This window comes from Enterocloster sp. 210928-DFI.2.20, from assembly GCF_020554465.1.
Taxonomy (GTDB): Bacteria; Bacillota; Clostridia; order Lachnospirales; family Lachnospiraceae; genus Enterocloster; species Enterocloster bolteae.
Genome location: NZ_JAJCHK010000031.1, coordinates 1 through 57,671, shown reverse-complemented (window position 1 = coordinate 57,671; position 57,671 = coordinate 1). Strand labels below are relative to the sequence as shown.

The 57,671-nt window shown below is 49.7% G+C and carries 58 protein-coding genes (1 of these 58 running past the window's edge); 52 read left to right on the top strand and 6 right to left on the bottom strand.

Annotated elements, in window-relative coordinates; all coding sequences use genetic code 11:
- The 27 genes from ffh to LI015_RS21840 form a co-directional block, all read left to right on the top strand.
- Positions 1–1,065, top strand: partial view of a signal recognition particle protein gene (gene ffh / locus LI015_RS21980; RefSeq protein ID WP_002567742.1) — the 3' portion only. Its footprint begins 312 nt before the window's first position; 1,065 of the gene's 1,377 nt are visible here — the last part of the coding sequence; the start codon falls outside the window, past its left edge; its stop codon occupies positions 1,063–1,065.
- Between the two features lie 100 nt (positions 1,066–1,165).
- On the top strand, positions 1,166–1,408 hold the full coding sequence (gene rpsP / locus LI015_RS21975; protein ID WP_002567741.1) for a 30S ribosomal protein S16: 243 nt from the start codon (positions 1,166–1,168) through the stop codon (positions 1,406–1,408).
- Between the two features lie 19 nt (positions 1,409–1,427).
- Positions 1,428–1,655: a KH domain-containing protein gene (locus LI015_RS21970; RefSeq protein ID WP_002567740.1), complete on the top strand. Its 228-nt coding sequence runs from the start codon at positions 1,428–1,430 to the stop codon at positions 1,653–1,655.
- Between the two features lie 126 nt (positions 1,656–1,781).
- Positions 1,782–2,294 carry a ribosome maturation factor RimM gene (gene rimM, locus LI015_RS21965; protein WP_002567739.1) on the top strand — a complete coding sequence of 171 codons (513 nt, stop codon included), beginning with the start codon at positions 1,782–1,784 and terminating at the stop codon, positions 2,292–2,294.
- A gap of 204 nt (positions 2,295–2,498) precedes the next feature.
- Entirely contained in the window at positions 2,499–2,744 is a 246-nt protein-coding gene (locus LI015_RS28610; RefSeq protein WP_330629889.1) for a YcxB family protein, read from the top strand.
- A 121-nt stretch (positions 2,745–2,865) separates the two neighbouring features.
- Entirely contained in the window at positions 2,866–5,112 is a 2,247-nt protein-coding gene (gene mutL, locus LI015_RS28280) for a DNA mismatch repair endonuclease MutL (protein WP_264468453.1), read from the top strand.
- 16 nt (positions 5,113–5,128) lie between these two features.
- Positions 5,129–6,088: a tRNA (adenosine(37)-N6)-dimethylallyltransferase MiaA gene (miaA, locus tag LI015_RS21940; RefSeq protein ID WP_002567737.1), complete on the top strand. Its 960-nt coding sequence runs from the start codon at positions 5,129–5,131 to the stop codon at positions 6,086–6,088.
- A gap of 29 nt (positions 6,089–6,117) precedes the next feature.
- Positions 6,118–7,413 (top strand): methionine gamma-lyase family protein, encoded by a 1,296-nt coding sequence (locus LI015_RS21935; protein ID WP_002567736.1) that lies wholly within the window; start codon positions 6,118–6,120, stop codon positions 7,411–7,413.
- A 94-nt stretch (positions 7,414–7,507) separates the two neighbouring features.
- Entirely contained in the window at positions 7,508–7,759 is a 252-nt protein-coding gene (locus LI015_RS21930) for a DUF4321 domain-containing protein (RefSeq protein WP_002567735.1), read from the top strand.
- 44 nt (positions 7,760–7,803) lie between these two features.
- Positions 7,804–8,499: a RadC family protein gene (radC, locus tag LI015_RS21925; RefSeq protein ID WP_002567734.1), complete on the top strand. Its 696-nt coding sequence runs from the start codon at positions 7,804–7,806 to the stop codon at positions 8,497–8,499.
- A gap of 14 nt (positions 8,500–8,513) precedes the next feature.
- The gene (mreC, locus tag LI015_RS21920) at positions 8,514–9,359 is read left to right on the top strand and encodes a rod shape-determining protein MreC (protein WP_002567733.1); all 846 of its coding nucleotides are present in this window, start codon (positions 8,514–8,516) and stop codon (positions 9,357–9,359) included.
- Positions 9,356–9,889: a rod shape-determining protein MreD gene (gene mreD, locus LI015_RS21915; protein ID WP_002567732.1), complete on the top strand. Its 534-nt coding sequence runs from the start codon at positions 9,356–9,358 to the stop codon at positions 9,887–9,889. Before mreC ends, mreD begins: the two co-directional genes overlap by 4 nt.
- Entirely contained in the window at positions 9,882–12,803 is a 2,922-nt protein-coding gene (locus tag LI015_RS21910; RefSeq protein ID WP_002567731.1) for a penicillin-binding transpeptidase domain-containing protein, read from the top strand. Before mreD ends, LI015_RS21910 begins: the two co-directional genes overlap by 8 nt.
- A 21-nt stretch (positions 12,804–12,824) precedes the next feature.
- Positions 12,825–13,493, top strand: coding sequence for a septum site-determining protein MinC (locus LI015_RS21905; protein WP_002567730.1), 669 nt, complete (start codon positions 12,825–12,827; stop codon positions 13,491–13,493).
- 77 nt (positions 13,494–13,570) lie between these two features.
- Positions 13,571–14,362 carry a septum site-determining protein MinD gene (gene minD / locus LI015_RS21900; protein WP_002567729.1) on the top strand — a complete coding sequence of 264 codons (792 nt, stop codon included), beginning with the start codon at positions 13,571–13,573 and terminating at the stop codon, positions 14,360–14,362.
- 16 nt (positions 14,363–14,378) lie between these two features.
- Positions 14,379–14,663: a cell division topological specificity factor MinE gene (gene minE, locus LI015_RS21895; protein ID WP_002567728.1), complete on the top strand. Its 285-nt coding sequence runs from the start codon at positions 14,379–14,381 to the stop codon at positions 14,661–14,663.
- 2 nt (positions 14,664–14,665) lie between these two features.
- The gene (locus LI015_RS21890; RefSeq protein WP_002567727.1) at positions 14,666–15,787 is read left to right on the top strand and encodes an FtsW/RodA/SpoVE family cell cycle protein; all 1,122 of its coding nucleotides are present in this window, start codon (positions 14,666–14,668) and stop codon (positions 15,785–15,787) included.
- A 21-nt stretch (positions 15,788–15,808) separates the two neighbouring features.
- Positions 15,809–16,204 carry a methylglyoxal synthase gene (gene mgsA, locus LI015_RS21885; protein WP_002567726.1) on the top strand — a complete coding sequence of 132 codons (396 nt, stop codon included), beginning with the start codon at positions 15,809–15,811 and terminating at the stop codon, positions 16,202–16,204.
- A complete protein-coding gene (locus tag LI015_RS21880) occupies positions 16,204–17,181 on the top strand; it encodes a D-alanyl-D-alanine carboxypeptidase family protein (RefSeq protein WP_002567725.1) in 978 nt (325 codons plus the stop codon). The genes mgsA and LI015_RS21880 overlap by 1 nt, the downstream gene beginning before the upstream one ends.
- Positions 17,182–17,270: 89 nt before the next feature.
- Positions 17,271–17,690 carry a hypothetical protein gene (locus LI015_RS21875; protein ID WP_002567724.1) on the top strand — a complete coding sequence of 140 codons (420 nt, stop codon included), beginning with the start codon at positions 17,271–17,273 and terminating at the stop codon, positions 17,688–17,690.
- A 127-nt stretch (positions 17,691–17,817) separates the two neighbouring features.
- Positions 17,818–19,218, top strand: coding sequence for an HlyD family efflux transporter periplasmic adaptor subunit (locus LI015_RS21870; RefSeq protein ID WP_002567723.1), 1,401 nt, complete (start codon positions 17,818–17,820; stop codon positions 19,216–19,218).
- A 14-nt stretch (positions 19,219–19,232) separates the two neighbouring features.
- Positions 19,233–19,913 (top strand): YggS family pyridoxal phosphate-dependent enzyme, encoded by a 681-nt coding sequence (locus tag LI015_RS21865; protein ID WP_227126380.1) that lies wholly within the window; start codon positions 19,233–19,235, stop codon positions 19,911–19,913.
- Between the two features lie 47 nt (positions 19,914–19,960).
- Complete coding sequence (locus LI015_RS21860) at positions 19,961–20,470, top strand: cell division protein SepF (protein WP_002567721.1); 510 nt, start codon at positions 19,961–19,963, stop codon at positions 20,468–20,470.
- A 95-nt stretch (positions 20,471–20,565) separates the two neighbouring features.
- On the top strand, positions 20,566–21,660 hold the full coding sequence (aroB, locus tag LI015_RS21855) for a 3-dehydroquinate synthase (protein ID WP_002573099.1): 1,095 nt from the start codon (positions 20,566–20,568) through the stop codon (positions 21,658–21,660).
- Positions 21,660–22,169 (top strand): signal peptidase II, encoded by a 510-nt coding sequence (gene lspA / locus LI015_RS21850; RefSeq protein WP_002567719.1) that lies wholly within the window; start codon positions 21,660–21,662, stop codon positions 22,167–22,169. Before aroB ends, lspA begins: the two co-directional genes overlap by 1 nt.
- A 31-nt stretch (positions 22,170–22,200) precedes the next feature.
- A complete protein-coding gene (locus LI015_RS21845; protein ID WP_227126379.1) occupies positions 22,201–23,112 on the top strand; it encodes an RluA family pseudouridine synthase in 912 nt (303 codons plus the stop codon).
- 171 nt (positions 23,113–23,283) lie between these two features.
- Positions 23,284–23,943 carry a cytidylate kinase-like family protein gene (locus LI015_RS21840; protein WP_002567717.1) on the top strand — a complete coding sequence of 220 codons (660 nt, stop codon included), beginning with the start codon at positions 23,284–23,286 and terminating at the stop codon, positions 23,941–23,943.
- Between the two features lie 109 nt (positions 23,944–24,052).
- Here LI015_RS21840 and LI015_RS21835 read toward each other — a convergent pair whose 3' ends face one another.
- Complete coding sequence (locus LI015_RS21835; RefSeq protein ID WP_227126378.1) at positions 24,053–24,586, bottom strand: hypothetical protein; 534 nt, start codon at positions 24,584–24,586, stop codon at positions 24,053–24,055.
- A gap of 156 nt (positions 24,587–24,742) precedes the next feature.
- Positions 24,743–26,569 (bottom strand): glutamine--fructose-6-phosphate transaminase (isomerizing), encoded by a 1,827-nt coding sequence (gene glmS / locus LI015_RS21830; protein ID WP_227126377.1) that lies wholly within the window; start codon positions 26,567–26,569, stop codon positions 24,743–24,745.
- A 554-nt stretch (positions 26,570–27,123) separates the two neighbouring features.
- Here glmS and LI015_RS21825 point away from each other — a divergent pair.
- Both LI015_RS21825 and LI015_RS21820 read left to right on the top strand, forming a co-directional pair.
- On the top strand, positions 27,124–28,917 hold the full coding sequence (locus LI015_RS21825; RefSeq protein ID WP_227126376.1) for an NlpC/P60 family protein: 1,794 nt from the start codon (positions 27,124–27,126) through the stop codon (positions 28,915–28,917).
- A gap of 40 nt (positions 28,918–28,957) precedes the next feature.
- Positions 28,958–30,898 (top strand): LCP family protein, encoded by a 1,941-nt coding sequence (locus tag LI015_RS21820; RefSeq protein ID WP_118018743.1) that lies wholly within the window; start codon positions 28,958–28,960, stop codon positions 30,896–30,898.
- A 127-nt stretch (positions 30,899–31,025) separates the two neighbouring features.
- On the opposite strand, the gene LI015_RS21815 is transcribed toward LI015_RS21820, so the two are convergent.
- The gene (locus tag LI015_RS21815; RefSeq protein WP_002567712.1) at positions 31,026–31,751 is read right to left on the bottom strand and encodes a tRNA 2-thiocytidine(32) synthetase TtcA; all 726 of its coding nucleotides are present in this window, start codon (positions 31,749–31,751) and stop codon (positions 31,026–31,028) included.
- 192 nt (positions 31,752–31,943) lie between these two features.
- On the opposite strand from LI015_RS21815, the gene LI015_RS21810 reads away from it, so the two are divergent.
- From LI015_RS21810 to LI015_RS21755, 12 genes are all read left to right on the top strand, one after another.
- Entirely contained in the window at positions 31,944–32,201 is a 258-nt protein-coding gene (locus LI015_RS21810; protein WP_054354278.1) for an HPr family phosphocarrier protein, read from the top strand.
- A gap of 146 nt (positions 32,202–32,347) precedes the next feature.
- Entirely contained in the window at positions 32,348–33,442 is a 1,095-nt protein-coding gene (locus LI015_RS21805) for a DUF871 domain-containing protein (RefSeq protein WP_227126375.1), read from the top strand.
- A 24-nt stretch (positions 33,443–33,466) separates the two neighbouring features.
- Positions 33,467–35,386 carry a BglG family transcription antiterminator gene (locus LI015_RS21800; protein ID WP_002567709.1) on the top strand — a complete coding sequence of 640 codons (1,920 nt, stop codon included), beginning with the start codon at positions 33,467–33,469 and terminating at the stop codon, positions 35,384–35,386.
- Positions 35,387–35,526: 140 nt separating this feature from the next.
- Complete coding sequence (locus LI015_RS21795; protein WP_002567708.1) at positions 35,527–35,865, top strand: PTS lactose/cellobiose transporter subunit IIA; 339 nt, start codon at positions 35,527–35,529, stop codon at positions 35,863–35,865.
- Positions 35,866–35,945: 80 nt separating this feature from the next.
- Positions 35,946–36,266 carry a PTS sugar transporter subunit IIB gene (locus tag LI015_RS21790; protein ID WP_002567707.1) on the top strand — a complete coding sequence of 107 codons (321 nt, stop codon included), beginning with the start codon at positions 35,946–35,948 and terminating at the stop codon, positions 36,264–36,266.
- A 68-nt stretch (positions 36,267–36,334) separates the two neighbouring features.
- Positions 36,335–37,669: a PTS cellobiose transporter subunit IIC gene (celB, locus tag LI015_RS21785; RefSeq protein ID WP_002567706.1), complete on the top strand. Its 1,335-nt coding sequence runs from the start codon at positions 36,335–36,337 to the stop codon at positions 37,667–37,669.
- Between the two features lie 72 nt (positions 37,670–37,741).
- The gene (locus LI015_RS21780) at positions 37,742–38,266 is read left to right on the top strand and encodes a GrdB-related putative oxidoreductase (protein WP_002567705.1); all 525 of its coding nucleotides are present in this window, start codon (positions 37,742–37,744) and stop codon (positions 38,264–38,266) included.
- Positions 38,267–38,281: 15 nt separating this feature from the next.
- Complete coding sequence (locus tag LI015_RS21775) at positions 38,282–39,262, top strand: N(4)-(beta-N-acetylglucosaminyl)-L-asparaginase (RefSeq protein ID WP_227126374.1); 981 nt, start codon at positions 38,282–38,284, stop codon at positions 39,260–39,262.
- A 4-nt stretch (positions 39,263–39,266) separates the two neighbouring features.
- Complete coding sequence (locus tag LI015_RS21770) at positions 39,267–40,484, top strand: Sapep family Mn(2+)-dependent dipeptidase (RefSeq protein WP_227126373.1); 1,218 nt, start codon at positions 39,267–39,269, stop codon at positions 40,482–40,484.
- 50 nt (positions 40,485–40,534) lie between these two features.
- A complete protein-coding gene (locus LI015_RS21765) occupies positions 40,535–41,281 on the top strand; it encodes a copper homeostasis protein CutC (protein ID WP_002567702.1) in 747 nt (248 codons plus the stop codon).
- A 3-nt stretch (positions 41,282–41,284) separates the two neighbouring features.
- Entirely contained in the window at positions 41,285–42,157 is an 873-nt protein-coding gene (locus tag LI015_RS21760) for a YitT family protein (RefSeq protein ID WP_195632024.1), read from the top strand.
- Positions 42,158–42,422: 265 nt separating this feature from the next.
- Positions 42,423–43,157 carry a hypothetical protein gene (locus LI015_RS21755; RefSeq protein WP_227126372.1) on the top strand — a complete coding sequence of 245 codons (735 nt, stop codon included), beginning with the start codon at positions 42,423–42,425 and terminating at the stop codon, positions 43,155–43,157.
- A 305-nt stretch (positions 43,158–43,462) separates the two neighbouring features.
- On the opposite strand, the gene LI015_RS21750 is transcribed toward LI015_RS21755, so the two are convergent.
- Entirely contained in the window at positions 43,463–43,696 is a 234-nt protein-coding gene (locus LI015_RS21750; protein WP_002567698.1) for an HPr family phosphocarrier protein, read from the bottom strand.
- A gap of 712 nt (positions 43,697–44,408) precedes the next feature.
- Between LI015_RS21750 and LI015_RS21745 the strand changes: the two genes are divergently transcribed.
- The 5 genes from LI015_RS21745 to LI015_RS21725 all read left to right on the top strand — a co-directional run bounded on the left by LI015_RS21745 (position 44,409) and on the right by LI015_RS21725 (position 48,276).
- Positions 44,409–44,828, top strand: coding sequence for an Hsp20/alpha crystallin family protein (locus LI015_RS21745; RefSeq protein WP_002567696.1), 420 nt, complete (start codon positions 44,409–44,411; stop codon positions 44,826–44,828).
- An 86-nt stretch (positions 44,829–44,914) separates the two neighbouring features.
- Complete coding sequence (locus LI015_RS21740) at positions 44,915–45,376, top strand: Hsp20/alpha crystallin family protein (protein WP_227126371.1); 462 nt, start codon at positions 44,915–44,917, stop codon at positions 45,374–45,376.
- 186 nt (positions 45,377–45,562) lie between these two features.
- The gene (locus LI015_RS21735) at positions 45,563–46,387 is read left to right on the top strand and encodes a hypothetical protein (RefSeq protein WP_227126370.1); all 825 of its coding nucleotides are present in this window, start codon (positions 45,563–45,565) and stop codon (positions 46,385–46,387) included.
- Positions 46,388–46,486: 99 nt separating this feature from the next.
- Positions 46,487–47,689, top strand: a complete 1,203-nt coding sequence (locus tag LI015_RS21730) for a hypothetical protein (protein WP_227126369.1) — start codon at positions 46,487–46,489, stop codon at positions 47,687–47,689.
- A gap of 56 nt (positions 47,690–47,745) precedes the next feature.
- Entirely contained in the window at positions 47,746–48,276 is a 531-nt protein-coding gene (locus tag LI015_RS21725) for a hypothetical protein (protein WP_002567692.1), read from the top strand.
- Between the two features lie 87 nt (positions 48,277–48,363).
- Here LI015_RS21725 and LI015_RS21720 read toward each other — a convergent pair whose 3' ends face one another.
- A complete protein-coding gene (locus LI015_RS21720) occupies positions 48,364–49,206 on the bottom strand; it encodes a YitT family protein (RefSeq protein WP_002567691.1) in 843 nt (280 codons plus the stop codon).
- A 188-nt stretch (positions 49,207–49,394) separates the two neighbouring features.
- Between LI015_RS21720 and LI015_RS21715 the strand changes: the two genes are divergently transcribed.
- The 4 genes from LI015_RS21715 (at position 49,395) to LI015_RS21700 (ending at position 54,452) form a co-directional block, all read left to right on the top strand.
- A complete protein-coding gene (locus LI015_RS21715) occupies positions 49,395–50,054 on the top strand; it encodes a suppressor of fused domain protein (RefSeq protein WP_002567690.1) in 660 nt (219 codons plus the stop codon).
- Between the two features lie 106 nt (positions 50,055–50,160).
- Positions 50,161–51,399: a hypothetical protein gene (locus LI015_RS21710; protein ID WP_227126368.1), complete on the top strand. Its 1,239-nt coding sequence runs from the start codon at positions 50,161–50,163 to the stop codon at positions 51,397–51,399.
- 126 nt (positions 51,400–51,525) lie between these two features.
- Positions 51,526–53,598, top strand: coding sequence for a ribonucleoside triphosphate reductase (locus LI015_RS21705; RefSeq protein ID WP_002567688.1), 2,073 nt, complete (start codon positions 51,526–51,528; stop codon positions 53,596–53,598).
- A 2-nt stretch (positions 53,599–53,600) separates the two neighbouring features.
- Positions 53,601–54,452 carry a PhzF family phenazine biosynthesis protein gene (locus LI015_RS21700; RefSeq protein ID WP_227126367.1) on the top strand — a complete coding sequence of 284 codons (852 nt, stop codon included), beginning with the start codon at positions 53,601–53,603 and terminating at the stop codon, positions 54,450–54,452.
- 54 nt (positions 54,453–54,506) lie between these two features.
- Here LI015_RS21700 and LI015_RS21695 read toward each other — a convergent pair whose 3' ends face one another.
- Positions 54,507–55,271, bottom strand: a complete 765-nt coding sequence (locus tag LI015_RS21695; protein ID WP_227126366.1) for a MerR family DNA-binding transcriptional regulator — start codon at positions 55,269–55,271, stop codon at positions 54,507–54,509.
- A 131-nt stretch (positions 55,272–55,402) separates the two neighbouring features.
- Between LI015_RS21695 and LI015_RS21690 the strand changes: the two genes are divergently transcribed.
- Together LI015_RS21690 and LI015_RS21685 are read left to right on the top strand one after the other, a co-directional pair.
- Complete coding sequence (locus tag LI015_RS21690; RefSeq protein WP_227126365.1) at positions 55,403–56,722, top strand: MATE family efflux transporter; 1,320 nt, start codon at positions 55,403–55,405, stop codon at positions 56,720–56,722.
- A 229-nt stretch (positions 56,723–56,951) separates the two neighbouring features.
- Positions 56,952–57,575, top strand: coding sequence for a DUF4317 family protein (locus tag LI015_RS21685; protein WP_002567683.1), 624 nt, complete (start codon positions 56,952–56,954; stop codon positions 57,573–57,575).
- The last annotated feature ends 96 nt before the right edge of the window (positions 57,576–57,671 follow it).

Sequence of the window (57,671 nt, the reverse complement as noted above, 5' to 3'; positions counted from 1 at the left end):
ATCATGATGGCTGGTCTCCAGGGCGCGGGTAAGACCACGACCACGGCCAAGATTGCAGCAAAGATGAAGGCAAAGGGACGTAAGCCCCTGTTAGCTGCCTGCGACATCTACCGGCCGGCTGCCATAGAGCAGCTGCAGATTAACGGCGACCGGGTAGGTATTCCGGTGTTCTCCATGGGCAACAAAAACAAGCCTGTGGACATTGCCAAGGCGGCACTGGAACACGCATCCAAGAACGGACTTAACGTGGTTATCCTGGATACAGCGGGACGTCTCCACATTGATGAGACCATGATGGATGAGCTGGTAGAGATAAAGGACAATCTGGATGTCTGCCAGACCATATTGGTGGTGGACGCCATGACCGGCCAGGATGCAGTGAATGTGGCAGGTACATTTAACGATAAGATAGGTATTGACGGTGTCATCCTCACAAAGCTGGATGGCGATACCAGAGGCGGTGCGGCCCTTTCCATCCGCGCAGTCACAGGTAAACCGATTCTATATGTTGGTATGGGCGAGAAGCTGTCTGATCTGGAACAGTTCTACCCGGACAGAATGGCTTCCAGAATCCTGGGAATGGGCGATATCCAGTCCCTGATTGAGAAAGCGGCTGCCGAGGTGGATGAGGAACAGGCCAAGGAGCTGAGCCAGAAGCTGCGCAAGGCGGAATTTGATTACAATGATTTTCTGACCCAGATGCAGCAGATTAAAAAGATGGGCGGTATGGGAAGTATTCTTTCCATGATGCCGGGTATGGGAAACCAGCTGTCCGGTGTGGATATGGATGAAGGTGAAAAATCCATGCACAGAGTAGAGTCCATCATCCTCTCCATGACAAAGGAGGAGAGGGCTAATCCAAACCTCATAAACCCTTCCAGGAAACAGCGCATTGCAAAAGGCGCCGGTGTGGAGGTCAGCGAGGTCAACCGTCTGGTAAAACAGTTTGACCAGATGAAGAAAATGATGAAGCAGATGCCGGGCCTTATGGGCGGCGGCAAGCGAAAAGGCGGATTCGGCGGTCTGGGAGGACTGCTGGGCGGCAAGATGAAGATGCCCTTTTAGGACACAGAATGCTGATACCACAATCCGCAGACCAGGCTAGTCAAACAGGAATACTCCTGTATGTCTAATATAAGAACAATTCACAAGGAGGTGAAATCACATGGCAGTAAAGATGAGATTAAGAAGAATGGGACAGAAGAAGGCTCCTTTCTATAGAATCGTAGTTGCTGATTCCAGATCCCCAAGGGATGGCAAATTCATCGCGGAAATCGGCACTTATGACCCAACCAGGGAACCAAGTGTCATCAAATTTGACGAGGAAGCAGCTAAGAAGTGGTTAGCAACAGGTGCACAGCCAACTGAGACCGTAGGAAAGCTCTTAAAAATCGCCGGCATTCAGTAGTTGACAATGAGGTGTTAAGATGAAGGAATTAGTCGAAGTGATTGCGAAAGCACTGGTCGATAACCCAGAAGAAGTTGTTGTTACCGAATCAATGAAGGGCGAGGACACCCTGATTGAGCTTAAGGTGTCTCCTGCCGACATGGGCAAGGTCATCGGCAAGCAGGGCAGGATTGCAAAGGCAATCCGTTCCGTTGTCAAGGCCGCTGCATCCAAGGAAGACAAGAAAGTAATCGTTGAGATTCAGTAAGCAGGATTCAGTACGCAGACAATGAAGGACCGCTGGCCGCAGGGCTGGCGGTTCATTTATTGCCCGGGAATATTGTCCCGGAACATTTATCCGTAAAATTACTTATCACAGAAAGGTGACAGGTGTATGGAAAACATGCTGAGAGTGGGAGTCATAACCTCCGCCCACGGAATCAAAGGGGAAGTAAAGGTATTCCCCACCACAGATGACGCCAAACGTTTCAAAGAGCTGAAGGAAGTCATCCTTGACACAGGAAAAGAGCATATTCCCATGGAAATCGAACATGTGAAATTCTTCAAGAACATGGTCATCCTCAAATTCAGGGGATATGACAATATAAATGAAATAGAAAAATATAAATCCAGGGACCTGCTGATAACCAGGGATCAGGCCGTGGACCTGGAGCCCGATGAATACTTTATCACGGACCTGATTGGACTTACTGTGGTATCGGACCAGGGCGCGGAGCTGGGAACCCTTAAGGATGTGCTGGAAACAGGGGCCAATGATGTATATGTGGTTGCCATGAAGGACGGAAAGGAACTGATGCTTCCCGCCATCGGTGACTGTATTCTGAATGTGGACCTGGAGCAGGGACGCATGGAGGTCCATGTTCTGGAGGGACTTATGGATTTGTAGTGCCCATAACCTGGTAAGACCCATGGTTCAAAGGTCCATGGTTCTGTAAAAAGGGCTTGTGTTTTATCTGGTTTTGTTGTATATAAAGAGAGGGGATAAACCGTGCTGCATCATGTAATGCAGTATTGGGGCGGAAGGCCGCCGGTGCAGCAAGGAAAAGGAATCTGATATGATAACAGAAGACCCTCTTCCTGATTCTGGCGTATCTGGTCCGCACCATGGGGCCGGGCTTTATCCGCAGCGGCCTCTTTAATTCAGACTGTTCCAACCGGATGCAGGGCAGTCCACGCATACAGCCAGATATCCCACATATGCGAGACACAGCAGTGCCTGTTGTTATATACCAGGGACCATGGCGGCTATCTTCTGGATAAGAGACAGATGGGCGCTGTCTGCATAAACGGCCTGCGCACGTTCCTTTTCGAACGTTCCGGCAAGTCGGTAAAGTAGATACAGGTCAGGGATTATATACCTGTAAAAAGCAACTGATAAAGCCGGCCCTGGCATCTGAGATTGGGGCCGGCTTTTAGAGATACTTTTTGGCTGAGTACAGACAGAAAGGAACTTAAACATGGCCAACATAACTGTTTTAGACCAAAGCACCATCAACAAAATTGCAGCCGGCGAGGTCATTGAGCGGCCTGCTTCCGTAGTGAAGGAGCTGCTGGAAAATGCCGTTGACGCCCATGCCACCGCCGTAACCGTGGAAATCAAGGACGGCGGCTGTTCCTTGATTCGCGTCACCGACAACGGATGGGGCATCCCAAAGGAGGAAATACCCCTGGCATTCCTGCGCCACGCCACAAGTAAAATCAAGACAGTGGAGGATTTATTCACCATTTCCTCCCTGGGTTTCCGCGGCGAGGCCCTGGCCAGCATAGCGGCCGTGGCCCAGGTGGAGCTGATTACAAAGACGGGGGACAGCCTTACCGGTTCCCGGTACCAGATTGAAGGCGGGGTTGAGAAGGGGCTGGAGGAAATAGGCGCCCCTGATGGTACCACCATCATTGCCCGAAACCTGTTTTACAACACGCCTGCGAGGAAGAAATTCCTTAAGACACCCATGACAGAGGGCGCCCATGTGGCGGCCCTGGTGGAGAAGATTGCCCTTTCCCACCCGGATATTTCCATCCGCTTCATACAGAACAATCAAAATAAGCTCTACACCTCAGGAAACCACAACCTGAAGGACCTGATATATACTGTATTCGGACGGGAGATTGCGGGAAACCTTCTCCCGGTGGAAATCAATGAGGACTGGATTACAGTCACCGGATTTACAGGCAAGCCGGTCATAGCCAGATCCAACCGGAATTATGAAAATTATTTCATCAATGGCCGTTACATCAAGAGTTCCATTATATCCAAGGCCATTGAGGAGGCATATAAACCCTATATGATGCAGCACAAGTATCCCTTTACCATGCTGCATTTCCATATTGAGCCGGACACCCTGGACGTAAATGTGCATCCCACCAAGATGGAACTGCGCTTTGCCGACGGGGAAAAGGTGTACCATGCAGTGTTAAGGGCTGTCAGCAATGCCCTGGCCCACAAGGAGCTGATCCCCCAGGTCAGCCTGGAAGCAAAACAGGAAAAGGAGGCCAGGCAGCTGGCAGAGAAACTGGCTCCCCGCCCGGAGCCGTTCGAGGTGCGCAGGCGGGAGAACCTAAGCCAGAAAACCTCCGGCAGCCCCGTCCAGGTACAGAACGGCGGCCCGTCCTCCGGCGCTGGTTCAGTTTACACCCAGTCAGCCCCGCCCAGGCCATCCTTTGTCAATGAGCTGATGCCTGACTGGCTGAAGGAGAGAAGAAAGGAACAGGAAAAGCGTTCAGTCTCCCCGGCCGCAGTTAATCCCCATCAAACGGAAAACACGGTTTCTGCCGGGAAGGATATTGGGGCCGGCGGGCCAGCTTCCGGACAGACAGACTCCGGCCAGACAGACTCCGGACAGACAGTTTCCGGACAGACAGGCTCCGGCCAGACGGCACCTGGTCAGACAGCTTCCGGTCAGACAGGCCCCGGCCAAACAATTTCCAGCCAGACAGCCCACGGCCAGACAGCGCCCAGTCAGTCAGACTCCGGCCAGACAGTCCCCAGTCATCCAGAACCCGGTATGACCGGGAATTCAGACACAACCGGTACCGCTTCTGCCCATACAGGAGCCGGTACAGCCGGCTGCACCGCCGGGCCGGAACAGCTGGACCTGTTTGACGGCAAGCTTTTGGACCCCAAGGCCAGGCTGAAGCACAAGCTTATCGGCCAGCTGTTTGACACCTACTGGATGGTGGAGTACAATGAACAGCTGTTCATCATTGACCAGCATGCTGCCCATGAAAAGGTGCTCTATGAGAATACCATCAAGTCCTTAAAGACAAGGCAGTACGACATGCAGATGGTGGACCCGCCCATTATCCTTACACTGAACATGAACGAAGAACTTCTCCTGGAGAAATATATGGATTATTTCACGGGAATCGGTTTTGAGATAGAACCCTTTGGCGGCAGGGAATACGCGGTGCGCGGCGTGCCTGCCAACCTGTTTTCCATTGCCAAGAAGGAACTGCTGACAGAGATGATCGACGGGCTTTCGGAGGATATGTCTGTACATAACCCGGACATCATCTATGAAAAGGTGGCCTCCATGTCCTGCAAGGCAGCTGTCAAAGGACATCATACCATGTCCTTCCAGGAGGCCAATGTGCTCATTGACCAGCTTCTGGACCTGGAAAACCCCTATGCCTGCCCTCACGGCAGGCCTACCATCATCTCCATGAGCAAGTATGAGCTGGAGAAAAAATTCAAACGCATTGTCTGAAAGGAGCTTTTAACATATGAAGCAGCCGCTCATTGTCCTCACAGGACCCACGGCAGTGGGAAAGACCGCCCTTTCCATCCGGCTGGCAAAGGCCATTGGCGGGGAGATCGTCAGCGCGGATTCCATGCAGGTATACAGGCACATGGATATCGGCTCTGCCAAGGTGACTCCCGGGGAAATGGACGGGGTTCCCCATTATCTCATTGACGTGCTGGATCCCCGGGACTCCTTTAATGTGGTCACCTTCCAGCAGATGGCAAAGGAGGCCCTGAGGGAGATTTACAGCCACGGCCGTATTCCTGTCATTGCCGGCGGAACCGGCTTTTATATACAGGCCCTGCTGTACGACATTGATTTTAAAGAAAATGAGGACAGCAGCCCTGTCCGCAGGGAACTGGAAGCCCTGGCTGAGAGGGAGGGAGAGAGGGCTCCCCAGCTCCTTCATGCCATGCTCCGCCAGGTGGACCCGGAGGCAGCCGCCCAAATCCATGCCAACAATATAAAACGTGTCATCCGGGCCATTGAATACTTCCGCCAGACAGGGGAGAAGATTTCCCTCCATAACCAGCAGGAGAGGGAGAAGGAATCCCCCTACAATTTCCTCTATTATGTTCTGAACACAGACCGGGCCCTGCTCTATGAGAGAATTGACCGCAGGGTGGACCTGATGATGGAACAGGGACTGGTGGAGGAAGTAAAGGCATTAAAGGATATGGGCTGCCGGAGAGGCCATACCTCCATGCAGGGGCTGGGATATAAGGAGATTCTGGACTATCTGGAGGGCAGATGCAGCCTGGATGAGGCTGTATATATACTGAAACGCGATACAAGACATTTTGCAAAACGCCAGCTGACCTGGTTCAAACGGGAAAGGGATGTGCGCTTTTTGAATCTGCCTGATTTCGGAGGGGATGTCTCAAACGTCCTGGAACGGATATTAGAGGATTGCGCAAAGCAGGGAATCGTGCTACAATAACAAACCGGAAAACGGAGGATTATAAACCAATGGATATAAATGGAATGAACCAGATGTACGAAAGCCTTGGCATCAGCCGGGAAGTCAGGGAGTTTGCGGCTGAGACGGAAAAAGCGCTGAGGGAACGCTTTGAGGCCATTGATGCGGTGGCGGAATACAATCAGATGAAGGTTATCAAGGGAATGCAGGACAACCGTGTCAGCGACATCCACTTTGCAGCTACCACAGGTTACGGTTACAATGACCTGGGACGCGATACGCTGGAGGATGTGTATGCCAGCGTATTCCACGGTGAGAGCGCCCTTGTGCGTCCTCAGCTCATGAGCGGCACACATGCCCTTCATGTGGCCCTGTCAGGCAACCTGCGTCCAGGGGACGAGCTTTTGTCGCCTGTGGGCAAGCCCTATGACACCCTGGAGGAAGTCATAGGAATCAGGGATTCTGTGGGTTCCCTTAAGGAATACGGGGTGGTCTACCGCCAGGTGGACCTGTTTGAGGACGGTTCCTTTGACTATGAGGGCATTGCGGCAGCCATAAATGAAAGGACAAAACTGGTGACCATACAGCGTTCCAAAGGGTACGCCACCCGTCCCACATTGTCTGTGAAGCGGATTGGGGAATTGATTTCCTTCATAAAGAACATAAAACCGGACGTTATCTGCATGGTGGACAACTGCTACGGTGAGTTTGTGGAAACCCTGGAGCCAACCGATGTGGGGGCGGATATGATTGTAGGTTCCCTGATCAAAAATCCCGGCGGCGGACTGGCTCCCATCGGCGGCTATATCGTGGGCAGAAAGGACTGTATTGAACGGGCGTCCTACCGCTTAAGCGCTCCCGGACTGGGCAAGGAGGTAGGCGCCAGCCTGGGGTTAAACCAGCAGCTGTACCAGGGGCTTTTTCTTTCCCCTGTTGTGGTGTCAGGAGCCTTAAAGGGCGCCATATTCGCGGCCAATATTTATGAGCGCCTGGGCTACGGCGTGGTGCCAGACGGCAGTGAATCCCGTCACGATATCATCCAGGCCATCACCTTCGGCACGCCGGAGGGCGTCATATCCTTCTGCAAGGGAATACAGGCAGCCGCGCCTGTGGACAGCTATGTGACACCCGAACCATGGGATATGCCTGGATACGACAGCCCTGTTATTATGGCAGCAGGCGCTTTTGTCCAGGGATCGTCCATCGAGCTCTCGGCTGACGGCCCCATTAAGCCGCCCTATGCCGTATATTTCCAGGGAGGACTGACCTGGTACCATGCAAAGCTGGGAATACTCAAGTCATTGCAGCAGCTGTTGGATGACGGGGTTTTGAAAATCTTAAGATGACACCCCAGGAAACTTATGGTAATATATACTAATTAGGCTGAACCCAGGTCCTGCGGCCCAGGGGTTTGGCCTGACTGACCGGAGGGTAAGACACATGCATTACAAGAATTTCTGGATACTTTTAATCATGCTGCTGGCAGGCATTGTCCTGGGAGGCTTTATGGGACAGCTGGCAGAAGGGATTTCCTGGCTGAACTGGCTGAATTTCGGACAATCCTTTGGGCTGGATTCGCCTCTGGTAATTAATTTCGGCATCCTGGTCATCACCTTCGGACTGACCATCAAGATTACCATGGCCAGTATCATCGGCGTGGCAGTGGCACTCATCATTTACCGGTATATATAATTTTCCTGACTTTGTGCTTGGAGAGGTGCGTAGTTAGGAGAGAGATGGAAAGAATAAGAATTAAGGATCTGCCCCACAAGGACCGCCCCTATGAAAAATGTCTGAGTCTGGGTCCGGACAGCCTGTCCGATACAGAGCTTCTGGCAGTCATCCTGCGCACCGGAAGCAGGGAAGGAAACTCCCTGGACCTGGCAGACAGCCTGCTGGCTCTGGGAAGCCCCGGAGACGGCCTGCTGGGCCTTTTGCACCATTCCCTGGATGATTTTACACGAATCAAGGGAGTTGGTAAGGTAAAGGGGGTCCAGCTGCTTTGTATAGGAGAGCTGTCAAAACGCATCTGGAAGCGGAAGGCCAGCGAGCATACTCTTTACTTTGGCCGTCCGGAGGAAATATCGGACTATTATATGGAAGATATGCGCCATCTGGAGCAGGAGGAAATCCGGGTCATGTTTCTGAATACCAAGCAGGCCATGGTTCGTGATCAGATTATGGCCAGAGGGACAGTAAATGCATCTGTCATGACGCCCCGTGAGGTACTCATCGAAGGCCTCAGGTGCCGGGCCGTGTCCATGGTGCTGGTTCACAACCATCCCAGCGGAGACCCCACCCCCAGCAGAGCAGACATACTGCTCACCAAACGCCTGAAAGAAGCGGGAGACCTGGTGGGAATCACACTGATCGATCACATTGTCATCGGAGACAGGCGGTATCTCAGTTTCCGCGAAGAGAATTTAATGTAAGAGGAAGTTTATCCATGGAAACCAAACACAGTAAATATATTCTGGCAGGACTTACGGTGCTGTGCGTACTGCTCATCTGCATCACATCCCTGAAGGACGGCATCATGGAACCCCTGCGCACCGGTGTGGGTTATTTTCTGATTCCCATACAGACAGGAGTCAACGCAGTGGGAACCGGCATCTATAACGAATTAAAGGATTACGGCAGCCTAAAAGATGCGCTGCGGGAAAATGAGGAACTGAAGACCCAGATTGTACAGCTCACAGAGGACAATAACCGTCTGCAGGCAGAGCAGTTTGAACTGGACCGCTTAAGGAAGCTCTACGAGCTTGACCAGGATTACATGCAGTATGATAAAATCGGGGCCAGGGTCATTGCCCGTGATTCAGAAAAATGGTTCCAGGTATTCCGCATCAACAAGGGTTCTGCCGACGGAGTGGCCGTGGACATGAACGTGGTTGCCGACGGCGGCCTGGTGGGCATTGTGACGGATGTGGGCGCCAATTACGCCACGGTGCGTTCCATCATTGACGATTCCAGCCGTGTGGGAGCCATGAAGCTGGATTCCTCCTATAACTGTATTGTGGCAGGAGATCTGACCCTCTATGAGGAGGGGCGTCTTAAGCTTACGGATTTTTCAAAGGATGCGGTTCTCAGGGACGGCGATCAGATCGTCACCTCCAACATCAGCACCAAGTTCCTTCCGGGCATCCTGGTTGGATATGCTGCGGATGTCTCCATTGACCCGGACCACCTGACCCAGTCAGGCTATCTGATTCCGGTGGCTGATTTTAATAATCTGCAGGAGGTGCTAATTATTACAGATATCAAAGATACAGGAGAGGCGGCTGCCCAGTGATTCAAGCAAAGATAAAACAGGTACTCATCAATATATTGTTTATCGTGCTGGCATTTACGGTGCAAAACTGTGTATTTCCCCTGCTCCCGTTTTTGTCGGCAACGCCCAATCTGCTTTTAATCCTTACGTTTTCCTTCGGCTTTATCCATGGGAAGAATGCGGGGATGTTTTACGGCGTTCTTTCAGGCCTTTTACTGGACCTTTTCTACAGCGGGCCTTTTGGCTTTTATACCCTTATCTATATTTATATCGGCTATGCCAACGGCATTTTTACCAAGTACTATTACGAAGACTACATCACCCTTCCGCTGATACTCAGTATTTTTAACGGAATCTGGTACAGCATGTATATATATATATTCCGCTTCTTAATCCGCGGACGTCTGAATCTTCCTTATTATTTCAGGAACATCATGCTTCCGGAGATTATATTTACTGCAGTTACCACTCTTTTGATTTACAGGCTGTTCCTTTCCGCCAGCAGACGTGTGGAGGATATAGGAAAAAGGAGAGACACAAAACTTGTTTGACGAACTGTTAGAAATTGTAAAAGAATTTTTCAAGAAGCTGTTCAGCTCACGGCTCTTTGCCCTTTCCGTGATGTTTACCGTCATGTTTGCCGGGCTGTTAGGCAAGCTGTTTCAGATGCAGATTCTGGACGGAAGCGAATACCAGGAAACCTATATGCAGAGGACGGAAAAAAACGTCACCACACCGGGGTCCAGGGGCAACATCTATGACAGAAACGGCAACAGGCTGGCTTATAATGAGCTGGCTTATTCCGTCACCATACAGGATTTGGGGGATTATCCCAGGCCCAGCTCACGCAACCAGATGCTGTACCGCCTGGTACGGATACTGGACCGCCGCGGTGAGACTGTGGAGGGAAAATTCGAGATTGCCCTTGATCAGAACGGTGAGATGTTCTTCACATCCAGCTCTGATTCGGCCAGAACCCGTTTCTTCCTGAATTTTTACGGTCTTTCCTCCACCGCAAGCCTAAATGACCCAAAGGGCAAATATCCCACCAACATCACGGCCAGGGAGGCCTTTGAGCGCAAGAAGGTGGATTATGAGCTGGATAAGATGAAGGATGAAAAAGGCAATCCCCTGGTCATACCGGACAACATAGCCCTGGGCATGATCAATATTATCTATACCATGAAGCTGACCGAATACCAGAAGTACGAGACCACCACCGTGGCCACCAATATCAGCAATGAGACCATGGTGGAAATCAATGAGAATGCCGCGGACTTAAAGGGAGTTGCGGTGGAACAGTCCTATGTGCGCAAGTATGAGGACAGCATCTATTTTGCCCCTATCATCGGCTATACCGGCAAGGTTCAGGAGGATCAGCTGTCCGCCCTGAACGAGCAGTGGCACCAGTCCGATGAGGCGGCCGGCCTGCCGGAAGACGCTCCGGACAAGTACGATCTCAACGATATTGTGGGCCGTATCGGAATCGAGAAATCCATGGAGCTGGAGCTTCAGGGAGAAAAGGGCTACTCCAGGATGTATGTGGACAACATGGGGCGTCCCCGTGAAATCATTGAAAAGACGGACGCCAAGGCCGGGGATGATGTGTACCTGACCATTGACAGGGATCTGCAGATTGCTATTTACAAGCTGATAGAGCAGCAGCTGGCCGGTATCATCAGCTACCATCTCCAATACGATGATTTGGACCCCGACAAGACTTATGACCCTTCCAAAATACCCATTCCTGTAAAGGACGCCTATTACCAGCTGATTAACAACAATGTGCTGTCCCTAATGGATATGTCCCAGGAAGGGGCGTCCGACATTGAAAAACAGATTTACAGCAAATACGAGACATCCAGGGATCAGATACTCGGGGCGATACGCAACGAGCTTCTCAGCTCCCATGCCCTGGCCATGAACGATCTTCCCAAGGACATGGCTACCTATATGAATTATATCTATGCTTATCTGTCTGACGGGTCCGTGGGGATCATACAGAAGGATAAGATTGACCAGTCCTCGCCGGAATACCAGGCGTGGAGGGATGGTACTATCAGCCTGAGGGATTATATTTACAGCGGAATCGCGGGAAACTGGGTGGACACCACCCGTCTGGACGTGACCAGTAAATACTCCGATGCAGACGATATATTCACCCAGCTGGTGGACCATGTCATCGAATCCCTGCGCAGCGACAACAAATTTACAAAGCGCATGTTCCGTTACCTGATTAACGATGAGGTCATAACAGGCCGTGAGCTCTGTCTGGCCCTTTATGCCCAGGGCGTGCTGGCATATGACGCCCAGGCCATAGCCGCCCTCCAGATGGGGGATTCCACCTACACCTACCAGTTTATCAAGGAAAAGATATCCAACCTGGAGCTGACACCGGCGCAGCTGGCTCTTGACCCGTGTACGGCAGGAGTGGTGGTGACGGACGTAAAAACAGGTGAAGTCCGGGCCCTGGTCACATATCCCAGCTATGACAATAACCTGATGTCGGGCAGCGTGGACGCGGCTTACTTCAGCCAGCTCCAGGACGACATGTCCAGACCCCTTTACAACAACGCCACGCAGGCCCAGAAGGCCCCCGGTTCCACCTTTAAGCCCATCACGGCTGTGGCAGCCCTGGAAGAGGGCGTGATAGGACTTCAGGACACCATCGAGTGTACCGGTATATACGATCAGATTTCCAAGCCCATCAAGTGCTGGATCTGGCCCGGACGCCATAACAGCGAGAACATCGAGGAAGGCATACAGAACTCCTGCAACTACTTCTTCGCCGAGCTGGCCCACAGGCTCTGTATGAAGCCGGACGGCACCTATTCGCCGGACCAGGGTCTTGCCACCCTGCGCAAATACGCCACCCTTTTCGGTCTGGATCACACCTCAGGTGTGGAGATTTCCGAGAACGAGCCCCAGATATCATCGGAGGACCCGGAGCGTTCCGCCATGGGACAGGGCACCCATTCCTACACCAATGTCCAGCTTTCCCGCTATGTGGCAGCTCTTGCCAACCGCGGAAATGTATTTGAGCTGAGTCTTTTAGATAAACTTACCGACTCTGACGGCAACCTGATTAAGGACTATACCCCTGCCATCAGCTCCCATGTGGACGCGGCTGACAGTACCTGGGACGCGGTCCAGACCGGTATGCGCCGGGTAATCACGGACAGCTCCGCCAAGAGTATTTTCTCCGACCTCCCTGTGGAGGTGGCAGGCAAAACCGGAACAGCCCAGGAGGACAAGAGCCGTTCCAACCATGCCTTCTTCGTTTCCTTTGCGCCTTACAGCCATCCGGAAATTGCCGTGACTGTAAATATTCCTTACGGATATGCGGGAACTAACGCCGCAACCCTTGGCAAAAAGGTGTACGAGTATTATTATAAATATACCACCCTGGAGCAGATAGAAAGCTCCGGTGCATTAGGTGTATCAAATGTAAATATTGGTGACTAAACCAGCAAAAGAGGTGATTGTATGCGCAATGCAGTTGTAATCAAGAGCAGCAAGGCAGGAATGACTGTCATCCTGGACCCTGAACTGCCCTTTGGCGAGCTTTTGGACGCCATCGGGAAAAAGTTCAGTGAGAGCGCCCGTTTCTGGGGTTCGGTCCAGATGACCCTGACCCTGGAGGGCCGGGATCTGACTGCGGCCCAGGAATTTGCAATTGTCGATACGATTACGAAGAACTCACAGATTGAAGTCCTCTGTCTTCTGGACACGGATGCGGAACGGATTGAACGCTGTGAGAAAGCACTGAATGATAAGCTGATGGAACTGAACTCCCAGACAGGGCAGTTCTACCGGGGAACACTGAAGCGCGGAGACTGCCTGGAATCCGAGGCCAGCATCGTGATCATAGGAAATGTGGATCACGGAGCAAGGGTGACGGCCAAGGGCAATGTCATTGTACTGGGAGAACTTAAAGGTACAGTGACAGCCGGTGTGTCCGGCAATCCCCAGGCCGTTGTCATGGCCCTTGACATGGCTCCCCTGCAAATCCGCATCGGGGATATGAGCAGCCGTTTCAACGAGAGAAACAAGCGTCTGGGGCGGGGACCCATGATAGCCCTGGCGGAAGATGGGGCCATTGTTATGCGGTCTTTAAAAAAGTCATTCCTAAACAATATGTTAAATTTTGCTTAATGCCAAAAAAATACTGGTAAATTTACGAAATTTAATGTACAATAGGAAGGTAAAGTAATTTTCAGGAGGATTTCATCATGAGCGAGGTCATTGTGATTACTTCTGGAAAAGGCGGGGTAGGCAAGACGACTACTTCTGCCAATGTGGGAACAGGACTGGCTATCCTGGGTAAGCGGGTAGTGCTGATTGATACAGATATCGGCCTGCGCAACCTGGACGTGGTCATGGGACTGGAAAACCGCATTGTCTACAATCTTGTAGACGTGGTGGAAGGCAACTGCCGTATGAAGCAGGCCCTGATAAGAGACAAAAGATACCCGAACCTATACCTTCTGCCTTCGGCCCAGACACGGGACAAGACATCCGTGAATCCGGAGCAGATGATAAAGCTGGTTGATGACCTGAGGGAAGAATTTGACTACATACTGTTAGATTGTCCCGCGGGCATTGAACAGGGATTTTACAATGCCATAGCCGGTGCTGACAGGGCACTGGTAGTCACGACGCCGGAGGTTTCGGCTATCCGCGATGCAGACCGTATCATCGGGCTGCTGGAACATGCGGAGATAGACGAGATTGACTTGATTGTCAACCGGATCCGGGCCGACATGGTCCGTAGGGGAGACATGATGTCTTTAAGCGATGTGACGGACATTCTGGCAGTAAACATCATCGGAGCAGTGCCCGATGACGAGAACATCGTCATTTCCACCAACCAGGGAGAACCTCTGGTGGGACTGGGCTCTACGGCCGGACAGGCTTATCTTGATATCTGCCGCAGGATACTGGGAGAGAGCATACCTATGACAAATCCCGGTGAGACGGAAACCTTTTTTGCCAGGCTGCGCGGAATACTTAAGAGAGCATAGAAGGGATGGTGTCAAGGTGAGATGGTTCCAGGGGTTTCAAACCAGGCGTTCCGGAGAGACAGCTAAGATGCGGCTAAAGCTTTTGCTGGTATCCGATAAGGCAGGCTGCTCACCGGAGATGATACTGATGATAAAAGATGACGTGATACACGCCATTTCCAAATATATGGAGATAGAAAAGGACAAAGTCCAGATACAGATGGATACAGAGGGCAGTCCCCAAAAGGGCGGCTGCCGGACACTGCCTGTGCTTCATGCCAACATACCGATTCGTTCCATATCGAACAAGGGGCTATATTAAATATGTTTTTGGATTATGATTTCAGACATTTTAATTTTCGGCTGATATTTTATATGATTGTACTCAACGTCATCGGCGTGCTGGTTATCCGCAGCGCTACGAATATGAACGCGGATGCAGTCAACAAGCAGCTTTTAGGAGTGTTCATAGGACTGGCTGTGGCCATTGGTCTTTCCCTGGTGGATTACCACAAAATCCTGAACTTCAGTACCCTCATATACGGCCTGTGTATTGCAAGCCTTGTGGCCGTACTGATTTGGGGCAATGTGGTGAACAACGCCAGGCGCTGGATTGAGGTTCCGGCCATCGGCCAGCTTCAGCCATCAGAGTTTGTTAAGATAGGCCTTATCATAACCTTTTCCTGGTATTTCATGAAATACCAGGAAAAGATTAATCAGGTCAGCACTGTGGCCATAGCAGCCGTACTGTTTGCCATTCCGGCGGCATTGATCTTTGAACAGCCGAATCTGTCTACCTGTCTTGTAATTATGGTAATGGTACTGGGAATCGTATTTGCAAGCGGCATAAGCTATAAGTGGATTGCAGGAACCCTGGCTGTTACCATTCCCGTAATGGCCACCTTTGTCTACCTGCTGCTTCACGGTATGATTCCATTCATAAAGGATTATCAGGCAGGACGTATCCTGGCCTGGTTTTATCCGGACCAGTACGGAGAGGCCCGTTATCAGCAGAACAACTCCATCATTGCCATCGGTTCAGGCCAGCTAAAAGGCAAAGGGCTTTTCAACACCACCATAGCGTCTGTCAAGAATGGTAATTTCCTGTCAGAGGAGCAGACGGACTTCATCTTTGCCGTGATCGGCGAGGAGCTGGGTTTCATCGGCTGTGTGGTGGTCATCGCCTTATTTTTATTAATAATTTATGAATGTCTTATGATGGCTGCACGGGCCAGGGATTTATCCGGCCGCCTTATCTGTGTGGGCATGGCAACACTGATTGCGTTCCAGGCATTTGCCAACATCGCTGTTGCCACAGGCATCTTTCCCAATACAGGACTTCCCCTTCCGTTCATCAGTTTCGGAAGCAGTTCTTTAATCAGTATTTTTATGGGAATAGGGCTGGTGCTCAATGTGGGGCTTCAGAGAGAAACAAGACATATCTAATCCAAGGAGGGTTAATTTAATATGACAATTGGTTTGATTGCACATGACGCAAAAAAGAAACTGATGCAGAACTTCTGCATCGCATACAGGGGAATACTCAGCAAGAACACACTGTATGCAACAGGTACCACAGGCCGCCTGATAGAAGAGGTGGCTAACCTTAATATTCACAAATATCTGGCAGGGCATCTGGGCGGAATGCAGCAGATGGCTGCTCAGATTGAGCACAATGAGATGGATCTGGTCATCTTTTTACGTGACCCGCAGAATCCCAAATCACATGAGCCGGATGTAAACGATGTGGTCCGCCTGTGTGATATCTACAACATTCCCCTTGCCACCAATCTGGCATCTGCCGAACTGCTTATCAAGGCGCTTGACAGGGGCGATATGGAATGGCGAGAGGTAGTCAGGTAATGAAGGCAGTGCGGACGCGCAGCTTTCTGTGTGCGCTTCTTCTGGGGGCTGTCGCCCTTTCCACCACGGGCTGTCTTTCAGGCATTAAGGAACCCTACAGCCTGGAAGAGCGAATCCCGGTCATGGAGGACAGCCTGTCCCGGACCGTGCGCTATGCAGACGGTTTTGCTTCGGATTTATGTGTAGTGGAGGATGAAGGCAGCTTTGACGAAAATTATGTGACATCGGAGGCAGCTGCCCTTTTTGATGTCAGCGACAGGGAAACACTCTACAGCAAGGAAGCCTTTGAACGGCTGTATCCGGCCAGTATCACCAAGGTTATGACCGCCCTGGTAGCCATTAAAAACGGCGATTTAAACGCCCGGGTAGTTGTGACAGATGATGCTGTTATCACGGAATCCGGGGCAACCCTGTGCGGCATTGAACCGGGAGATACCCTGACATTGGAACAGCTTTTATACGGGCTTATGCTTCCTTCGGGCAATGACGCAGGCGCTGCAATCGCAGTGCACATTGCGGGCAGCATTGACAAGTTCGCGGATATGATGAACCAGGAGGCTGCCAGTCTGGGAGCCACCGGAACTCATTTTGTAAACCCTCACGGGCTTAACGATCCGGACCATTATACCACGGCCTATGACCTGTATCTCATTTTCAATGAGGCCCTTAAATATCCGGTATTCCGGCAGATTGTGGGCACCACATCCTATACGGCCAACTACCACGACAAGGACAGCCAGGCCGTCACCAAGACATGGAAAGGCGGAAACTGGTTCATGACAAGGGAGCGGGAGACGCCGGAAGGCCTGACCGTATTCGGGGGAAAGACAGGCACTACCAACGCAGCCGGCTATTGTCTCATCATGGCTACCAGGGACCAGAATGATAAGGAATATATATCTGTTGTACTGAAATCAGACAGCCGTCCCGGCCTATATGATAACATGACAAATATAATTTCTAAAATCGTCAAATAGTGATTGCGCTTTCTATGAATTTATACTATAATTAGAGTAATCTTAATTGATTTTTTATACAACATATATAACTCAAGGAGGAGATTGGTATGGTTCAGATTATTGCAGGAAAAAAAGGTAAAGGCAAGACCAAACATCTGTTAGATATGGCCAATGCAGCAATCAAGGGGGCCAACGGCACTGTCGTATATCTGGATAAAAGTGCCCAGCATATGTATGAGTTAAACAACAAAATTCGTCTCATTAATGTCAATGAATTCCCACTTACAAACAGCGATGGATTTTTAGGATTTATCTGTGGTATTATCTCTCAGGATCACGATTTGGAGACTATGTACCTGGATAGCTTTTTAAAGCTGTCATGCCTGGAGGGAGCAGACATTTCTGATACATATATGACATTGAAAAATATCGGTGAAAAATACCATATAACCTTTGTGTTAAGTATTTCCATGGACGCTGCGGAGCTTCCTGAGTGTGCTAAGGGCGATGTGATTATTTCATTGTAATGATACATTTTCTGTGATAAAATACAGACAGGACTTATAGGCTGCCAACCTGCTGGGATTAAAATGCCTGGTATGGAGGGCAGCTTTTTGTGAAGTGATGTGTATTTTGTAAAAGGAGGCCGGATTTATGGCCAAAAAGAAAAACAAAAAAGTCGTACGTTACCGCAGGCCTCTCAACATCAACGTGGGAATGATTATCTTCTTTATCATTTTTATTTACCTGGTATTCAGCGTTTATACGTATCTGAAACGGGAGAAGATTCAGTTCTATGAGGTAGTGGACGGCGGAATCGTCAATAACCGAATCTACAACGGGCTGATTCTCCGTGAGGAGCAGGTGCGGACAGCAGACCGCTCCGGCTATATCAATTATTATCTGCGTGAGGGAAAACGTGCTTCTGTGGGAAGCCGTATTTATTCTCTGGACGAGACTGGGAACCTGGAGGCGCTGTTAAAAGAGAATGCCGAGGAGGGCAGTTCTCTTTCCGATGACAGCCTGTCGGACCTTAAAAAGCAGCTTACATCCTTTGTCCTGTCCTTTCAGAACCAGGATTTCGGAACCATCTATGACGCCAGAATTTCCCTGGACGCCTCAGTGATGGAATATTCCAGCTTCAGCACCCTGGACCAGTTAGACAAGCTGGCGGAACAGTCAGGGGCTGTCTTTGAACAGGTCCGATCCGATGTATCGGGAGTGGTATCTTACGGAATTGACTCCTTTGAATCCATGACAACGTCAGACGTGGAGGCAGCTTCCTTTGACCGAAGCACCTACGTCAAGACAGTACATAAATCCGGGGATTTGATTGACAGCGGCTCTCCGGCCTATAAAATTGTTACTTCGGAAAAATGGTCCATTGTATTTCCGCTGAGCGAAGAGGACGCGGCCCTTTATAATGACAAGACTGTCCTTCGGGTCGTATTCCGGGACTATTCCCTCAGCACACCGGCCGCCTATTCCACCTTTACAGGAAAGGATGGAGCTGCCTACGGGAAACTGGATTTTTCAAAATATATGGAACAGTTTATCTCAGACCGATTCGTGGATTTTGAGATAAAAGTGGATAAGGCTGACGGCCTTAAAATTCCTGTCAGCGCAGTGACGGACAAGAATTTTTACCTCATACCGCTGGAGTACATGACCCAGGGCGGCGATTCCTCGGAGGATGGTTTTTATAAGGAAGTTTATACGGAAAACGGCACATCCATTGTATTCGTGCCCACTACGGTCTACTATTCGGATGAGGAATTCTATTACGTGGACATGGGAGAGGAAAACGGCTTCAAGGCAGGGGATTATGTGGTCAGGCCCGAATCCTCGGACCGTTACCAGATTGGGAGGACTGCTTCCCTGAAGGGTGTTTACAATATTAATAAAGGCTATACTATTTTCAAACAAATTGATATACTGGATTCCAACAGTGAATATTATACTGTGCGGAAGAACATGAAATACGGCTTGTCCGTGTACGACCACATCGTGCTGGATGCCTCCATGGTGGAGGAAGGACAGCTGCTGTACCAATAAGGGAGGAAAACAATATGATAAAAAATCAGCTGGAAGAAGTAAGAAAGCATATTGAAGATGCCTGCCGCAGGGCGGGAAGAAATCCTGAGGAAGTGACTCTCATCGCTGTCAGCAAAACAAAACCCGTTCCCATGCTTATGGAGGCTTATGATGCCGGGGCCAGGGATTTCGGTGAGAACAAGGTACAGGAAATCCTGAACAAAAAACCGGAGCTTCCGGAGGATATCCGATGGCATATGATTGGTCATCTGCAGCGCAACAAAGTTCACCAGGTCATTGACAAGGCCATGCTGATTCACTCTGTGGATTCCCTGCGCCTGGCCCAGCAGATTGAGGCCGACGCGGCAAAGCTCGGACTGGATGTGGACATTCTTTTGGAGGTCAATGTGGCCCGAGAGGAGAGTAAATACGGGTTCCTTATGGAGGAAGTGGAGAATGCCATCATGCAGATTAAGGATTTCCCCCATGTGCATATTAAGGGACTTATGACAATTGCGCCTTTTGTAGATAATCCAGAAGAAAATCGTGGAATTTTTAAAAAATTATTTGAATTTGCTGTTGACATAGGTGGCAAAAACATTGATAATGTTACTATGAGTGTGCTCTCAATGGGAATGACTGGGGATTACGAGGTTGCCATTGAAGAAGGAGCGACCATGGTCAGGGTCGGTACCGGTATTTTCGGTTCACGATAAGGTGTTTCCCCCAGTAAGCACTTCATATAGAGATTGGAGAGTGTAAGATGAGTCTGTTAGGTAAGTTAATGGATACCATGAGATTAAATCCTGATGAGGAAGAGGATGATTACTACCTGGACGATGACTTTGAAGAGGAGGCCCCGCGCAAGGGACTGTTCTCAAAGAAGAATACGGAATATGATGAAGAAGAGGAGCAGGACAAGCCCCGGTTTTTAGGAAGATCCAATCCCAAAGTAGTACCTATGAGACGCAGCATGGAAGTGACGATGATTAAACCCACATCCATGGAGGATTCCAGAGACATCTGTGATTACCTTCTGGCAGGCAAGGCGGTGGTACTGAATATGGAGGGTATACATACAGAAGTGGCTCAGAGAATCATAGATTTCACCTCAGGAGCTACCTATTCCATGAACGGCAATCTGCAGAAGATATCTAATTATATCTTCATCGCAACACCTGATTCCGTGGAACTGTCCGGAGATTTCCAGGACATCCTGGCCGCAGGCAGCGCCATGGGCATGGATGTCTCAGGACTCAATATCCATTTGTAGTTGACAAGGAAAAAGAAGCCCCTGTACAGGGGACAAGTATGCGGCAGACCTGGTGTGTCTGCCGATTTGTTGTATAAAATCAGGAGGACACTGGCATGGCTGACAGGATAAATGTATGCAGGGATGGGAAGGCTATCTACGATATCGTACTGACCCAATCCTTTGACGGTTTAAAGGAGGCAGTATCCTGCCTTCCTGTTAAGGAACACAAAATTTGCATTGTGACGGATTCCAATGTGGCGCCCCTGTATCTGGAGGAGGTGCGCGCTGTTCTGGCCGGATGCTGCAAGTCTGTTTCGGTTTTTACCTTCCCGGCCGGGGAGGAGAATAAACATCTGGATACGGTGCGAAACCTGTATGAGCACCTGATTCTGGAGCGTTTTGACAGAAAGGATATGCTGGCTGCCCTGGGCGGCGGCGTGGTGGGCGATTTATGCGGTTTCGCAGCCGCCACTTATCTCAGGGGAGTTGACTTTATTCAGATTCCAACCACCCTGCTTTCACAGGTGGATTCCAGCATAGGCGGCAAGACCGGCGTGGATTTTGACGCCTATAAAAACATGGTAGGCGCATTTCATATGCCCAGGCTGGTTTATGCCAACCTGCGCACCCTTTTAACCCTTCCTGAGGAACAGTTCTCCTCAGGCATGGGCGAGGTGGTAAAACACGGCCTGATTAAGAACCGGGAGTATTACCAGTGGCTGAAGGACAACCGTGAAGGCATTGCTGCCAGGAATCTGGATCTGTGCCAGGCCATGGTTTATGAGAGCTGTATGATTAAGAAGCGTGTGGTGGAAGAGGATCCCACGGAACAGGGAGAAAGAGCTCTTTTGAATTTCGGCCATACCCTGGGCCATGCGGTTGAGAAGCTGGAGAATTTCACCATGCACCACGGCCACTGCGTGGGGCTGGGCTGCATTGGGGCTGCCCGTATCTCCCAGCTCAGAGGCATGCTTACAGAGGAGGAGATGGCGGACATCAGAAATACCTTCCTTTCCTTTGGAATTCCTGACGCTGCGCCGGGTCTTGTGTGGGATCAGGTCCTTAAAACCACCCAGAGCGATAAAAAGGTTGACGCCGGCGTCATCCGTTTTGTCCTGCTTAAGGCCATTGGACAGGCGTATGTGGATACGACTGTTACGGCTGATGAGATGAGGGCTGGTTTTGATGTGATAGGAGGACAGGCATAATGACAAAACAAAAGCAATCCCTGATTGCCAGCTTCCTCATTGGTTTCGCCATCCTTGTGGGCCTGGACCAGTGGACCAAGGGACTGGTGGTACAATCCTTAAAAGGCCAGAAGCCCTTTGTCATCTGGAACGGGGTATTTGAATTCTATTATTCGGAAAACAGGGGCGCTGCCTTCGGAATGATGCAGGAAAAGCAGCTTTTCTTCTTTCTCATCGCGGTCCTTGTGCTGGGAGCCGTGGCTTACCTCATATATAAGATGCCGTCAGACGGAAAATACCGTCCCCTGGCTGTCTGCCTGATGATGATAAGCGCAGGCGCTGTGGGCAATATGATTGATCGGGTCAGTCAGGGATATGTGGTGGATTTCCTGTATTTTAAACTGATTAATTTTCCTATTTTTAATGTGGCCGACTGCTATGTAACCATCGGCGCTGCCTGCCTTGTGTTTTTAATCATGTTTTATTATAAGGACGAGGACATGGCATGTTTCTCATTGAAAAAACAGTAGTATCATACATCAAACAGGAGGAGACACCCCTTTGAAACAGGAATTTTATCCAACGGATATGGAGGACCATGTGCGTATTGATAAATACCTTGCTGAAGCCTGCCCTGATTTAAGCCGCTCCTACATCCAGAAGCTCCTTAAATCAGGGCAGGTCCTGGTTAACGGCCAGGGCGTAAAGGCAAGCTATATCGTGGAGGAAGATGACAGGATTGAGCTGGAAGTGCCGGAGGCCGTGGAGCCGGAAATCGACGCAGAGCCCATGGACCTGGATATTCTCTATGAGGACCAGGACCTTATCCTCATCAACAAGCCTAAAGGAATGGTGGTCCATCCGGCTGCCGGACATTACAGCCATACCCTTGTAAACGGCCTCATGTACCATTGCAAGGACCAGCTGTCCGGCATCAACGGCGTCATGCGGCCGGGCATCGTGCACCGGATCGACATGGATACCACCGGGGTCATCATAGCGTGTAAAAATGATATGGCCCACAGCTCCATCGCTGCCCAGCTCAAGGAACACTCCATCACCCGCAGGTACCAGGCGATTGTCCATGGCGTCATTACAGAGGATGAGGGGACCGTGGACGCGCCCATTGGCCGCCATCCTGTGGAGCGCAAGAAAATGAGCATCAATTACCAGAACGGCAAGAATGCAGTAACCCATTACAGGGTTCTGAACCGTTTCAGGCAGTACACCCATGTGGAGTGCAGGCTGGAGACAGGCCGCACCCATCAGATTCGCGTCCACATGGCCAGTATCCGCCATCCTCTTTTGGGGGATGCTGTGTACGGGCCTGCCAGGTGTCCCATAAGCGGTCTCTGCGGACAGACACTTCATGCCGGCATCCTGGGGTTCATTCACCCCAGGACCGGAGAATATATGGAATTTTCAGCGCCCCTGCCGGAATACTTTGAAAAACTCCTTTGCACCTTAAGCTGAAACCAGGATGAAAAAGCGCAGTAAAAACATACTTTAATAGACAAGTTGTCACTTTTGTCGCAAAGCTTTATACTATTTTTTACTTTTTTGTACATTTCTATATACTTTTCTGAATTTTTGAGTTATAATACTTAATAGATAAAATATGACTTATGACCTACAGGACAGACAGTGCAGAAAGGGGAATGTAGAATGACAAATAATCTTATTATCACCATTGGCAGGCAGTGTGGCAGCGGCGGCAAAATGATCGGCGAATTACTGGCAGAAAAGATGGGTGTTAAGTGCTACGACAAGGAATTGTTATCCATGGCTGCAAAACACAGCGGACTTTGCGAGGAGCTGTTTGAGAAACACGATGAACGGCCCACCAGCAGTTTCCTCTACTCACTGGTTATGGATTCCTATTCCATGGGCTATACGGCATCGGGATATTCCGATATGCCTATTAACCATAAGATATTCCTTGCTCAGTTTGACACCATCAAAAAGCTGGCGGAAGAGGCCTCCTGCGTCATGGTTGGACGGTGTGCGGATTACGCCCTGGAGGACTACCCCAATGTGGTCAGCGTATTCATCACAGCCAACGACGATGACAAGATAAAACGCCTTCAGGACCTGTACAAGGTAGACGCGTCCAAGGCAAAGGACATCATGATTAAGACAGACAAACAGCGCGCCAGCTACTATAATTATTACTCCAACAAGAAATGGAGCGACCCGCGCAGCTATGATCTGTGTCTTAACAGCAGTGTCACAGGACCGGAGGGCGCAGTGGATGTCATCCTGAATTTTGCAAAAGTGAAGCAGACGTGGAGGAAACAGAAGTAGTTTCATCGAATTGCATGGAGATATGTCAACATAAGCATCTAAAACAGCAGATGCAGCAACGCCGGCAAAAGCCGGTATTGCTGCATCTGTTTTGATGTCAGTGTAAATCTTAACCCAAATCAATCATATCCTCAGCCATGGCCACCAATTCATCCCTGGTCACAATCTTATTGATGTCCATAAGAATGTAGCGTACGTCCCCGTCAATCCAGGCCAGGGAATTAGCTTCTGCCGTACTATAATACAAGTCTGTCTCCCCATATTTTATAACAGACGCATTGCTTGAAAGGGACTGGCCTGACGCTGGTTCTGCGGACAGGGAAACGGATTTGGAGGTATTATTGTCCTTTTTTATATATTTAAAGCTTATACCTTTCTGTTTGTTGACAGGAGCGCCATTTGAATCAAGATCAAATGATTCCGTAATATTTCCGCTGCCAAACAGATAACCGCCAGCCAGGCTTGCAGGCGCCTTTGGCCTGAATCCCACATCCTTTTGCAGGGTATCCCCGTCAGGAAGCGTGGAATATTGATTTTCTTCGGAACTTGAAACACTTACCTTCATTGACGGGGACGCAAAGCAGGGCACGGTGTTTGCCAGACAAATCCCTGTGATCAGCAGTAAAGCAATCTTTCTTTTCATGGCTCGTATCTCCTTTTATTTTTCAGATGCAGTATTCTTTGAATAACCGTTATGGTATGTATCATACCGTATAGTTCTCTAAACCACATCTAAAAATGCTGTATTCCGGAAATTCATGTCAGGAATCCATTCCAGAAAAAGATGAGCTGTGAGCTGTCACTCCACCGTAACAGATTTGGCCAGGTTGCGGGGCTGATCCACATCCAGATGTTTGCCGATGGAAGCATAATAGGCAATCAGCTGCAGGGCCACTGCAATGGGAAACACGGTGAAGCGGTCTTCCAGGTCCGGTATCCGAAGTTCTATATCAGCCACTCCATCCTCCACCACAGACTGTTTCTTGGCCAGAAGGATGACGTAAGCGCCCCGGGCCTTTACCTCCCGGATATTGGAAATGGTCTTGGCAAATACATGGTCCTGAGTTGCTATTGCTATGACAGGCACATTGTCATAAATCAGGGCAATGGTTCCGTGCTTCAGTTCACCGGCGGCATATGCCTCCGCGTGGATATAGGAGATTTCCTTAAGCTTAAGGGCCCCCTCCAGAGAAAAGGCGTAATCCAGACCTCTTCCAATAAAAAAGGTGTCTCTCTCACGAATCAGGTGGCGCACAAAGGACTGGATAAATTCAGACTGTCCAATAACGGTTTCCATAGCCGGTATGACATCCATCAGATCCGTCATAAATTCCCGTGCCTCATCCTGGCCAAAGGCCCCGCGGACCAGGGCCATGCGGCAGCCAATCATGTAGAGGGCAGCCAGTTGCACGGAATAAGCCTTTGTACTGGCAACAGCAATCTCAGGGCCTGCATGTGTATATAATACGTAATCGCTTTCCCTGGCAATGGTGGAACCCTTTACATTGACAATGGAGAGGGTGACAGAGCCAAGACTTTTAGCCAGGTTCATGGCGGCCAGTGTGTCAATGGTCTCTCCTGACTGTGATATGACTATGACCAGGGTGCTGGAATCAATCAGCGGATCCTCGTACCGGAATTCAGATGCAATGGACACGGTGACGGGTATACGGAGCATGGGCTCCATCAGTGCTTTTGCCACCATTCCCGCATGCATGGCTGTACCGCAGGCAATAATCCGCACCTGGGAACACTCTGCGAATAAGGAGTCCGGAATACCGTCATCTCTAAAATCCGGCAGACGGTCCAACATCCTTGGAAGAATGGTATTTTTAAGGGCTTCCGGCTGTTCGTGGATTTCCTTGAGCATGAAGTGGGGGTATCCGTTCTTCATGGCCGCGTCCATGTTCCAGCTGACCTCCAGTGTTTCCGGCTCCACACGGTTAAAGTCCATATCATATACACGGACTTTGTATGGCGTCAGGCGCACAATACAGCCCTCCGGGACCACAAAATACTCCCTGGTATAAGAAATCAGGGCCGTAAGATCCGAGGCTACAAGCGCTCCTGAGTGGGTGTAGGAAGCAACAAGGGGGCTTACCTTCCTTACGGCATATATCTCACCGGGACGGTCCGCAAAAAGGATACAAAAACCATAGGAGCCTTCAAGCATACCTGTAAAGGCTGCGATAGCCTTCAGCGGATCCTGGCCGCATCCCCTGTAAGCAGAATCCAGAACAGCCGCAGCTACCTCGCTGTCGGTCTGGGAGGCAAGACGGCCTTCCAAGCCATATTCCTGCGTTAGCTGGCGGTAATTTTCGATGATTCCATTGTGAATCAGGGTTACCTGTCCGAAGCTGTGGGGATGGGCATTGGCGTCCGTTACTCCTCCGTGAGTGGCCCAGCGGGTATGGCCGATTCCGCAGTGGGATATCTCGCAGGTTGATTTTACACATTCCCTAAGGGCGGCTACCTTGCCCACCTTTTTAATGCTCCTGACCTGGGAATCCTGGTTGAAGTAAGCAATACCGGCGCTGTCATATCCTCTGTATTCCAGTCCTGCGAGTCCCTTTAACAATACATCTTTGGCCTCCAAAGGGCCTGTATATCCAATTATTCCACACATAATTTGTTCTGCCTTTCTTTGTTAGTTACAGTTATTTTAACTGCAATTGTTGTTCCTGAAAAAGACAGCAAAAAACTAAGCTGTCTTATACAGGCAGTTTTCAGCATTCCATTTTTTATCCATTTTACTGATATCATACATCCGGTCACACTGGCTTTGTTTTGCAGTTACCCGCATATTTTCCAGTATGCAACACGCCCGGACAGCATGGGAGAGCACCCGCCGAATTTCTCGATTCTCTCTCCACCTCGTTAACCTTATAAACGGCAGCAGACGTTCCTGCTGTTCACGTACCCGCTAAAAGGTGCATGGCGCTTAGCTTTGCTATGTGTCTCTGTCCCTCCTGTGACAGATTGTGAATATTATAGCTCACTCTATTTTATGCGTCAACCATATTTTGGGTGAGCCGCCCTGCCGGTGCCCGGCATAATCCCTGTTTTATGCGCGATTTTAAAGATTCTTTAAGACTTTTGTTCTATTCATTCACCTGCCTGTGTGATATAATGAGGGGCGGTGCAATTATATGATTTATGAATCACAACAGGACGCACGACATGAAAAAAAGCGATTACATACAGGTGATAAAAAAATACAAACGAGAGATTCTGCAGTGTTCGGCCCTGGCCGTGACTGTAGTGTGCGCCTGCGCAATGTCCTATATGGCGGGGCGTTACAGCGGGAGACTGAATGCTCCCGCTGCCGGCAGCTCTGAGGGAGGGGCCGTAGAAACCACCTCACAATACATAGATCTGGCTCCGGGTTCGCCTTCCTTTCTCTTTCCGCCAGGTGCGGCCTGCCGGGATGCAACTCCCTCCAATGCGGACATGATGGATTCCCAGGTACTTAATCTGGCCTATCTCTATGAGGATGGGGCAGATTCCACGGATCCGGCTGACAGCTATGCGGGCCGGCTCTATGATCTGCTGGCTTTAAAGGACGCTTCGTGGATATCGGGTCTATATGACCTGTACAATTATACGCCCCAGCAGCTTGCAGCCCTGCTGGGACTTCCGGAGACAGCCGTCACTTCACCGTCCGGCATCATACCGGAGTTCCGGAACATATCCGTGCACTTTGTAAACAGCGAACAACAGGAAACCGGAAGCACTTCCAATGCAAGGGAAATTATTTCTATTATCAATACCCTGCATTACTTCGGCATACTTAAAGATATGAAAACAATGGAGGACTGTGCGGACAAGCTGTGGAACGCTTCACACAAGTACTCTGTGCGCATAGGCGGAATTTATTATTGTGACGGCAGCTGCCTGGACGAAGCAGCAGACGGGCGAAGGGACGCGGATGAATCCGGGACGGAAGCAGCTGGAGCTGAAACAGCTGGCGCAGTAGTAGCTGGGTCGCAAACAGCTGGTGCTGAAGCAGTTGAAGCAACAGTAGCTGGGTCGGAAACAACTGGTGCTGAAGCAGTTGAAGCAGTAGCTGGCGCAGAAACCGTTGGAACAGCAGCAACTGGAACTGATGCAGTTGAGTCAGGAGCAGCTGTGGGAGAACCAGTTGGCTCAATGGCAGCCAGTGCAGAAGCAGAAGCTGAGACAGCAGCCGTGGCCAGTTTTTCTGATGCGTCATCCGTCGGATCCGGGGATTCTGATACAGGTCCGGCAGACGGCTCCCGGACCTGTCCGGGCCATGTGGACTGTACGGTACTGGCCGTGGTCAAAGGCACTGCCGAGGCAGACAGTCTATTCCAGGCAGCAGATACACTGGAAGCTGTCAAGGCTTCCGGCTGGACAGGCTGGAATGCGGATACCAGAAACATGGCAGGCGCGCTGCTGGCCCAGGATTGGTCCCAGGAATATGGTCTTTATACAGTTGACTATCCGGTAAAAGGACTTTTGAATTCCCAGGAGATTGAATTATACATGAGTCTGGTTCCGGAAGACGCCAGCCGGCAGCGTAAAGATTTCGTGCGGTATGCCCTTACATCGGTAGGTAAGATTCCTTACTACTGGGGAGGCAAACCATCAGCACCTGGTTATACCGGAAATGGCTTCGGCTCACTGACTGTTCCGGATGAGGACGGCAGGCTTTTAAAGGGACTGGATTGTTCCGGCTGGATCAACTGGGTATACTGGTCGGTCACCGGAAAAGGGCTGGGGGCCCAGAGTACCGGTACACTTTTGGGCTGCGGTTCACCGGTAGCCAGGGATGAACTGCTGCCGGGAGACATCTGTATCCGGTTTAATCCCATGGCCCATGTGGTAATATTCCTGGGCTGGACAGCAGAGGGGAATATGCTCTGTATCCAGGAGACCACAGGCAATTCCAATAATGTGGAAGTGGGAACCGTTACAAGTAACTGGGAGAGTTACCGGCGTATTCTGGAATGATTTCCGCATAAGAACCAAATAGATAAAGAGGAGTATAATCATGAATAACAGAGAAAATGATGATGAGCTGGAACGCATGAGGGCACGTGCCAGAAGAGGCAGCGGCAGGCAGGAAGGCGGCAGACAGAGCAGCAGGGCATATCCGAGGCCTGTACAGCCAGCCGGTGAGCGCAGAAGTGCCAGACAATCCTATGACGGCCGCGAGGAGTATGACGAGGAGTACTATTACGGTGAGGAATACGACGCAGAAGAGGACAGGCAGATTGATTTTCCCATGGAGGACTATCTGGACGACGAACCTCCCATGCCCGCCCGCCGGCTTAGATCCTCTTATGGTTCGTCTGGTTCTGCCGAAGGACGGCGTCAGGCGCAGTCCGCGGGAAACAGAAATGCCCAGGGCAGGAAATCCCGTCAGCCGGGAAGTGCCTCCTCTAATCAGGACCGGGCCAGAACAGCACCGTCCGTTTCAAGAAATCAGGGGCGCACCGCAAAAAGGCAGCAGGATACTATGGAAAGGGGCAGGACATCTGCCGGACGGCAGCAGGGACAAATGGCAAAACGACGTAAAAAAGGCAGATGGAAGGGGATTCTTTTGCTCCTTCTGGTTGCATTCATAGGGTATGGAGCCTGGCTGTTCCTTCACAAACCTACAGGCTACTGGAATATAGCTGTTTTTGGAGTGGACAGCAGAGATGGCAATACAAAAAACGCACTGGCAGATGTTCAGATGATATGCAGCATTGACAGAGCTACAGGGGAAATCCGCCTTGTCAGCGTTTACAGGGATACATACCTGAAAATCAATTCAGAGGGAACCTATCATAAAATTAATGAAGCATACTTTAAGGGTGGACATAAGCAGGCAGTGTCAGCCCTGGAGGAAAACCTGGATATCAAGATTGATGACTATGCCACCTTTAACTGGAAGTCAGTGGCTGAGGCCATCAACATTCTGGGCGGCATAGACCTGGAAATCACGCCTGCGGAATTTAAGTATATCAACGGCTTCATTACAGAAACCGTCAATTCAACAGGTATTGGTTCCTATCAGCTGGAGCAGGCCGGGATGAACCATTTAGACGGCGTCCAGGCTGTGGCCTACAGCCGTCTGCGTCTCATGGATACGGATTTCCAGAGAACGGAGCGCCAGAGAAAGGTGGTAGAGCTTGCCCTGGCAAAAGCAAAGCAGGCTGACCTCTCAACTCTGACCTCGCTGGCAGGCTACATGGTGCAGGAAATTTCCACCAGCGTAGGAGTAGACGATGTACTGCCTCTGGCAAAGGATATCGGTAAGTATCACATCGGAGAGACTGCCGGTTTCCCATTCTCAAGGCAGACCATGAAAATCGGAAAGATGGACTGCGTGGTGCCCACCACCCTGGAAAGCAATGTAGTCCTTCTTCATCAGTTCCTGTACGGCCAGGAGACGTCCTACAGTCCATCCTCCGCTGTCCGTAAAATCAGCGCCCATATCTCGGAAGAAACAGGGCTTTATGAGGAGGGCAAGGCAGCTCCTTCCGGAGGCGGCTCCTCAGGAGGAAGTTCATCAGGAGATAAGGCGCCTGCTCAGAATGTACCGGCAGAGACACCTCCGCCCGAAACAACAGCGCCTGTGGAGACAACGCAGGAGAGTACCGGGGAGACGGAAGAGACAGAGGAGACAACCCAGGAGAGTACCGAAGAAACAGAAGAGACCGAAGAAGTGGGGCCGGGCGTATCAGGTAAACCCACAAAGGCTCCTGAAAGCACCAAACATACGGATGAGGAACAGGGACCGGGAAGCAGCGGCCCGGGCGGCAGCGGCGCCGCAGAACCTTCCGGCAGCCATCCCACAAAGGCCCCTGAGACAGAGAAGCCGGGCTCCGGTTCCTCCCCTGGCTCCGAATCTGATTCCGGCGGCAGCAGCCCTGGACCAGGAAGCCAGGACAACGGCCCTGGCCAGGCCCAAAGCGGTACGGACGAGGGCGGACCAGGAATCTAAAGCAGGTTCCGGTATCTGAAGCAGTACCCGGCATCTAAAGCAGTACCGGTATCTGAAGCAGTACCCGGCATCAAAGACCGCCCCGGAATAGAAGCACAGGGGAAGTGCAAAAGGATGGCCTCAGGCATTATTTCAACGCCTGGGGCCATCCTTTTATGCTGCCGTCAAGGATTGCCCGGAACATACAGTCTTTTATATGAGGATTGTCCTCCTGCAGCCTGTGTATCAGCTCCTTAATATACTGCCGCTTTGTGTATCCGTCCATGGGGCATGGGTTTTTGCATACAGGAAGCTGGTATTTGTTCCGGAATCCTATGACATCTGCCTCCGTGACAAAAATCATGGGACGGATGACGGTCAGATCCATGCGGTCCAGATAGGTAAGGGGTGAGAAGGAGTGGAACCTTCCCTCATAGAACAGTGACATCATCATGGTCTCGATCACATCATCCCTGTGATGAGCATAGGCAATCTTGTTGCATCCCATCTCCTTGGCCTTTTCATTGAGAGCGCCTTTTCGCATCTTGGCACAAAGAGAACAGGGGTTGGTTTCCTTGCGGATATCAAAGAGGACCGCGCCGATTTCTGTGGAGATGATTTCATATGGAATCTCAAATTCCCGGCACATAGCTGCCACCGGTTCCAAATCCATATTGCCAAGCCCCAAATCCACCGTAATAGCGCACAGTTCATATTTTTCAGGGTAAAACCTCCTCAGATGATGAAGGGCATGGAGCAATGTCAGGCTGTCCTTTCCGCCGGACACTCCTATGGCGATACGGTCACCGTCCTGAATCAGCCCGTATGTATCAAGAGCCTGGCGTGTCAGGCTCAGAAGACGCTGTAATTTCATGTGGGTTCCAACCAATCCTTTCTGGTCTTTTCTTTTTGGTCTTTTCTTTCTCTGCCGTTTCAGCGCCTTCGGTATTTTATCTTTACCGGAATGCTGCACGGCTTTTTCTATTCTACCTGTCAACACACCTGGTTGTCAAGAAAAGTTAACTATGTTAAAATGGGGGGAGAATAAATTAAGGGTGATGATGAAATGATAAGTTATAAATATGTAGTATCTGACAAGCAGGGGCTTCATGCTACCAATGCTATGAGTCTGAGCAGGGCGGCCGCGGAATATGAGAGCCGTATAACCCTTAAAAGCCAAAAGGGTACAGCGGACTGTAAGAATGTCCTTGCTCTCATGAGCCTGGGCGCACACCAGGGAGAAAGCCTGGAGCTTACGGTGGAAGGACCTGACGAGGGCCAGGCCTCCGGTTTCCTAAAAGGACTCATACGCACCATTTTATAAATACGCTCTGACAGGCGGCTATGATATAATAAATCCGTTTCCTAACAGCTAGGAAACGGATTTACCGCAAAATCCCCTCTTGACAGGCTATAGTTAATATCAAAGAACTGCTTTGCAGTTCAAATCTGGAAAGAGGGGTTATTATTATGGCAAGATTAGGTATTTCTATTTATCCGGAGCATTCCACAGAAGAACAGGATATAGCGTATATCAGAAAGGCAGGTAAACTGGGTTATAAGAGGATTTTTACCTGTCTTTTAAGTGTTGGTGAAAAGAGCGGTGAGGAAATCATCGGACAGTTCCGCCGTCTGGCTGACGAAGCCCATGCCTGCGGTATGGAAATCATTCCGGATGTAAGCCCCTCCGTATTTTCAAGGTTGGGAATCTCCTATGAGGACCTGTCTGTGTTCCGGGAAATGCATGTGGACGGCATCCGGCTGGACGAGGGTTTTGACGGCATGAAGGAAAGCCTTATGACCTATAATCCGCAGGGGCTGAAGCTGGAGCTGAATGCCAGCACCAAGCTGGTCTATGTGGAAAACATCATGGATCACCATCCGGACCGTGAGAAGTTAATTACCTGCCATAACTTTTATCCGCAGGCATACACAGGACTGAGCCTGAAGCATTTTAACAGGTGCAATGACAAGATGAAGTCACTGGGTCTTAAGGTGGCTGCCTTTGTATCCAGCAATGCGCCCGGAGCTTACGGTCCATGGCCTTTAAACGAAGGACTCTGCACCCTGGAAATGCACCGCGGCCTTTCTCTGGATTTCCAGGTGCGCCATATGTTTGCCACCGGCATGGTAGATGATGTGCTGATTGCCAATGCCTATGCAACGGACGAGGAGCTCCATGCCTGCGCAGCAGTCAATCCCAGCATCCTTACCTTCGGCATTGAACTGGAAAAGGAGCTGACGGACACAGAGAAACAGATCCTGGACTATGAGCCAAAGCATATGGTGAGAGGGGATATGAGCGAATACATGATCCGATCCACCTGGCCCAGGGTAACATTTGCAGACCAGTCCATTCCGGCTGGCAACACCAGGGACTTACGGCCGGGCGATGTGGTCATTCTCAATGACGGTTACCTGAAATACAAAGGAGAGCTCCACATCGTCACAAAGGATATGCCCAATGACGGCCGCAAGAACGTGATTGGACATCTGCCTGAGTATGAACATGTACTATTAGACTATATCGAGCCCTGGAAGGTGTTCGCATTCCGTATTGTATAAGACTGTAAGAGAAGGAGTTTAACCATGCAGAATAAAAGACAGGAACAGCTGCTTGCCATATTATCAGAGCGGAGGGACTGGATGACCAGCCGGCAGCTGGCCGGCCTTCTGCAGGTGTCGGACCGGACCATCCGTTCCGATGTGGAGGCCATCAATAAGCACACGGACCCGCCGCCCATTGAGTCCAATGTGCGTCAGGGATACAGGCTGTGCGAGGAGGCACGGCCTGCCCTGGCGTCAGGGGCAGAGACAAGGGAGGCAGACATTCCCCAGACTCCTGGCGCCCGCTGTGCATACATGATACAAAAGCTGCTGTTTGAGGTAAAGGAGCTGAACCTTACCATGCTCCAGAGCCAGATCTATGTCAGCGGTTATTCCATTGACAATGATTTAAAGCGCATACGAAAGATGCTGGAGCCATACAGCGGCCTGAAGCTGGTGCGGAACAAGGAATGCATCTCCTTAAAGGGAGACGAGGCCAGCAAGCGCCGTTTTTACCGGGATTTATTGGTAGCTGAGGTGCAGGAGAACTTTCTTAATCTGAACACCCTGGCCCATCTCTACAGAAGTTTTAACCTGATTGAGGTCAAGGATATCTTTGTGGATGTGCTGGAGGAATACGACTATTCCATCCATGAGTCCATGTTTCCCATGCTGATTCTCCATGCGGGGACCAGCATTGAACGGATGAACTGCGCCAATTACATCAATATGGAGGAGGGAATGCAGGGGCTGGAGGATACCATTGAGTACCAGATAGCCCAGACCTTCTTTGACCGCATTTCCAAGCGGCTGCACATAACGGTCCACGACGGCGAGGTGGGCATGTTCGCCCTGGTAATCATGGGCAGGCGGGCTTCCAACTATACCAGCGATTTTGTCAATTACAACGGAAAATGGATGAATACCAAGAAGCTGGTGGCTGAAGCCCTGGAACAGGTCTATGCCCTGTTCGGCCTGGATTTCAGGCAGGACGCAGATTTGGTGGCAGGGCTTAAAATGCATTTTCACGGACTCATCGAACGTGTCAAGAACCAGGTGCGGATGGAGGATGTGTTTGTGGAGGAAATCAAGCGCAAATATCCCCTTGTTTTTGAAATGGGAATCTATGTGCTGGAGTTTCTGGAGCAGCGGCTGGAACGGCCCATATCAGATGTGGAAAGCTGTTACATTGCCCTTCACCTGGGAGCTGCCAGTGAGCGCATGAATTCCGTGAGAAAGTACAGGGCTGTGATGATTCTGCCCCACAACCAGTCTTTTTCCGACATGTGCGTGAAGAAGATATCCGACATGTTCCGCGAACGTATGGAAGTGGTAAAGGCATTCGGCTATTTTGAGGAGGATGAGGTATCGGCCCTGGACCCGGATTTACTTCTCAGCACCTTTCCACTGGAGCACGGACTGGATGTGGAGACTGTTTCCATTAACCTGTTTGTGGACTCGGAAACAGAGTCAAAGATTCTCCAGGCCATTAACCGGCTGGATAAAAAAGGCTTCCGTCTGGAGTTTACATCCCATATCGGGAACCTGATACGAAAAGAGCATTATCACTCCCAGGTAGACATGGACCAGCCGGAAGAAATCATCCGTATGCTGTGCGCGGGCCTGGAAAAAGAGGGCATCGTGGAACCGGAATTCACGGAAGTGGTCTTAAAGAGGGAGCAGATGTCGCCCACCTCCTTTGTGAACACATTTGCCATTCCCCATGCCTTTGGCGCCTTTGCCAGAAATTCCACCATTGCCGTGGCACAGCTTAAGAATCCGGTGAAATGGGGAGCCTTTGAGGTGCGTCTGGTCATGCTTTTCGCCATCAACGAAGGGGATGCCAGAATGATTAAAATTTTCTTTGACTGGGTATCCAATGTGGTAAACCAGCCGGAGGAGCTGGCAAAATTAGTGGCTCCATGCAGCTATGAGGAATTTATTGACAGAATTATGGGTTGAATTTCCTAACAGCTAGGAAATGTCTTTAATGAAAAAAAGTGAATAACTGCCTTATAATTAAGGCAACTTAATAAGAAATGCAGCAAACAGAATGGTTTTGTTGCATTTTCTCGTTTCAAAAACAATAAGGAGGCAGCAAAATGGTAGAGGGATTAGAAATGATTTGCTTCAAGATTATCTCCAATGTGGGAGGCGCGCGTTCCAGCTACATCGAAGCAATCCAGAAAGCAAAGCAGGGAGACTTTGAGGGAGCCAGGGAATGTATAAAGGCAGGCCAGGAGATGTTCCTGGTTGGACATGAGGCCCACTTTGAACTGATTCAGAAGGAAGCACAGGGAGAGCAGGTAGGCGGCTCCATGATTCTGGTTCATGCGGAAGACCAGCTCATGAGTGCGGAAGGCTTTAAAATCATCGCGGAAGAGATGATTGCCAGCTACGAGCGAATCGCTGAACTGGAAAAAAAGCTGGAAAACCGTTAATTCATACACCGTATTTTACCCATCGGTATAAAACAGGAACAATAAAAGGAAACTATATAGATATCAAGGAGGATTTAATCATGAAACGAGTATATTTATTTTGCAGCGCAGGAATGTCCACCAGTATGCTGGCAAGCAAGATGCAGGACGTAGCCAATTCCCATGACCTTCCCATTGAAGTAGAGGCATTCCCGGACGGAAAGATTGGCCAGATTATTGATGAGAAGCACCCGGATGTGATTCTCTTAGGGCCCCAGGTCAAATACCGCTATGGCGAGATTGTTGAAAAGTACGGCGACAAGGGCATTCCGATTCAGGTTATCGATCAGACGGATTACGGTATGATGAACGGTGAGAAAGTACTGAAATCAGCGATCAAGCTCATGAAAGCAGCAAAATAACAGTCCGGCGCAGCATCTTAGCCCGCCTGTGCTAAAACAATCATAGTTGAAATGGGGGAACATGAATCATGCTAAATAAGTTAGAGTCCGTACTCATGCCGCTGGCAGAGAAAATCGGAAAAAATAAATATCTCATTGCCATCCGTGACGGCTTCCTGCTGTCCATGCCGCTGTTAATCGTAGGGTCCTTTTTCCTGCTGGTTGCCAACTTCCCAATACCGGGATGGACGGATTTCTGGGCGCGGTTTTTCGGGGACAACTGGGCATCCTATTTTTCAAAGCCCACTGACGCCACCTTCTCCATCATGGCAGTGCTGGCCGTTATAGGCATTGGCTATTCCTTCGCGGAGCAGATGAACGTAGATAAGCTGTTCGGAGCAGCCATTGCCCTGGTAAGCTGGTTCCTCATCATGCCCTATGAGATTCTTGTGGACGGCGGTTCCAGCGTCACCGGAATTCCGTTAAACTGGGTGGGGTCCAAGGGTATTTTCGTGGGAATCATCGTGGCCTTCCTGTCAGTCCATATTTATGCATGGGTAAACAAAAAGGGCTGGGTTATCAAAATGCCTGACGGCGTTCCTCCTACGGTATCAAAGTCATTCTCGGCCCTGATTCCTGCAGGTGTGTCTATACTGGTATTCTTTATCATGAATATCGTGTTTGCAATGACGCCTTATAAAAACGCATTTAACTTCATCTTTACAATTTTACAGACACCGCTTTTAAAATTGGGCAATACACTTCCGGCCATGGTAATCGCATATATATTCCTTCACTTCTTCTGGTTCTTTGGAGTGAACGGCGGTTCCGTTGTAGGCGCTGTGTTCAATCCCATCCTTCAGACACTGTCCGCCGACAACCTGGCTGCATTCCAGGCAGGCCAGCCGCTGCCCAATATTATTTCCCAGCAGTTCCAGGATTTGTTCGCAACCTTTGGAGGATGCGGTTCTACATTGTCGCTGCTCATTGCAATGCTTTTATTCTGCCACTCCAAACGTATCAAGGAATTAGGCAAACTGGCGTTTATCCCCGGCGTATTCGGCATCAATGAACCTCTTGTATTCGGCCTTCCCATTGTGCTGAACCCAATGATTCTCATTCCCTTCATGCTGGTGCCCACTATAAACATCGTAATTTCCTATTTCTGCATGAGCATTGGTCTGGTTCCCCTCTGTACAGGCGTCGCCATTCCATGGACCATGCCCGTGGTACTGTCCGGATTCCTGGCAACAGGATGGCAGGGAGCTGTACTGCAGCTGCTTCTTCTCATACTGGGAGTATTCATCTATATGCCGTTTATTAAGATGATGGATAAGCAGTATCTGGAAGATGAGGCCAAGGCTTCTGACAAATCAGATGACGATGACATTGACTTTGACGACCTTTCCTTTGACGACCTGTAGGCCGGCTGCCTTTGACGGTCCGTCCATCCTTTGACAATCCCTGTGGGGATACAAGAATATGAGGTGAAGATAATGAAAATTATTATGATATACGACCAGATACAGTCCGGTCTTGGAACAAAAGATGACACAATGGTTCCCCTAACAGGCAAAAAGGAGCCTATTGGTCCCGCAGTTATGATGGAGCCCTTCTTAAATAAGGTGGACGGCCATGTGACAGCCTGCCTGTGCTGCGGCAACGGAACCTTCTTAGCTGACCCGGAGGAGGTCAGCCGCAAGCTCTGCGCCATGGTAAACAAGCTGCAGCCGGATGTGGTTATGTGCGGCCCTGCCTTTAACTTCGCTGACTATGCGGGCATGTGCGCCAAGGTGGCATGCGACATCAACGCTACCACAAAGGCAAAGGCATTTGCAGCCATGTCTGTTGAGAACAAGGATACCATCGCCGCCTACAAGGATAAGGTGGCCATTGTGGAAACTCCAAAGAAGGGCGGAATGGGACTAAACGACGCGCTTAAGAACATGTGCACACTGGCAAAGGCACTGGCTGACGGCAGCGATACAGCGGAACTGGAACATAAATTCTGTTTCAAATAGAGGAGGATATATAGGATGTGGGGTATGATTGCAACCTGGCGCATGGCAGTGGAAGGAATTACTAAGGGCGCCGAAATGCTGAAGGACGGCGGGGACGCAGGAGATGCCGTCGAGTCTGCTATCCGGGAAGTGGAGGATTTTCCTTACTATAAATCTGTGGGCTACGGCGGGCTTCCAAACGAGGAGATGGAGGTGGAGATGGATGCCGCCTTTATGGACGGCAATACCCTGGATATAGGCGCTGTTGCGGCCATCAGGGACTTTGCCAATCCTGTGTCCATTGCCAGGCGTCTGAGCCGTGAAAAGGTCAACAGCCTGCTGGTGGCGGAGGGTGCTGAAAAATTCGCCCATAAGGAGGGATTTGAGCGCAAAAATATGCTGACGGACCGGGCAAAGGCCCATTACAGAAAGCGTTTAAAGGAAATGTCCGACCAGGCGGCCCTCCAGGAAGCCTCCGGAAAGCTTAAGCCATACTCAGGCCACGATACCGTGGGCATGGCCTGCCTGGACATGAGCGGCAAAATGACAGCCGCCACCTCCACCAGCGGTCTCTTTATGAAGAAAAAAGGCAGAGTAGGAGACTCTCCCATATCCGGATCCGGTTTCTATGCTGACAGCAAAAAAGGCGCTGCCAGTGCCACGGGCCTGGGCGAGGACCTGATGAAGGGCTGTATTTCCTATGAAATCGTCCGTCTCATGGGGGAGGGTATGCATCCCCAAAAAGCCTGTGAGACCGCCGTGGCCCGCCTGGACGCAGAGCTTAAGGAACGCAGGGGCGAGGCGGGGGATTTATCCCTTATAGCCATGAACCCAAAGGGGGAGTGGGGCGTAGCCACCAACATAAAGGGATTTTCCTTTGCCGTTGTCACAGAGGCCCTGGAACCAACCGTGTATCTGGTGACCCGCCAGGAGGACGGCCGCTGTACCTACGAAAAGGCATCGGATGAGTGGATGGAAAACTATATGAAGACGCGCATGGCGCCCATTGAGGAATAGGAATATGGATGAACAGAATCAGATTGACAGAATGCTTCTGGACTATATCGATGAAAACCGGGACCAGCTGGTGGAGCATGTTCGTCAGATGGTGCGTATTGACAGCGTGGAAAGGGAGGCCCGGGATGGGGCTCCCTTTGGTCCCGGTGTAAAGAAGGCCCTGGACCTGGCGCTATCCATCAGCAGGGATATGGGCTTTGAGACTGTGGATTTGGACGGATACATCGGATACGCATTCTATGGCAGGGGAGAAGACTATGTCTGCGCCATGGGACATGTGGATGTGGTGCCGGCCGGAGAGGGCTGGAAGGAGCCTCCTTTTAACGGCCATATGGAAAACGGAGTCATATACAGCAGGGGAGTATTGGACAATAAAGGGCCAGTCATGGCATGCCTCTACGGCCTGGCCGCGGTCAGGGCGCTGGGGCTTCCCCTCAGGCATCCGGTGCGCATCATCTTCGGAGGTGACGAGGAAACGGGTTTTGAGGATCTCAGATACTATCTGTCAAAAGAAAAGCCTCCTGTTTACGGATTTACGCCGGACTGCAAATATCCTGTAGTATACAGCGAGCGGGGAAGGGCAGTGGTGCGCATCACCGGCACAAGGGAATGCCTGGGTACATTTTTCGACTTTGTAAACAAATATTTTATCGGAGCAGGCAATACAGGCGACCGATTGGGTATTGACTATTACCATGAAGAATATGGTATGATGGAGATGCGCGGTTACAGACTGGGATTAGATCCCGTCTGGAAGGCCGGTCAAGGGAACATCCGCCGTGTAAATGCCGGAAACAAAAACACAGAAGTAAGTGCCGGAAACGGAAACGCGGCAAACACGGTATACTTTGAGGCCACCTTAAGCTATCCGGGCGGTATCACCATCCGGGAAATCATGAAGCCCATAACGGAAAAGGCTGAGAGCTGCGGTCTGAAGGCAGAGCTGGTACAAAATTATGATCCTGTGGTTTTTGCCAAGGATACGCCTATGGTAAAAGCTATGCAGGACAGCTATGAGCGGGTCACCGGCATGAACGGCACTCCCGTAACCACCACCGGCGGAACCTATGCCAAGGCCATGCCCGGTATCGTCCCATTCGGTCCCAGCTTTCCGGGCCAAAAGGGAATCAGCCACAATCCAAATGAGTGGATGACCGTGGACGACCTGGTAACCAACGCAAAAATATATGCACTGGCTCTGTACCGTCTGGCACAGCTTTAGGCTTTTTGCCGGTACTGTGCCGGCGGACAGGAAGAAGGAGAGGTTTTTATATGTTGGAGATATGCTGCGGCAGCTACTATGATGCCATGCAGGCTGCGTCCGGAGGAGCCGGACGGATTGAACTGAACTGTGCCCTGCACCTGGGCGGGCTTACGCCCTCCCTGGCATCCCTGGAACTGGTGAAGGAGCACTGCAATGTGAAGGTAATTGCCATGGTCCGGCCCAGAGGTGGCGGATTCTGTTACAGTGAAGAGGATTTTAATGTGATGCTCAGGGAATGCGAACATCTGGTCCGCCACGGAGCGGACGGCATTGCCTTTGGCTGTCTGAGGGAAGATGCCTCCATTGACAGGGAGAGGAATGCCCGAATGATTTCCATTATCCACAGCCATGGAAAGGAAGCTGTATTCCACCGGGCCTTTGACTGCACCTCCAACCCCTATGAGTCCATTGAGACACTGATTGAGCTGGGTGCGGACCGTCTTTTGACCAGCGGACTGAAACCAAAGGCTGTCGAGGGAAAGGCTCTGCTTGGTGCTCTTCAGTCGTCTTATGGAAACAGCATAGAAATCCTGGCCGGAAGCGGCATCAATGCCTCCAATGCCAGAACGCTCATGGAAGAGACCGGAATAAGGCAGGTTCACAGCTCCTGCAAGGACTGGATGACAGACCCCACCACCACTTCCCACGGGGTGACCTACGGCTTTGCAGAGCCGCCCCATGAAAACTGCTATGACGTGGTGTCAGAGGCACTGGTCCGTAAGCTTCTAGACAGCCTTGGGGAGTTGGGGAGATAGGCCATGATAGCAAAATACAAAAAGAACATACTGGTGAGAAGGCTCATAACCATCCTGGCTGTCGTGGCGTCCGCCCTGCTGCAGACCTATGTAATCCAGGCATTTATACGGCCGGCCAACCTTCTGTCCAGCGGATTTACCGGTGTGGCTATCCTCATTGACAGGATTGCCTCCCTCTACGGGCACAATATTTCCACCTCCCTGGGAATGCTGGTCCTCAATATACCGGTGGCCATCCTCTGCAGCAAAAGCATAAGCATGCGTTTTACCTTTTATTCCATGCTGCAGGTGTTCCTGGCCAGCTTTTTTCTGAAAATATGCAGCTTTCAGCCCCTGTTCAATGACGTGCTGCTGGATGTGGTTTTCGGCGGTTTTCTGTACGGGCTGTCCATTGCCATTGCCTTAAGGGGAAATGCCTCCACAGGCGGCACGGACTTCATTGCCCTGTATGTTTCCAATAAGACAGGAAGGTCCATATGGGAATATGTATTTGCAGGCAACTGCGTGATTCTCTGCATCTTCGGATACATGTTCGGATGGCTGTACGCAGGATATTCCATCCTGTTCCAGTTCGTATCCACCAAAGCCATCTCTGCCTTCCATCACAGGTATGAACGGGTTACACTGCAGATTACCACCACCAAGGCGCCGGAAATCATAAACCAGTACGTCAAACAGTACAGACACGGCATATCCTGTGTGGACGCGGTGGGAGGTTACAGTCACAAGAAAATGTATCTGCTTCACACCGTGGTGTCCTCCTATGAGGTGAACGACATTGTGCATCTCATGCGGGAGCAGGATCCCCATGTCATTGTCAATATGATTAAAACGGAAAACTTTTACGGCGGATTTTATCAGGCGCCTATTGAATAGTGGTATTGTTAGGCGCAGGCCGGGGGGGATTGGGCTGTAAAATCCCTCGGTGGTCGACATAACATTTTTATGTCAACTTTCTTCTTTCATCCGGGCCGTTGTCCTGATGACCGGAGGTTTCCACTTCCAAATATACTTCGGAAAAATTAAGATATATGAAAGGGATGTTAAGTTGATACTTACATCCTTTTTGTTTACAATAAAACCAGACATAACCGTTGGAGATGACGGATTTTATATGGATTACATGAGGGAGGATTTTAAATTGAGGAATTCAGGAAAAATACTTTGCATCGCAAGTCTGCTGGGGCTGCTGGTTCTGTCCGGCTGCGGCCTGAAGTCAGAGCCTGCTGCGGGGACCGGGGCGGATGGAGCTGCTGTTGGGGCAGAAGGAACAGAGTCTGCCGGAGCGGATGAGGGCAGGGCGGATGAGGATAAGACGGACGGTAACGGGACGGACCAGGAGATTCATATTTATTCCGACACCCGGGCCGGGGATTCTGCCGGTGATGAAACGGTCCCGGCTGCAAACGGCGGCAGCATCATCCAGGACCAATCTTTTGACGTGGAACTGGACAGCTTAAAAGCAGCGGAACCATCGGCAAAAGAGAGCATAAGTGAGACCCGTGTTGTTTCTGAGGAAATCATCCGTCAGGCCGCCGGTTCCTGGACCCTGAACGGGCCGAAAACAGATGCCGGACTACGGCAGCATGGCTCTCTGCTGGAAATGTTTGGAACCGGCCTGCATATGGGCAACAGCCTGGAAATCAGCGATAACGGAGAGATTGAGTATTATATCGGCATCGGAACTGGTGGAGAGGGGCAGTGTACGGAGACAGGCGGATCCACTGAAACAGGCAGTTCCATTACTGCCTCCATCACGCCCTATGAAGACCATGGGAACAGTCAAAACAGTCTGACGCTCCACCTGATAACGGAGGATGACACAGAATATCTGACCATGGAATATGACGGCGAGATACTGTACTGGAACAGATAGCTGCAAGGTAAAACCTAATATCCAGACACTGTTTTACAAAGAATTTACTAAATGTGCCTCTTGGAATTTACATGGATTTTATATAATAAAAGCATAAAATAAAATCCGGGAGGCATGCGGTATGAAATCATTTAAAATTATAAAAGAATATTGGCGTCTGGCAATTCTGGGGCTGGCCTATACAGCCGTGTTCGCCGCCGCCGTTACAGTTGTAATATTACAGTTATAATCAGATAGTCAAAAGCAGCCGGCTAAGTCATAACCGGCTGCTTTTTTGAATCCTGTTCTGTTTATACTGCAAATTTCTATACTGCAAATTTCGCAAGTCTGTTTTTTATATCCCCGGAGCCATCCTCATCAATGTGAAGAATCAGCTCCACTGTGCGGGATACCGCCAGGTAAAGAACTCCCAGAACGGACTTGGCGTCTACCATACGGCTGCCATATTTGATATCTGCATCACAGTCATAATGGCTCAGCGTATTCACAAAATCTACCACCTGTTCCGGCTGTTCAAACTTAACTAACATACTTGTCATAATCTTACACTCCTTTGCATATCACCGGCTTCTGTTTCCTGCCGGATTTGTCATATGGTGTTGTTATAAGTATAGGAGCCCTGCATGGATTTTTCCATGGTAAGATCTTTGGATTTCCTGTAATATTTCACGTTTTTTGACTGATTTAAGGAAAACACAGGATGTAAAATGATAAATTGATGTTAAATCCGCACTCCGTCAAACGGCAATAGCAGGGGTTACAGCCAGATATACGCCCGGAGCGCAGCCGCTCCCAACATGACTAATAACATAATTCCCAAACCCGCCATATCACTCCAGAATTCCTTCTTCATATCAATACGCCTCCTTTATATATCGAATTACTTCTTTGGATGACATGATAGTAGCACCATACGGTTTAAAGATTCCATATCCAAATCATGAGGTATATATAAAGATTTCATGAGGAAGGTTTTAAATCCCTGGCAGAACCCGTCAGGCCCAATGTGTAAATACGTACCGGGAAATCTGCAAAAGTGAAAAAAACAGCCCAAATGAATACGAAATGTGAAAAAAGTGTGAAATTAGCACTCGACTCTTGACTTTGCTAATAACGCGTGTTATATTACATATAGAACAGATAGAGAAGGGAATGTAAGAGGAGATGAGATAAGTTTTACAGTTTCCTTCCTATGCGGTTCCAGTACAATATAACAACCTCATAGATTATTAAATAAAGGAGAGATGACATATGTTGATGCCTAGTATTTTTGGAGAAAACTTATTGGATGACTTTTTTGATTACTCATTCGGCAGCCACAAGACATTCGATATGATGAATACCGATATCAGGGATACTGAGAATGGCTATGAGATAACCATGAACATGCCGGGTGTCAGGAAAGAGGATGTAAAGGCGGAACTCAAGGACGGCTATCTGACCATACAGGCCACAACAGATTCCAGCAGGGATGAAAAGGATTCCAACGGAACCTACATCCGCAGGGAGCGCTACTGCGGATCCTGCAGCAGAAGTTTTTATGTAGGTGACGCAGTGACCCAGGAGGACATCAAGGCCAAATTCGAGGACGGCACCCTGAAGATGCTGGTTCCCAAGAAAGAAGCCAAACCGGCCGTGGAGGAGAAAAAGTATATTGCAATCGAAGGTTAAACTCAAATATGACGTACAGACCTGACCATACATGGCTCCCGGAACTGTTTCCGGGAGCCCCACAAAAAACAGAGGAGGAATGACGTATGTTAATGCCCAGTATTTTTGGTGAAAATATGTTTGATGAATTTTTCAGGGATCCTTTTTTTGACAGCAAGGATATGAAGAAGCTGGAGAAGAAATTATATGGACGCAGAGGCAAAAACCTGATGAAAACCGATATCCGTGAAACAGATACAGGATATGAACTGGAAATGGATCTGCCGGGATTTAGAAAGGACGAAATCAGGGCATCCCTCAGGGACGGATACCTGACCATCAGTGCTGCCAAAGGACTGGATAAGGACGAGCAGGAGAATACGAGCGGCAGATATATCCGTCAGGAGCGTTATGCCGGCGCCTGCGAAAGAAGCTTTTATGTGGGCGAAGATATGACGGAAGATGATATAAAGGGCGAATTCAAGCACGGTATCCTGAGACTGTCCATTTCAAAAAAGGAAGCGAAACCACTGGCAGAAGAAAAGAAATATATCTCCATTGAAGGATAAACCCGGCATAGCATAACAGAACCCCGCAGTGGCGGTGATGCAGCATCACATCATCAAAACCGCGGGGTTCCTTTTTATGTCCTGGATTTTATTTGTATGGTATAATACAAATGACAATACATGCCTCAGGATCCGATACACCTTGATCCGGGCATACAGCCAGTGATGACAGGAGGAACGAAAGGTATGAAAAAGGATAAGGGGTATGGACTTTTATGGATGCTTGCGGCAGAGGTGGTCCTGCTTATTTTCTTCCTTGCCATTGCTCCGCGGCTGAATGCTGAGGGACTTCTGTACCGGTCCGCCGTTCCCGTAACCCCAGAGGAAGTGCTGTCAAAAGATGATAACGGCAGTTTTGAGCTGAAATACGGGGCAGGTTACCCCTGTACGGAGCCGACCGGGTACATGACCTCTGTATCGGATTTACAGAAAAACTATATCGGCGCATGGGAGGCAGATGCCTCTCTCTTTCAAGCAACCGGTATCTATAAACAAATCAGCCACAGAACCCGGCCGTCAACGCAGCGCGGCTATTACAGCAGCCGCAGCCCAACCTACGGGGTCACTGCCCCCGCCATTACACGGAGCCGGTGGACCACCTTCTGGATGAGGCCGTATGCGGATTATGCCCAGTATTACCTGATTACTTTTAAGGACGGAACCAGAACCTGGGCTCTGGTGGACAACGCAATCACCAGAATACCTGCAAAAGGCAGGGTGGCCCTTCCTGTGGGATATTACTGGGACGAGGGGGCCGCCCGCTTTCTGACTGATAAGGAAAAAAAGGCATACCGCATAACAGACCGTGATGTGCTGGAAGATAACTGCCTGGGAAATGCCCTGGACCTGTACAGCGGCTGGATAGAGGGAGACGAGATGAGACAATACCATGAAACATGTTCCTTCGTCCAATCCGTTGCGCTGGTAATAATCGGCATTCTTTTATTCATCACCCTGATTCTGTTCATGTTTTCGGGCAAAACGTCCGGCAGGCATACGCAGAACCGCTGATATTAGGAATTTTGCAAGGGAAAATTAAGAGTTCTCTGCCCACACTTATAGTATACTTTTAGTATAAAAATGAAACGCGCAGAGAAAGGATGGAAAGAAATGATATGGTCCCCAATCGTGACAATACTTGCTGTGACTGTTCTCCTCTGCGGATGCGGCGGCACAATATCTCCCACTGCAGCCAGCAGCATGGCGCGTGAGCCTGCCCTGCCGGAAGGCATGGAATACCGGTCCGAGGCGCCGGCGCCGGAAACAGCGTCAGAATCACTGCCTGAAATCACAGTAAAACCGGAGCTGCTGACGGACGCCGGAACCCTCTGCCCCATGGAATACGGAACGGACGCGGACGTTATATTCTTTGCAGATCTGGACCATGATGGAGAACCGGAGCGCATCACTGCCGGACTGGCTGATTTCCAGGCATCAGGAGGACAATATGCCTCCCTTAAGGTATTGGCGGGAGAATCGGCTGATTCCCCGGTCATCTGGGAGCATGACTACAGTGTGGCCCATGCAGGCTGGACCATGCTGTATCTCTACAGAGAAAACGGGGCGGATTATCTCATGGAATATTCACCTTATATGAACCAGGGATATGGCGCATACAGCATTCGTATCTTTTACATAGGTCCGGATAAAAAAACAGTGGAAGCGCACTCCCACACAGCAGATTTCGCACTCCAGCAGGAGGACAGGACAGGCTTTTTCGGAGATCCGGACGCCCTTGCAGCATTCATGGATACGGCAGAGGGCTACATAAAGAGCAGTCTTTTGCTGGTAAGCACCGATCAGGGGCGCCTGGCATACAGCACCCCGGAACGTCCGGTTACCCTGGACCATGACGATTCCTTCTTTACAGATTCATGGAATGTAACGGGAAAATGGAACGGGCGGGAAACCATTGAATACATGTCGCAAAAAAACTGGATGGCGGCAGAAGGTATTCCCCTGCTTTGCATTTCACGCCCGTCCGGGGACACAGTGGAAGTACAGTTTAAAAACCGGAATCATTTTTTCACCACCTCCAATCCGGTGATAGACCAGTTATTTGCTGATATGACCGGCAGGAACTGGGCCTTTCTTCCGGACCGGGAACCGCCGCCAGGTCCCCCTGACGCGGTACTGTCAGTTTACAGGAAGGAAGGCATGGATGTGTTTATATCGTGTTATCAAAAGGAGGAGACAGCAGTCATCTGGACAGCCCCCTTTGTCTATAATATTGCCAACGATATGAGAAGTATCAATGAATGCTATTATATGTCTGCCAGTGCAGTGGAGCGCCTTCTTTCATGGGCGCCGTGATGCTGTCTGTCATTCAGTTCTGTCATGGTAACCAGCAGCAGGGGAGGAGGACGTGTATGGTCAGTATCCTATCTTTCATCATCGTAATTTTAATCATAAGCATCCTGTGTTTTTTGTCAGGGCGCAGAATGGCGGAGAACAGGGCGGCAAAAAATCCAAATGCAGAAAACCGGACAAACGGAAACAGGACGGCCCAATCCATAAATCATTTTCTTATGCGCCATCCTGTCATGGTAAAGGGTCTGCTTTTATTTTATATTGCCTTTGCAGGCTGTTTTACATTTCCCATAAGAAGCCAGCCCTTTCCCCTGGATTTCACCAAAGCTTATCTGCTGATTTGCTCTTACGGAATCATAGGTTGGGGATTTGCAGGCCTTTACGGGAAGGCAAAAGAGAGGGCTGTCTATCCTCTGACCCTCCTTATGACCATTCTGGGCATGGTGTGCAGATATGTTCTTGAATATGGAGAGGCATCCAATGTCTATAATTTTACCATGCTCAATATTCTGTCTTACATAATCCTCATACCTGCTTTTACAGTGGGTGCATACCATTATATTGTAAAGTATCTGATTTCCGCCAGGTAGAGCAGTGAAAGGTCCTTTGCAACATGAGAATGCGGGCAACATCAGACAGAAGATGGAAATGGAAATAAAACTATGTCCGGGCTGCAGTTAATGCTTGGGCCTGTAAATGATTTCATTTACCGTATACACGGTGACAAAAGCATCCTTATCTGTTTTCAGCACATAATTCATCAGGGTTACATACTCGTTTTTATCAACAATGGTGATGATCTCCCTCCTTGGCTGGCCGTCATAGGCTCCGATGGCTTCATAAATCGTGGCGCCGCTGTGGAGATGATGCAGGATAAACTCCCTGATTTCTTCCTCCCGCTGGGAAATGATGCACACCCTCTTTTTTATGTTAAAGCCAAAGATGAAATGGTCCAGGACGATTCCGTTGAGATAGGTGCCAAGGACACTGAGCACCACAATTTTCTTGTCATAGACCAGGGCCGCGGACAGTGCCACACACATGCCTGACATGGACATGGCCCGGCCAAGTTCCATATGCAGGTATTTGTTCAAAAGCTTTGCCACGATATCCAGGCCGCCTGATGACGCATTCCTGTTAAACAGCATGGCCAGTCCGATGCTTACCACAAAGATATAGCATATCATATCCAGAAACGCATCGTTGGTGATGGAAGCATTTTCCGGAAATGCCGTCTCAAAAACAGCCAGGACCACAGGCAGCAGGAACGAGGTGTAAACAGTCTTTGCCCCGAATTCCCTTCCGATGAGCAGGAAGCCCAGAACCAGAAGGAGCATATTGAGGATAAAGGTGATTGCTGAAATCTTAAGGGGAACAAAGTTTCCCAGAACAATTGCCAGACCGGATATACTTCCCACCGATACATGGCTTGGCATCAGGAAGAAAAAGACAGCTGCCGCCACAATGACGGTGGCAAAGGTAATCATGATGAACTCCCTGATCGTTTCCCACTTTTTCATAAAAACAAAGCCTCCAATACATACATTTTTTTACATATACGGTCCCCTTTAAACGGTCCGTCAAACGTCCCGTGTGGTATTGTATCACATTGCGGTCCTTCCTGCAATTCATAGAATCCGCGGATGATATATTCCTGATGATATATTTTGCATCCACGGTTATATAAAAACTCATGTGAGGAAATCAAATGACAAAAGAAGAATTTTTAAAACGCGTAAAAGAAAACGAAGAATGGGCGCCGGGCTGGGAAACCATTGAACAGGAATTTGAGCGGCTCTACCCGGGACAGGAGCCCCGGCATTATGGCACAAACATGATGGCCAGGGCCATATTTGGCGGCGACTGCTACCTGGACGGCTATTCCATCTATGATTCTCCCAAGGGATATAAGCATATTGTGACATTTGGAATGACGGAGCTTTATGCAGATGAGGAGTCCTTTGGCGGAGAATGGAATAAGTGGGGTTATGAGATGACCATCAAGCTTAGGGAAAAGGAGCCGGAAGATTGTCTCTGGGCAATTGATATGCTCTCAAATCTTGCCCGCTACACCTATACCCAAAATCAGTTTTTTCTCCCCAGCCAGTATATAGCAGGTAACGGCACATCCCTTCATGTAGGGACGGATTCAGCTATCACGGCACTGATAACCACCATGGACACAGAGGCGGTGTCTCAGGATTCTGTCTATGGAAAGACGGAGTTTATCCAGCTGGTAGGTATTACGGAACAGGAATTTAAGAACATTCAGGGAAAAACAGCGAACATTGAACTTCTGCTGGAACGTATGAAGCAGGATAACCCGGATTTGGTGACAGACATGACCAGGACAAGCTCTTACTTGTAGCGGGACAGAAAATACTGGATTGACTGAACTATATTAACTGTATATTGACTGTATATTGACTGTATCTTAAAAACCAAAGCACATATGAAAACGAGGGTAACTAAATATGAAGTATATCACTAACAAACATATTTCAAAAAAACTGACAGCACCTTTACTCTGCATGGCGCTGTGCGGTGTATTGACTGCCTGCGGGCACAAGGAACCATCCCATGCGCTGTCCCCGGAACAGTCAGAATCCCAAAGCACTGAGGCCGAACCGGAAATCAGGATTGACACCCAAGAGGGCTCCCAGTCTGAGCAGTCATCGGAGCATCCCATAGGCAGCACCGCTGCACCGGCTGATTCAGCCCAGGGGGAGGCCGGATATCTGCTGATTAAAGACCAGACGTTTGATGTGACCCTGGAGCCATTGGGCAGCGTCACATTTGCGTCCTATAAACCGGACAGCCTTCAAAATCCTCTTGCAGATGTTATGTTTGAGATAAAGAAGGAGAAAAAAACAGTTTGCCTTCTGGACGGCGTGTATGAGGGCAACACACGAAGTAACGAGACGTTTAACAAGGTGGAGGCAGTATCCTTTCCCGACTATAACAGCGATGGTTTCAATGATATCATCATCATATGCAGCTACTCACCGGCCTCCGGGCCAAAGACAGGCACAGGATATCCTGAGGTGAGAATCTACAGCGGAAAGGCTGACGGCAGCTTTACCCTGGAGAGAAGTCTGTCGGAAAACGCCAACTCGGCCCTTGCCGAAAAGACCGTACAGTCTGTCCTGGGATTTCTGGGCGCGGGCAAAGGCAGGCCCAGTGTATCTGCCTCCGGCTGGCAGCAGGCCTATACCGGCCTTCTCCAATCCCAGGACAGCGGTCAGTGGCAGGGGTATAATTTAATTTACATCAATGACGACGACATCCCCGAATTGGTGGAAATCGGCATCGACGAGGCAACGGGCTGCAAGATAGTCAGTTTTGCAGACGGGGCTGCCTATGAAACGCAGCTGTCCAGACTCTATTTCTCTTATATTGAACGCGGAAATCTTCTGTGCAACTCTGAGGGAAATATGGATTACTACTACGATATTGTGTACAGTATGGAATCGGGCCGGCTGCTTCCCATTGCTTCCGGATATTATGGGGCTGAGGATAACTCCCATGTGCAGTTTGATGAGGAGGGGAACCCCATCTATCAATATGAATGGGAAGGTGTCATGATGACGCAGGAGGAATACAATCAGGCATTCCGGGCTGTCTATGACACATCCTCAGAGAAGCCGGGGTATGAATGGGATAAATGGCTTTCCCTGGAAGAGGTGATACAGGCCATTGACGGCATCCAATAAACGCCGGATGGAAGGACAGCGTATTCTGGTGAAATGATGCTGTATTTATGCCCATGTCTTTGATATAATATAATAAATCTGCTTATACCGACAGTGAATCACGCCTAACAAGGAGGAGACAAGAACATGCTTTTAGTGGCTAAAAGGGACGGGGAAACCGTGGAATTCCAATTGGATAAGATAACGCTGGCTATCAAGAAGGCCTTTAAAGCAACAGGTAAATCATATACGGCTGATATTATCGAGCTATTGTCGCTCCGGGTCACATCTGATTTCCAGATGAAGATAAAAGACAGCCGGATTAGCGTGGAGGATATACAGGACAGCGTGGAGAAAGTCCTGGAGGAATCCGGCTACACTGATGTGGCCAAGGCCTACATACTATACCGGAAACAGCGGGAGAAAATCAGGAATTTGGATAAGACCATCCTGGACTACAAGGATGTGGTGGATAACTATGTAAAGGTGGAGGACTGGCGCGTCAAGGAAAATTCAACCATCACATATTCTGTAGGCGGTCTGATTCTGAACAATTCCGGCGCAGTGACTGCCAATTACTGGCTTACAGAAGTCTATGACCGGGAGATTTCCGATGCCCATGTAAACGGGGACATCCATATCCACGATTTATCCATGCTGACCAGCTACAGCTGCGGATGGTCCCTCAGAAAACTTCTGTTAGACGGCCTGGGCGGCATCACCGGGAAGATTACCGCATCTCCGGCCAAGCACCTGGCCACCCTCTGCAACCAGATGGTAAACTTTCTGGGAATTATGCAGAATGAGTGGGCTGCCTCCCAGTCATTTTCCTCCTTTGATACCTACCTGGCTCCCTTTGTGAAGGCAGACAACCTGTCCTATGATAAGGTTAAGAAATGCATGGAGGCGTTTGTCTTTGGAGTCAACACTCCCAGCCGCTGGGGTACCCAGGCCCCATTTTCCCACATTTTCATGGACCTGAAGGTTCCAGGGGACATGGCTGACGAAAAGGCCATTGTGGGCGGCAGGAGAATGGAATTTACTTACGGAGACTGCCAGAAGGAAATGGACATGGTAAACAGGGCGTTTCTGGAAACCATGCTGGAAGGCGATGCCAATGGCCTGGGATTCCAGTATCCTATTCCGGCTTATGGGATAGGAGCAGATTATGACTGGTCTGACAACGAACAAAACCGGCTATTGTTTTCCCTGGCATCCCATTACGGAACCCCATATTTCATCAATTATATGGGAAATGGCATGAAACCGGAAGATGTAAGGACTTCTTATGATGGAATCCGGCCGGATTTCCATGTGCTGCGGAAAAAGGCTGGCGGCTTTTTCGGTTATGGGGAACATACAGGTTCCGTTGGCGTGGTCACGGTCAATCTTCCCCGGATTGCGTACCAGTCAAAGGACGAGAAAGAGTTTTATGCCCGGCTGGACCAGATGATGGACCTGGCTGCCCGTTCCCTGAGCATTAAGCGGAATGTGATCTCCACCCTGTTAAAGAATGGTCTTTATCCCTATACGGCCTGTTACCTCACTGATTTTGACAACCACTTTTCATCCATCGGCGTCATCGGCATGAATGAAGCAGGGCTCAATGCGCAGTGGCTGAAAGCCGGCCTGGAATCAGAGGAGACAAAGAAGTTTGCTGTCTCTGTCCTGAACCATATGCGTGAAAAGCTGATTGGATACCAGATGGAGTACGGTAATCTCTACGGCCTGGAAGCAACGCCCGCAGAGTCAGCTACCTTCCGTTTCGCCAGGCTGGACCGTGAGCGTTTTTCCGGGATCCGGACAGCCGGACACGAAGGGGACACCCCCTATTATACAAACAGCACCAAACTGCCGGCGGATTATGACGGCACATTGCAGGGTGCACTCATAAACCAGGATTCCCTGCAGCCTCTTTATACCACAGGCACTGTATTCCATGTGTATATGGAGCGGGAACTGGAGGACTGGAAAAAGGCACGGGATCTGCTCAGCAGTATGATTACAGAACACCATATTCCCTGTTTCACACTGTCTCCTGTTTATACCATCTGCCAGACCTGCGGCTATCTGCCCGGCAGACAGGAGAGGTGTCCGAAATGCAATGGCGCTGCGGATGTTTACAGCAGGATTGCGGGCTATTACAGACCTGTCCATGATTGGAATGACGGCAAGGCGCAGGAGTTTAGGAACAGGATTATGTTCCGCATAGGAGAATGATAATGGATGTTTATGTGGCAAATGCGTTCAGCAAAGATAACAGAGGCGGAAACAAGGCGGGTGTGGTATTGCAGCAGGCCCGCCTGAATGAAGCAGAAAAAACAGAAATCGCCCTTCTTATGGGATATTCAGAGACCGCCTTTGTCGCTGATTCAGAGCTGGCTGATTTTAAATTAGAATACTTTACCTCTGTGGGCGAAGTTCCTCTGTGCGGTCACGCCACAATCGGGACTTTTACTGTGCTGCGGCATTTAGGGCGGCTTGAAAAACAGGAGTATACCATTGAGACAAAATGCGGTATATTGAGAATACGTGTGGATAAAAGCGGTCTGATATTCATGGAGCAGAATATCCCGGAGTTCTATGAAAGACTGGATAAAGGGGATGTGAAGGCATGCTTTGATTCTGACGGTATCCCGGATGCCTTACCTGTGCAAATCGTGTCCACAGGATTAAAAGATATTATACTTCCGGTAACGGACCCTGAGATTCTGGGCCGGATGACGCCTGATTTTTCCGCCATCACCAGACTAAGCCGTGAGAAAGAATGCATCGGCATCCATGCGTTTTCCCTGGCAAAGGAGATGGGTCTGACTGCCATATGCAGAAATTTTGCCCCGCTTTACGGCATAGATGAGGAATCCGCAACCGGCACCTCCAACTGTGCCCTGGCCTGCTATTTATACAGGTACGTGTCAAAACAGGACCAGTATATCTTTGAACAGGGGCATAATCTAAACAGCATTTCCAGAATATACGTTAATTTGGATACCGAAGATAATACGATTACGGGTGTATGGGTGGGAGGATACGGATATTTGTCCTGTTTGTCACAAATCTGCTGTCAGCCATGAACCTGACCATACTCACATCCAGGGTATATCTGAAAATTGTCAGCTGACAACTCATTATCCATTGTCCCATATCTCAAGCCAGGCTTCGTAATAATCGCAGCGGTACCCGTCACAGGCAGTTAGCAGATAACGGCCTGTCAGTTGTCCTGAGCCATATCCCATGGACTGGGCGGCTTCCAGGAAAGCTCCTGCGTTATTGCAGTCCGGGGATTGGGCATTTACCTTGAGAAGCCCCTTCAGATACAGCCTGGATTCGGCGTCCTGGTCCCGCAGGATGACACTGTTTCCCAAATCATAATCCGGGCAGGCCAGGAAGATACCATACTCTATCTCCTGGCCTTGTTGTGGTTTAATCAGAATGGAGGACTGGTATGGATCTTGTACATAGGTCTCCAGGGATTCCCTGTCCTCAGGAGAAAACAGTTTCATGGCAGGGAGAAGGTCCCTCAGGACCTGAAACGAAGTCCGCTCCAGGTCCATAATGCGCTGGACCATGGAGCGCCGTGTTTGAAGCTTTTCAAGCGTCATCTGCATCTGCCTGATTTGGTCCTCCAGCCGTCTTGCGTTTGTCTCCAGGGTGTGGTCCACATCCTCTACGCACATGCCAGGAATGGACTTTATCTCCTTGATGGACAGAGACAGGCTGCGGTAAAAAATCACATCACATATATCCAGCATGGTTTGGGAAGTGGGACAGCGGTAATGGTTGTCCTTTGACCTTTCAAAGCGAATCAATCCCTCGTCATCCCAGTAACGCAGGGCCGAAGCCGGCAAATGGAACAGTTCTGACACTTCCTTTATACGGCTGATGTGTTTCAAGGTATTCCTCCTTATTAAAAGTCCCTATCAATTTCCATTCTATACAGGGGACCTTATTAAAAACAGATTGACTTTCAAGCAGCTTTAAGGTTTATACTATTCTCATTGTATCAAATAATGGGAGGTTTGTCATGTTAAGACGTTTTATAGGAGCAGTACTTCCGTCCATGCTTGCATTTGCCTTTTCAGGACTTTACACGATTGTGGATGGCTTTTTTATTGGGAGAAACATAGGAGACATTGGACTTGCCGCCGTGAATATTGCCTATCCGCTGGCTGCCCTGGTCCAGGCTGTGGGAACGGGTATCGGCATGGGAGGCGCTGTCTGGATATCCCTTTACCGTGGAAAAGGAGACCGGGAGAGGGAGGAAGAGTGCCTGGGAAATACTCTTACCACCCTGTTTTTGGGAGGGCTTTTGCTTATGGCTGTCCTGTTTGCATTATGCGGCCCGGTCCTCAGACTGTCAGGGGCAGAGGGCAGCGTGTATGGAGAAGCCATGGTATATATCCGTATTCTGATTGGAGGTTCCCTGCTTCAGCTCTTTGCAACCGGCTTTGCACCCCTGATCCGAAATTATGAAGGGGCAGTGACAGCCATGGGATCCATGATTGGAGGATTTTTGACCAACATCCTGCTGGACTTCCTGTTTGTAGCTGTATACCACAAGGGTGTGGCGGGCGCCGCGGCCGCCACCGTCATAGGGCAGGGGGTTACAGTGGTCCCTTGTATTTTATTCATGGGATCCAGAATAAAAGGAATCCGGAAAGAACACTTTTTATTAAAGAAAAAGCAGATGCTCAGGATTGCCGGTACAGGCGTATCGCCATTCGGCCTTACAATCTCCCCCTTTATTGTAATCATGCTGATTAACCGGAGCGCATATGTGTATGGAGGTGAGGCTGCGGTGGCCGCCTATGCAGTGATATCCTATGTGGTAGCCATCGTACAGCTGCTTTTACAGGGAATCGGAGATGGAAGCCAGCCTCTCATGAGCTTTTACCTTGGAATCGGAAAACCAAAGCAGGCCAGAACCGTGCGGAACATGGCATATTTGTTTGCCGCCGTTACTGCTCTGGCCAATATGGGAATTCTCTGCCTTTTGAGGAGTGCTGTTTCCGGCTTTTTCGGCGCATCCTCCTCTGCGTTCCCGATTGTGGCTGAAAGTATGCCGGTTTTTACTGCCGGTTTCCTCTTTATTGCCTTTTGCAGGACCACCACATCCTATTTTTATGCAACAAAACAGAACTTGTTTTCCTACCTTTTGGTCTATGGTGAACCAGTACTTTTATTCTTCCTTCTGACTCTTGGACTGCCTCCTGTCATGAAGCTAGAGGGCGTATGGCTGTCTGTTCCCATTACCCAATCACTATTGGCAGTTCTGGGGATGGCTCTTCTGCGGATGGAGGAGAGAAGCCTTCCTGGCTATCAATACAGCCCGAAAAATGATTAACATGGTCACTCCAATCAGCAGAAGGCCCATGACACGGTCAATAGACAATGCCATGACAATTTCCTGGTCTATTACCTGCTCTGTTTCTTTTATCATTTCATTCGCCATATGGCGCACCTACCTGTATATAATTTAACTGAATACAATTTTAATATGTTGTTGGACCATGAAGTATATGGTACAATCTGTTTATGAATGACAGAAAAGACAGGAAGGCAACGGACAGATTATGATAAACAGAGAAGACATGCTGGAGCTTACAAGACGGATGACCCTTTCCCGCACCTCCTTTACCAGAATTGCAGGATGTTATGTTGACAGGGATGGGGATTTTGATGGGAGTTTTAATATTAATTTTCTTAAATTATCGGCATCAGAACGGACAAAGAAACTGAAGCTGGCTAAGGAAATCCCCTTTGCAGCCACGAATGTGAACCTGAAAAAGTACGAATATCCTCAAGGTGCGCGGAAACCAGGAAGTATGTGGCAGCTTCTCATGGCCATGAATGAATGCGGCCTGAAAAATGATGCCCTGATGGATACATTTTATGATGTTATTATGGAGCATTACCGTGCAGAGAGGGAGTATGCCATCCTGGTTTTCCATGATCGTTATGATATCCCGGCAAAAGGTTCTGACAAGGAACGCCAGTGGGAATCAGAGGAGGTATTTGAATATATGATTTGCGCTGTCTGCCCCCTGAGCGGGGAGTATGAGCCGGATAAACCCGTATGCGGCTTTTTATTCCCTGCCTTTACGGACAGAAGCGGGGATCTGAATCACATTGACGTATTTCAGGCGGATGCTGGCAAGCCTCACAATGAAATACTGAAGCTTTTGGAAATTATTTGACAGAGTTTGGGCTTCCGGATTCTGGAGGGTGTGCATAAAACGGCTCTTTGTCAATAGTTGGGGTGGGATTTGTTAAAATCCCGCCCCAATTCTATG

What these genes read in the sequence shown, in the direction of transcription:
- rpsP (WP_002567741.1), top strand. Translation starts at nt 1,166, where the DNA reads ATGGCAGTAAAGATGAGATTAAGAAGAATGGGACAGAAGAAGGCTCCT.
- LI015_RS21970 (WP_002567740.1), top strand. Translation starts at nt 1,428, where the DNA reads ATGAAGGAATTAGTCGAAGTGATTGCGAAAGCACTGGTCGATAACCCA.
- rimM (WP_002567739.1), top strand. Translation starts at nt 1,782, where the DNA reads ATGGAAAACATGCTGAGAGTGGGAGTCATAACCTCCGCCCACGGAATC.
- mutL (WP_264468453.1), top strand. Translation starts at nt 2,866, where the DNA reads ATGGCCAACATAACTGTTTTAGACCAAAGCACCATCAACAAAATTGCA.
- miaA (WP_002567737.1), top strand. Translation starts at nt 5,129, where the DNA reads ATGAAGCAGCCGCTCATTGTCCTCACAGGACCCACGGCAGTGGGAAAG.
- LI015_RS21935 (WP_002567736.1), top strand. Translation starts at nt 6,118, where the DNA reads ATGGATATAAATGGAATGAACCAGATGTACGAAAGCCTTGGCATCAGC.
- LI015_RS21930 (WP_002567735.1), top strand. Translation starts at nt 7,508, where the DNA reads ATGCATTACAAGAATTTCTGGATACTTTTAATCATGCTGCTGGCAGGC.
- radC (WP_002567734.1), top strand. Translation starts at nt 7,804, where the DNA reads ATGGAAAGAATAAGAATTAAGGATCTGCCCCACAAGGACCGCCCCTAT.
- mreC (WP_002567733.1), top strand. Translation starts at nt 8,514, where the DNA reads ATGGAAACCAAACACAGTAAATATATTCTGGCAGGACTTACGGTGCTG.
- LI015_RS21905 (WP_002567730.1), top strand. Translation starts at nt 12,825, where the DNA reads ATGCGCAATGCAGTTGTAATCAAGAGCAGCAAGGCAGGAATGACTGTC.
- minD (WP_002567729.1), top strand. Translation starts at nt 13,571, where the DNA reads ATGAGCGAGGTCATTGTGATTACTTCTGGAAAAGGCGGGGTAGGCAAG.
- LI015_RS21890 (WP_002567727.1), top strand. Translation starts at nt 14,666, where the DNA reads ATGTTTTTGGATTATGATTTCAGACATTTTAATTTTCGGCTGATATTT.
- mgsA (WP_002567726.1), top strand. Translation starts at nt 15,809, where the DNA reads ATGACAATTGGTTTGATTGCACATGACGCAAAAAAGAAACTGATGCAG.
- LI015_RS21880 (WP_002567725.1), top strand. Translation starts at nt 16,204, where the DNA reads ATGAAGGCAGTGCGGACGCGCAGCTTTCTGTGTGCGCTTCTTCTGGGG.
- LI015_RS21875 (WP_002567724.1), top strand. Translation starts at nt 17,271, where the DNA reads ATGGTTCAGATTATTGCAGGAAAAAAAGGTAAAGGCAAGACCAAACAT.
- LI015_RS21870 (WP_002567723.1), top strand. Translation starts at nt 17,818, where the DNA reads ATGGCCAAAAAGAAAAACAAAAAAGTCGTACGTTACCGCAGGCCTCTC.
- LI015_RS21865 (WP_227126380.1), top strand. Translation starts at nt 19,233, where the DNA reads ATGATAAAAAATCAGCTGGAAGAAGTAAGAAAGCATATTGAAGATGCC.
- LI015_RS21860 (WP_002567721.1), top strand. Translation starts at nt 19,961, where the DNA reads ATGAGTCTGTTAGGTAAGTTAATGGATACCATGAGATTAAATCCTGAT.
- aroB (WP_002573099.1), top strand. Translation starts at nt 20,566, where the DNA reads ATGGCTGACAGGATAAATGTATGCAGGGATGGGAAGGCTATCTACGAT.
- lspA (WP_002567719.1), top strand. Translation starts at nt 21,660, where the DNA reads ATGACAAAACAAAAGCAATCCCTGATTGCCAGCTTCCTCATTGGTTTC.
- LI015_RS21835 (WP_227126378.1), bottom strand. Translation starts at nt 24,586, where the DNA reads ATGAAAAGAAAGATTGCTTTACTGCTGATCACAGGGATTTGTCTGGCA.
- glmS (WP_227126377.1), bottom strand. Translation starts at nt 26,569, where the DNA reads ATGTGTGGAATAATTGGATATACAGGCCCTTTGGAGGCCAAAGATGTA.
- LI015_RS21825 (WP_227126376.1), top strand. Translation starts at nt 27,124, where the DNA reads ATGAAAAAAAGCGATTACATACAGGTGATAAAAAAATACAAACGAGAG.
- LI015_RS21820 (WP_118018743.1), top strand. Translation starts at nt 28,958, where the DNA reads ATGAATAACAGAGAAAATGATGATGAGCTGGAACGCATGAGGGCACGT.
- LI015_RS21815 (WP_002567712.1), bottom strand. Translation starts at nt 31,751, where the DNA reads ATGAAATTACAGCGTCTTCTGAGCCTGACACGCCAGGCTCTTGATACA.
- LI015_RS21810 (WP_054354278.1), top strand. Translation starts at nt 31,944, where the DNA reads ATGATAAGTTATAAATATGTAGTATCTGACAAGCAGGGGCTTCATGCT.
- LI015_RS21805 (WP_227126375.1), top strand. Translation starts at nt 32,348, where the DNA reads ATGGCAAGATTAGGTATTTCTATTTATCCGGAGCATTCCACAGAAGAA.
- LI015_RS21800 (WP_002567709.1), top strand. Translation starts at nt 33,467, where the DNA reads ATGCAGAATAAAAGACAGGAACAGCTGCTTGCCATATTATCAGAGCGG.
- LI015_RS21795 (WP_002567708.1), top strand. Translation starts at nt 35,527, where the DNA reads ATGGTAGAGGGATTAGAAATGATTTGCTTCAAGATTATCTCCAATGTG.
- LI015_RS21790 (WP_002567707.1), top strand. Translation starts at nt 35,946, where the DNA reads ATGAAACGAGTATATTTATTTTGCAGCGCAGGAATGTCCACCAGTATG.
- celB (WP_002567706.1), top strand. Translation starts at nt 36,335, where the DNA reads ATGCTAAATAAGTTAGAGTCCGTACTCATGCCGCTGGCAGAGAAAATC.
- LI015_RS21780 (WP_002567705.1), top strand. Translation starts at nt 37,742, where the DNA reads ATGAAAATTATTATGATATACGACCAGATACAGTCCGGTCTTGGAACA.
- LI015_RS21775 (WP_227126374.1), top strand. Translation starts at nt 38,282, where the DNA reads ATGTGGGGTATGATTGCAACCTGGCGCATGGCAGTGGAAGGAATTACT.
- LI015_RS21770 (WP_227126373.1), top strand. Translation starts at nt 39,267, where the DNA reads ATGGATGAACAGAATCAGATTGACAGAATGCTTCTGGACTATATCGAT.
- LI015_RS21765 (WP_002567702.1), top strand. Translation starts at nt 40,535, where the DNA reads ATGTTGGAGATATGCTGCGGCAGCTACTATGATGCCATGCAGGCTGCG.
- LI015_RS21760 (WP_195632024.1), top strand. Translation starts at nt 41,285, where the DNA reads ATGATAGCAAAATACAAAAAGAACATACTGGTGAGAAGGCTCATAACC.
- LI015_RS21750 (WP_002567698.1), bottom strand. Translation starts at nt 43,696, where the DNA reads ATGACAAGTATGTTAGTTAAGTTTGAACAGCCGGAACAGGTGGTAGAT.
- LI015_RS21745 (WP_002567696.1), top strand. Translation starts at nt 44,409, where the DNA reads ATGTTGATGCCTAGTATTTTTGGAGAAAACTTATTGGATGACTTTTTT.
- LI015_RS21740 (WP_227126371.1), top strand. Translation starts at nt 44,915, where the DNA reads ATGTTAATGCCCAGTATTTTTGGTGAAAATATGTTTGATGAATTTTTC.
- LI015_RS21735 (WP_227126370.1), top strand. Translation starts at nt 45,563, where the DNA reads ATGAAAAAGGATAAGGGGTATGGACTTTTATGGATGCTTGCGGCAGAG.
- LI015_RS21730 (WP_227126369.1), top strand. Translation starts at nt 46,487, where the DNA reads ATGATATGGTCCCCAATCGTGACAATACTTGCTGTGACTGTTCTCCTC.
- LI015_RS21725 (WP_002567692.1), top strand. Translation starts at nt 47,746, where the DNA reads ATGGTCAGTATCCTATCTTTCATCATCGTAATTTTAATCATAAGCATC.
- LI015_RS21720 (WP_002567691.1), bottom strand. Translation starts at nt 49,206, where the DNA reads ATGAAAAAGTGGGAAACGATCAGGGAGTTCATCATGATTACCTTTGCC.
- LI015_RS21715 (WP_002567690.1), top strand. Translation starts at nt 49,395, where the DNA reads ATGACAAAAGAAGAATTTTTAAAACGCGTAAAAGAAAACGAAGAATGG.
- LI015_RS21710 (WP_227126368.1), top strand. Translation starts at nt 50,161, where the DNA reads ATGAAGTATATCACTAACAAACATATTTCAAAAAAACTGACAGCACCT.
- LI015_RS21705 (WP_002567688.1), top strand. Translation starts at nt 51,526, where the DNA reads ATGCTTTTAGTGGCTAAAAGGGACGGGGAAACCGTGGAATTCCAATTG.
- LI015_RS21700 (WP_227126367.1), top strand. Translation starts at nt 53,601, where the DNA reads ATGGATGTTTATGTGGCAAATGCGTTCAGCAAAGATAACAGAGGCGGA.
- LI015_RS21690 (WP_227126365.1), top strand. Translation starts at nt 55,403, where the DNA reads ATGTTAAGACGTTTTATAGGAGCAGTACTTCCGTCCATGCTTGCATTT.
- LI015_RS21685 (WP_002567683.1), top strand. Translation starts at nt 56,952, where the DNA reads ATGATAAACAGAGAAGACATGCTGGAGCTTACAAGACGGATGACCCTT.